Genomic DNA, 57,671 nt, shown 5'->3' with positions numbered 1-57,671 from the left:
AAAACAAAAATGAATCGGGTATCATATATGCAGCCACCAGGAAAGAAGTCGATTCCTTGTATGCCAAGCTTATTAAAGCCGGATTCAAAACAGGTAGATATCATGCTGGCATGAATGAAAAAGAACGGTCGGAACAGCAGGATCAATTCATTCGTGATGACGTTCCTTTGATGGTAGCGACATCTGCCTTCGGGATGGGAATCGATAAGTCGAATGTTAGATACGTCATCCATTACCAAACTCCAAAGAACATGGAGAGTTATTATCAGGAAGCGGGCCGTGCAGGGAGGGATGGTTTGGATAGTGAATGTATCCTCTTATATTCCCCTCAGGATATGCAGATACAGCGTTTCTTGATTGATCAATCAAATCCCTCTCAGGAGTGGCAATCCCAGGAATTGAAGAAATTGAACAGAATGAAGGATTATTGTTTTACCGAAGGGTGTTTGCAAGCATTCATTCTGCGATACTTTGGAGAAGAAAACCCTGAAGATTGCGGTCATTGCGAAAATTGTACAGATAAACGTGACTCAGTTGATGTAACTACACAGGCACAAATGGTCCTTTCATGCATGTTGCGAATGGGTGAGCGATTCGGTAAAACGATGATTTCCCAAGTGCTTACGGGATCACGCAATAAGAAAATTGAAGAGTTCGGATTCCAGAAGCTTTCAACCTATGGTATCATCAATGATCAAACTGCGAAGGATGTTGGTGATTTCATTGATTTCCTGACAGCAAAACAGTACATAGAAATGACAGGCGGCCAGTTTCCAGTACTCAAGGTTACCAATGCAGGCAGGGAAGTGCTATTGGGACAGAAAAAAGTCCTGCGTAAGGAAATAAAAAAAGTAAGCAGCATCAGCGCAGATCATGGATTATTCGAAGAGCTAAGACAGTTAAGAAAAGAATTGGCAAGCAAGGAAAATGTACCTCCATTCATTATTTTTTCCGATGCATCTTTGAAAGATATGGCCCTCAAACTGCCGAGCACTGAAGAGGAATTCCTGGAAGTCAAAGGGGTAGGCATACAGAAATTCGAACGCTTCGGAAATCTATTCTTACAAGGTATTTCCAAGTATGTACAGGCACATCCTGAATTAGATACGAATACTATGATTACAAAGGAAACGGTAAAGCGATCGACTAAACCATCTCACTTAGAGAGCTTTCGCTTATATCAGGAAGGCAAATCAATCAAGGAAATAGGGGCATTGAGAGGGCTGTCTTCCATTTCAATTGAAAATCATTTATTAAAGTGTGCAGAAGAAAACTTGGATATTAAATGGGATGAGATTTTCTTGGATAAAGAGTTCGATCTTGTTTTGGAAACTGCGAAACAATTGGATTCAGAAAAATTGAAACCACTTAAAGAAGCTCTGCCCGAACATATTTCCTACTTTATGATCAAAGCGATCTTGGTTAAAGCAGGGCTGGAAAACAAAAGGTGTTAAGGTTTTTTGGATAATTTCTTCATTGAATAAATAAGAATTTGGTTTAATGCGTATACTAGGAATGATAAAAAGGTGAAATTTCGCTCCTTTAATCAGAGTCTTTATAAAAAAGAGGAGGTTGCTCATGTATTTTGGTAAAAAGAATTCAGAGGAACCAGAAATAGTTATGGAAGATACGATAGTATATGCATGCGGATCAGCGGATTGCAATGGTTGGATGAGAAAAGATTTTGCCTCGGAAAACTATGATTGCCCAATGTGTGGAAGTCAATTGGTTGAAGAAATCAGGGAGCTCCCAAAAATTGAAAATGAGTATAATGCGTTTAAATAAAAGAGGTGAATCATAGCCTCTTTATTTTTATTTTGAGAAGAAAGATGGCGGAGTGTTTTTATCTTGGATTAATGCTTTACATATAAAGATATGTATGATATTATTAAATTTCAGTGTTATGAAAAGAATGCACTGGAGGGTAATTTAAAGTAACATTTTTATTAATAAAATAATTTTTCATCATTTTCATGATGAAGTAGAAACAAGTTAAACATATTTAGAAAAAAGAAATACATGTTATCACCAAGTATTTTCCTCGATCCATTTCTGTTCTTCATTAACTTACTTCTATGTACCATTTGTCTTTTGGAATTTAATCTACCCAATTGGAATTACGGACGGTTTTAATTAATAAACATGTACTTACAAGCTTTTATCTGATTCTCGCAGGCACGGTCTAGGAACCGTATGGATGGGAGAGAGGCAGGGCTTTCATTGTTTTAGGTTTTGGCATTAAAAATTACTCTCGTGCTCGCTTCGATTTGAAATGTTCAACGAACGAGCAGGAAGAACCATATGGAATGGATTCTTAAACAGGCACAGTCTCGATTATCTGAAGGGTAAGTCCGGGACTGTGTTTCATTTTGGGGAATACTTTCTTTTTTAGAATCTTTCCTCAAATATATAAAGGATATATATGATATAATGGTAACTGAGATATGAAAAATTCATGCCGTAATCTCAAGTTCTTACCATTCAAAAAGTTTGGTTGAAAGAACAATAATCATACTTAGATTTGCGAATGGTTATTTACTCACAATTTAGATTAAACGCCATCTATTCTTCTTTTATCTTTATGGCTTGTGATCTGTTATGCAGGACGGAGTCAATTCAATTCTAAGGAGTGAGATATATGTATAGAAGAAATAATACGGAAGAAATCATTCCTGAAGAAACAAAGGTGTGGGAATGTACATCAGAAGATTGCAAAGGTTGGATTCGCGATAACTTTACAAGTAATGATGAACACGTTTGTCCGTTATGTAGCAGCGAGATGAAACCCGGCACCAGAATGCTTCAAGCAATTAACAATCCAAGAAACTATTAAGGCTATAAAAAAAGCTGAAGGGGATTCCCTTCAGCTTTTTTTATCTTTCTGCCAATTGGATGAAGCAAAAAGCAGATGAATGATTAGTGGATATCTTTTTTCTTGAATCGACCGCCTCGGACTTCCGCGATATCCCCTACAGCAAGAAATGCAGATGGATCGAAACTTTTGACTATCTCTTTAAGTTTAGCTTCCTCAAGCCTGTTTATTACACAAAAGATGACTTTTTTATCATCACCGGAATATGCACCTTCACCAGCTAAAAAGGTTACGCCCCGTCCAAGGCGATTCATTATGGCATCACCAATATCATTAAATTCATCACTGATAATCCAGACAAATTTGGATTCGTCCAAACCTGCGATGACGATATCCATCGTTTTATATGCCACGAAGTAAGCTATGATCGAATACATGGCACGATCCCACGAGAATACGAAGCCCGCACTGCCAAGGATGAATAAATTAAAAAACATGACGATCTCCCCAACGGAAAAAGGGAGCTTCTTGCTAGCGAGTATAGCAAGTATTTCTGTACCATCCAAAGAGCCGCCATATCGAATGACCATTCCAACACCAATGCCAAGAATCATTCCGCCGAAAGCGGACGCTAGGAGGATATCTTGAGTGAAAGCTGGTACATGATGAAGCAATGTAGTGGTTATGGAAAGGATTAAAATTCCATAAAGGGTAGATAATGCGAAGGTTTTGCCGATTTGTTTATAACCGATAAAAAAGAAAGGAAGATTCAAAATGAAAAGAAAGATTCCGAGCTTCCATCCAGTGATGTAAGATAACATAATCGATATACCCGTTATGCCCCCGTCGATTACGTTATTCGGCACTAAAAAAATCTCGAGGCCGACAGCCATCAAAACCGCACCGATTGTAATTAATAGACCTCTCTGTAAAATTTGTCTCAGTGTTAATTTTTTATGCTGGGTCTTCTTTTGCATAATTTCTGTTGTACTTGCACCTGCCAGGTCTGACATAATCATGCCACCCACTCCTTCTCTCTATATAGGTTCTATTTAATTATAAACCTATAGGTATAATTAAATAAAGAAATTAACATTCTGGTTCATATATTCCTGAATAATTATTGGTATCATTGATAACGTCCTGTAATGAAGAAACAGGGTTGTTAATGCTTGTCATTACCATGTATTCTTATTCTACTCCATACAAAACAATAGTATTTCTAATTTTATTGAATTTATGAAAGAAACCTGCATTTTCTTGAGATATGGGGTGCACGGAAAGAATCGATGTGTAAATATATAGGAATAAGGAAATAAAAAACCTTTGAGGTACTATGAATTTCCTTTACAATATAGGAGAATAGAACGTTTGAGGTGATCAGTAAAAAAATGGAACAATCAATTGTAGCATCAAATCCTGTTCTCTTTATGATTGCAGTACTTTTGATAATAATGGCTTGTTATACGGCGTTGGATTTACTGACAACATTACTGACGATAAAGAGATATAAACGCCTTGTGTATATAGGGAGCAGCTGCTCTATGGGAGTGGCGATTTGGACGCTTAATTTTGTTGTTATTTTCACCCTCGATAATTCAGGAATGGCAGCATACAACTTTTCTACAATAATTTTTTCGTTAGCATTAGCGATCGCTCTCGCAGGGGTTGGGTTATTGGCCATTTCGTATAAAACACAAGTCCTGCAAATCGTTTTTTGCGGTTTCATGTTTACGATGGCCATATTATCCAATTATATAATGGGAACATCTTCATTAAACCACTCTTTGCACTTTAACCCATTATCGGTCTTCAGTACGCTTTTCAGCATCTTTATTTTATTTGTAGCAGCACTTGCCATATTATTTCATTTTAATAAATTAAGTCAATCTTCGCTAAAACCAGTCAGTACTCTTTTGATGAGTGGTGCAATCATTGAAGGCTATTATCTTTTTGTAAGGGTGTTGCCGATGAACGCGAAAAATGAAGCGGGTGAATTTGTTCCACTCACTCCATTTATGCTTTATCTTACATGCTTCGTTTCATTATTCATCCTTGCCAGCTTGATAGCTTCAAGTACGATCGTGGGCCGGCGGTTAGCAAAAAGTGATAATACTGTAAGCGATATCCGTTATGCTTTAGATCAATCGGCGATCGTCGCCATCACGGATGCAAATGGGATCATTACATATGTTAACGAAAAATTCCTGGAAATATCTCAATATGAAAAACATGAACTAATAGGAAAAAATCATTCCATAATCAATTCTGGTCATCATCCGAAAGAATTTTTCACTGACTTATGGCTAACGATCAGCCAAGGGAAAACATGGCATGGTGAAATATGCAATCGGGCAAAAGATGGTAATGTATATTGGGTGGATACAACTATCGTTCCTTTTATGAAAAAGGGTAAACCATATCAATATATTTCCATCCGTTCGGATATTTCCAGTCGTAAAAAAGCAGAAAGTGCTTTAAAGGAGTCAATTAAAGAACTGGAAGATATGCATTATGCAATCAACCAATCCTTGATTGTGGCGATTACCGATGATAAAGGAGTCATTATCGAAGTGAATGAAAAGTTCTCGGAGGTTTCTGGTTATGGGAGAGGTGAATTGATAGGCCAGACCCATAAGATCGTTAATTCTGGATACCACTCAAAGGAATTCTTTGAAAAAATGTGGATGACCGTCCGTGAACGCAAAGTTTGGAAAGGTGAAATTAGAAACAAGGCGAAAGATGGCAGTTTTTATTGGGTCGACACAACAATTGTTCCATTTTTCAGCGAAGAAGGTAAACCATTTCAGTATTTAACCATTAGATATGACATAACCGAGCGTAAACAATCGGAAGAGATGCTCCATCGGCAGGATAAATTAGCCGCTGTCGGTCAGCTTGCTGCTGGAGTGGCACATGAAATACGCAATCCGTTGACCTCCATGAAAGGGTATACGGAATTTTTGCAATTGGATGAAACGGACGAAAATAAACAAGAATATCTGGAAATAATCATGGACGAAATCAATCGTGTGAATGAGATAGTTGAAGAGTTCCTACAATTGGCCAAACCACAGGCCTTGATTTTGGAGATGAAGAATCTTGTGCCAATCATTCAAAATGTTGTATCTTTGACGGAGTTTGAAGCCAGGAAGAAGAACATCACGCTGATTTCGGATTGTAATGACGAAGAGATCTTCGTTCGTTGTGATGAGAATCGATTAAAACAAGTCTTATTGAACTTCATTAAAAATGGTATGGAAGCTATGCCTGACGGTGGGTTCATAAAAGTCATGACTGAAATTAAAGAGGATAAAGTGCAAATATCCATTACCGACACAGGAATTGGGATTCCGCCAGAGCAGCTTAAGAGACTGGGAGAACCATTTTTCACAACGAAAAAATCTGGTAATGGGTTAGGTTTAATGATCAGCTTTAAAATCATAGAAAGCCATTTCGGAAATGTCTTTGTCGAGAGCGAGGTCAATAAAGGTACAGTCTTTAATATTGTGCTCCCTATTTAGCCTAATAGGAAGCTATGAAAAAAATAACAACTTTGTATAAGATGTCTGCATGGGGGAACTGGATTTGGAAAAACAAAAGCAAGTCAATATCATTAGCTTGAAAGTTTTTTACCTTTTTTCATTTTTTGCAGTAGGAAGTTTAACACCGCTATTAAGCGTTTATTTAGCCAATGAGGCAGGTTTGTCAGGTATTGAAATCGGTACGATCATGTCTGTTGGACCGATAGTGATGATCGTTTTTCAACCTTTTTGGGGAATTGTCTGTGATTGGAGCGGGAGACCGGCAAAAATACTGGCAATGACATCGTTGCTTGCTGGTGTACTCGGTTTAGGTTACTTGCTGTTCGATCATTATTTACTTATAGTATCCGTTGCTGTCGCTTTGGCTATTTTTCAAAGTGCGATAATACCTGTTTCAGATAGCATCACCCTTCAATATACAACGAAGATCAAATCGAATTATGGGAAAATCCGTTTATTCGGATCACTTGGTTACGGTGTGGCCGTTTTTGTAATGGGAAAATTATCTGAATCCTTCATGGGTCCTTCCGTGATATTTTATGCTTTTTTCTTCGGTCTTTTGATCTCGGCTAGTCTGGCTCTTCGTTTGCCCGAAGAGCCGCCTGGGGAAAAGGTGAAGCTTTTCGGCGGAATGAAAGAATTGATCACCATGAAACGATTCCTTATCTTTCTAGCTATAACGTTCTTGCTTTTTGGTCCTAATCTTGCAAATAATGTATACTACGGTTTGTTTGTAGAGGCAAGGGGAGGGACATATACAGGAATTGGCATTGCCTTCCTTTTAGCTGTATTATCGGAAATCCCCTTTATGAGAATCGCAGGTACCTGGATTCATAAGATAGGCCTGCTGCCAATTACCTTATTGGCTGGAACGGCCTCATTGGTCCGCTGGGTTTTGTACTTCACCGAACCGAGTTTGGCTACCGTATATGTGTCTTCGATCATTCAAGGGTTTTCACTTGGCTTATTCATTCCCGCAGCTTTACAATATATCAGGGAAGTTGTCCCTGTACGTATTACAGTAACGGCAATAACGCTTTATTCCGCCATAGGCAATGGATTGGGTAACTGGTTCAGTACCTTCAGCGGCGGAATAATCTTGGATAAATCAGGAATATATGCGGTCTATTTATTTTATGGTTTACTCACGCTGATCGGAATGCTGCTTACAATATGGCTCATGAGTTATGAAAAAAAATTAAAAGTTATGGGGAAACCCATAGGTATAATAGAAAAATGATGGAAAATAAAGCGAGGGACCTCTTTGCCTATCATGGTGAAGAGGTCTTTCTCTATTCTATTTACAAATTTGAGAGAAAGCAGGCTAAATGATCAAGCAGAATAGGATTCATTAAAATCCCTCAGTAGACAAACTCGCTGATAATGGATTTGTCTACAATATTTTAAGGGTTTGTATAATTTACACGTTGATTGGAATGAAAGGCACTCGCTTTCCGTGGCACTTTCGCCTGCCAGGTCTCCCTTGGACACGCTTTTCCCTCAGAAGTCTCGAACCACCGCCCCAATCAACTTTGTTTAAAATTTAGAAAGAACCCTTTTTGTAATCCCTTTCCGCGGTAAGTTAATAAAAGATATGCTTTTATGTAATAGGAATTTTAACCAAAACAATCAGTTTTTTATTTTTGGAAATAATATGATTTAATGGAAGATAGAGAATGAATGGAAGGGTGAGTGTTTTTGAGCAAACCAAAAGTGTTGGTTATTACCATCGCATCAGCTTTTATCGGCCTGTTTTTTTTATTTTGTCTTGGATGGGCGATTACGGACCATTATGGAAAGGGAACTTCCGATAAGGAAGTGATTGAAGAAACCACCATTAAAAAAAATGATTTTCCCGATGATTTTACGGTAGTTGCGATAGGCGATTCATTGACCCGCGGCACAGGTGATGAAACAGGGAAAGGCTACGTTGGACTTGTTATTGAAGATTTAAAGAGTGAATACAATAGAAAACCAATCATTCATAACCTCGGAATTAATGGACAAGTGTCTAAAGAATTGGTACAGCAAGTGAGACAACCGGAAGTGAAGCGCCAAATCCAGGCTGCTGATGTTATTTTAGTTACAATCGGGGGTAACGATTTATTTCAAAAAGGCAAGACCCTGCTTGAATATGATCGCGAAGCTATTACTGTATCACAAAAGAGTTTCTTGGGAAATTTACATGAAATTTTTAAGGATATCAATAAAGTCAATGATACAGCTACCATTTTGTTGCTTGGGCTGTATAATCCGTTTATAGATTTGGATGAAGACTTTGATACGAACCGAATCGTACGGGATTGGAATAATGAAACGGCGGAAGTCGTGGCTCTTTATGAAAATGCAATTTTCGTTCCAACTTTTGATTTATTTCAATTGTCGGTAAATGAGTATTTGTATTCAGATAAATTTCACCCCAATAAGAAGGGATATCGTTTAATTGCTGATAGAGTTGCTCCTTTAATAAAATGGGAGGATGTGGAACGATGAAACAGGTGACATTGTCTGTCAGGGACTTGAAAAAAAGGATTGGCAAAAGGGAAATTATTAAAGGAATTGATTTTGAGCTGAATGAAGGGGAAGTTTTCGGCTTTTTAGGACCGAATGGAGCAGGCAAGACGACGACGATCCGCATGTTGGTCGGTTTGATTAAGCCAACCTCGGGTTCCATCCATATATGCGGGTATGATGTTCGTCAGCACTTTACGAAGGCTATGAAGCAAATGGGCTGCATCGTCGAAAATCCAGAGTTATATCCATTTTTGAGCGGGTGGGATAATTTGCTCCACTTTGCAAGAATGTTACCTGATGTTGATGAAACAAGAATGGACGAGGTTGTTGAACTCGTCGGTTTGCAAACGAGAATTCACGATAAAGTGAAGACCTATTCGTTAGGAATGAGGCAGCGTTTAGGAATCGCGCAGGCCATGCTGAACAGCCCTAAACTATTGATTTTGGATGAACCGACTAACGGGCTAGATCCTGCCGGAATCCGTGAAATGCGGCAATTCATCAGAAAGTTGGCTGAAGAAGAAGGTATGAGCGTTCTGGTTTCCTCACACTTATTAGGTGAAATCCAGCAACTTTGTGACCGGGTCGCAATCATAAAAGGTGGGGAAATTATTAAAACGGATACAGTGGAGAGCTTATTATCCACGCAGGAGCGGATATTTTGGCGGGTGGAACCTATTCAAAAGGGCGCGGAAATACTTAGCAGCTTCACCGAAATTACCTTAGATCAAAAATATATCATTACAGCCTATGATGAACTTAAGACACCTGAATGGAATGCTGCTCTTAACCAAGCTGGCGTGAGGGTGCATGAAATGAATCGAAAGCTCCCGGGATTGGAAGAATTGTTTTTGCAAGTTACGGGGGGAGGTGCGGGCATTGAATAACTTGGTCCAAAATGAAATGATGAAGTTGCTGGCAAAGAAACGGTTAATCATAATCGGTCTCATCGTTGGAATTTTAGTCCTGATGTTTACATATGCCCAATACAAACAAGTGGAAGAGCAGCGGGAGAAGTTGGGAACGGATGATTGGCGTGCAGCTCTTCAGCAGCAAATCATTGATACTCAAAATCGATTGGGCTCCAATAGGATGCTCGATGAGTGGCGTGAACAGCTGCAAGTTAGTCTGAAGCAGCAGCAATATTATCTCGATCATGATATCAATCCCTCAGAACCAGGCGCAGCCACTTTTACACGCATGTTTTTGGAAAATGCAATCGATTTGTTCATTCCGCTGTTAATCATGATTGTGGCTAGTGATATGGTTTCTTCCGAAAATAGTCAAGGGACAATCAAGCTTTTGCTGACACGGCCAGTGGAGCGCTGGAAAATCTTATTGAGCAAATATGTAACATTATTATTATCGGTTTCGATTATCGTGGCGGTGACAGCCTTATTGTCTTACCTATTATCGGGTATCGTTTTCGGATATCAAGGTTGGGGTGCCCCTGTAATAACCGGATTTGAATTGAAGGGTGCTGACGTGGATGTCAGTCAAGTAAGGCTAGTTGAACAATGGAAATTCCTATTGATGGATTTGGGACTTGTCTGGCTGGTGGCGGTTGTGGTAGGGACCCTTTCTTTCATGCTTTCGGTACTGGTGAGAAGCACCCCTGCAGGCATGGGCATCATGCTGGCTGCATTGATTTCCGGAGCTATATTGAACAATATGGTTTCATCATGGGAATCAGCGAAATATTTCTTTATGGTGAATTTGAAATTGACCGCTTATATTAGCGGAACGGCTCCGCCAATAGAAGGGATGACTTTATTATCCTCCGTCATTACTCTGCTCGTTTGGTGGGCGCTTGCTTTAATTGTATCTTTTACAGTATTTACCCGGAGGGATGTATACTGAGAAACAGCCTATAGAAATTATAAGTTGTTTCAGTTTGTTGACATAATTGGTTCGGAAGTGTCGCTTTTAAAACAAGACCTGATTATCCACATGAAATTCTACTTTATATGAACTGAAACCCTCAATGGATGGGGGGAATTTACGACACTCCAGCCGAATAACTGGCTAGCCGAGACCCCACAGACGCTAGCGTCGAGGACGCTTGGCAGACAGTCGGCGGAAAGGGAGGATTTTTGAAGTCAACTGCAATTTTATAAATAAAAACTGCAGGCAAACTCGCTTTCGAGTTGGTCAATCTATTGGTGTTCGGAATGGTCGTGATTTTATCAACGGAATGATTACATTGATTTTAAAACAAGACCTGATTATCCACATGAAATTTTACTTTATATGAACTGAAACCCTCAATGGATGGAAGAAATTTGCGACACTCCAGCCGAATAACTGGCTAGCCGAGACCCCACAGACGCTAGCGTCGAGGAGGCTTGGCAGACAGTCGGCGGAAAGGGAGCGGATTTCTGTAATCAACTCCATCTTTTCAAAAAAATTGTAGGCTCGCTTTCGAATTTGCCTGCAGTCTGAACAGCCTATATAAATTATAGGTTGTTTTTTATTTTCTCGTACAGGGTATCCTTTAAAAAACAGTATGTTCAAAATGGGAGGATTATAAATGGATGATAATCATTTGAATGAAAAATTCATGCCAATGACTTCAATTTCCAGTGGAGATGTACAGATAATAAATGAGGATATATATTGTCTGTCCGTCCAAATCGTTAATGTAATTTTTGTAGGGTCACCAAAAGATGATAAATGGGTATTGATTGATGCAGGGATGCCGCGTTCAGCAGAGGCAATAAAGAATACTGCTGAAGAAATATACGGACCGCAAAAACCACCTGCTGCAATTATTTTGACACATGGACATTTCGATCACGTTGGTGCACTGATTGAGTTAATGGAGTACTGGGAGGCTCCTGTTTATGCCCACATTAAAGAAATGCCTTATTTAACGGGACAGGAAAATTATCCCGAACCGGATCCAACTGTTGAAGGGGGGATGGTCGCCAAAATCTCATCGATATTTCCGAATGAGGGAATCAACCTTGATGAAAAAGTTCAGCCATTGCCTGATGATCATAGTGTTCCCGGGCTTCGTGATTGGAGATGGGTTCACACCCCAGGCCATTCGAAAGGACATATTTCACTTTTCCGTGAAAGTGACCGAAGTTTGATTGTTGGAGATGCTTTTGTGAATGTCAGGCAAGATTTCCTATACAAGGTTATCACTCAGGAGAAAGAAATAGCAGGACCGCCGCGGTATTTAACAACCGATTGGGGGGCAGCCAAAGAATCGGTACGTCTATTGGAAAGTCTGAAGCCCGCTGTTGCCATAACGGGGCACGGGTATCCTGTTGAAGGGAAGGAACTGGAAATGGGTTTAGCGAAGCTTGCAAAGGAATTCGATTCATTAGCTAAACCGGATCATGGGAAATATGTGGAATGAAGGGTGACCGTATTTAATGAATAATTTCTCTACAGAAGTCAAAAATAAACAAGCAACTTATGAAAAATGGAGGGATTTCCGTGACTAATTTAAGAGATATCATGACAACAGACGTTGACTGTTGCACTGCGGAAGATAATATATATGAAGCAGCAGTCAAAATGAAGAATGATGATGTTGGTGTCATTCCTGTATTGGAGAATAACCATCTAATCGGTGTCATTACAGACAGGGATATCGTCATTCGCTGTGTTGCCGAGAAAAAGCCGAACTCGACTAGAATTACCGATGTCATTTCCACTAATCTTGTAACAGGTACGCCTGATATGTCAGTGGAGGAAGCTGAGGAGTTAATGGCTACCGAACAAATCAGAAGGCTCCCTATCATTGAGAATGAAAAGCTGGTCGGTGTCGTTGCATTAGGTGATCTTGCTGTACACCAACAGACAAATTCAATGGCGGGAGATGCTTTAAGTTCAATTTCCGAAGACAGAGATCAAATTCAGCACTAAAAACCAAAACTCTGTTAGCTATTGCTAACAGAGTTTTGGTTTTTAAAGATACTTATTGAACCAGCCCTTGATTTCCTCAACATGTTGCAGGCGCATTTTTGGAGATCCGCTTCGCGATACCTCATGAGTTTCATTTGGGAATGAAACAAGTACGGCTTCTTTATTTTGCCGTTTTAAAGCGACAAAAAATTGCTCGCTCTGTTCAATGGGACAGCGGAAGTCCTTTTCTCCGTGAAGTAAAAGTAAAGGGGTATCCACATTGGAAACATATTTTAATGGAGAGTGCTGCCATAGTTTTTCAGCAGAGTTAATGATATCGCCGCCAACTTCCCACTCTGTAAAATAATAGCCAATGTCGCTGACCCCATAAAAACTTAGCCAGTTACTGATACAACGCTGAGACACAGCCGCCTTAAAGCGGTTGGTATGTCCGATGATCCAATTTACCATGAATCCTCCATAACTTCCTCCGGATACCCCTAAATCTTCATCGTCTATAAAATCATACGTAGCTAGAACGTGATCGACTCCAGCCATTAAGTCCTTATAATCCATGCCTCCATAGTCGCCACGGCAGGCGTTTACGAAGTCTTGGCCATATCCTACACTCCCGCGCGGGTTAGTGAACAATACAGTATACCCTTCATTAGCCAAGGTCTGGAATTCATGAACATAGGTATTAGCATACATCATATGCGGTCCGCCGTGGATTTCTAAAATGAGCGGATATTTTTGACTACCATTAAAACCGTTCGGTCTCATGATCCAGCCGTGAATGGTAAGCCCATCGACTGATGGAAAAGTAATGGGTTCAGCCATGGACAAATGTTTATCCTTCAAAAAAACCTCATTAACAAAACTGATTTGTTCCTTATCACCATTGGTAAGGTTATATGCAAAGAGATCGCCAGGATGAACAGGTGTACTGATGGCCACGACAGCACGGTGGCTTTCGGGGTCTATAGTCAGGCCGTATATATGCTGCGGGTCAAGGATTGATGGATACATAGCTCCTTCAATGGAACCATAATATACTCCGGTATTTCCATAATCACTTATTAAAAAGTAAAAACCTTGACTATCGTTTGTCCACAAAATACCTGGGTCGACGGCTCCGATTTGGAAATCCCCTATTGCGGAATCTCCAATTTGCACGTCCCATCCGTCGGTCAAACACTGAGTCGTTTGGTCCATGATGGAATATAACCAGATATTTGAAAAGGTGGCACCGGCAAATTCTTTATTATGGCCAATGAAAGATAGATATTCGCCATTTGGAGACCATTTAGGATCTCTAAAGAAACCTGTACTATCCGTAATTTTCTCTAAAGATTTCGTATCAAGATCCATGATGAAAATATCTGAAAAAAGTTCATCATCACTTCTTTCTGCATCCCCGCTTATGAATGCAATACGCTGTCCGTCTGGAGACCACGCATTCGGAAGATGATCAATATTGTTTTCCGTCAGCAATGTGAATTCTCCCTTAAAAATGTCCGCTATTACAAGCTGCTGATACAACTGATCAAAATAGCCTCTCCCATCCCATTTATACTTGATCCGGTCATACCTATTAACTTCTTTGGATAGATCATTTTCCTTGACCGTATTAAGGTTTTCGCCTTCCTTTAACCCGGTAGAAAGCAGTAACTTGGTGGAACAAGGGGACCAAATAGGCTTTGATGCGCCGTTAACGAAATGGGTGAGCTGGCGAGCTTCGCCGCCAATGCTCCCGATAATGTGGACTTGTTTTTTTCCTGATCTATCTGATATAAAGGCGATATGCTTGCCGTCGGGGGACCAGGCTGGTGATGTATCACGATTATCCCCAAACGTCCATTGCTTTGTTTCATTCGTAATCAGGCTGAACATAAACAGATTGGAAATGTATTTTTCCGTTTTTTCATCTATTCTGGTTTGGACATAAACCGCCATGCTGCCATCCGGTGATAGCTTTGGATCGGTTACTGATTTCAAGTGAAATAAGTCTCTTGCTGTTATACCTATTTTGTTCATCCTTTTCACCCTTTCATTTCTCATAGTTATGTATTTCGCTAAAGAGAAATAAAATCCTTTAGTAAATGGTAAACGCGTCATGTTTATTTATCAAGGACGAAAGAAATGAAAATAATCCGCCCTTTTTATCAGGACGGATTATCTGGCTATATAGGCAAAAAACTTATAATCACTTATGCATATGTCGTGTATGCGGACGGTGCGGCGGTATTTGGAAATTATGTTCTTCCATCATTTTATAATGTTTTTCAAAATGTGAAACCATTTTATCGGCTTCTTCTTTCGAAAGCGCACCATACTCAACATATTTTTCGATTAATATCTTTTTGTCAGCGAGTATTTGTTTTTGGATCTTAGCGATTTCCGATTTTTGAGCATCAGTGAATTGTACACTTTCATTCTTTGCTTTATTTTCCTGTGCAGCCGGATGATTAAGGTTGACTAAGAATAGGGAACAAGCTGTTAAACAGATGACAAAAAACTTTTTCATGGATGAACGACTCCTTCTTTTTAATGATATTTTCTGCCTAATTGAAGAACTGTAGAACCTTTAAAAACCTGAAAGTCTCTTCCTAATGGTGAATGATTATCAATATGGAAGATTCCTTATTTCTTTATTATCATTTACAGCATTTACAGTTTTATGTAAAAAATAAGGGGAAGGTTTGTTAGAGAAAGATCTGGGTATTTTAAATGTAAGTTGAAATTTTGTTGAAACTTCTTATTAATAAAAAGTCCTTTAAAAGGGAAGAAAGGGGGATTATCATGTTTTGGACGATTATTGGTGTAATAATATTATTATGGGTTCTTGGTTTAGTCTTTAAAGTGGCTGCAGGCTTTATACATATCTTGCTTATCATCGCGGTCATTCTCATTTTGGTTAAGGTTTTTAAGGGAAGGAATCGAATGTAGATGTGTATTGAATGACTGACCTGGAAAAGCTTTTAAATACCAATGTAAAAGGCGGCCTGGTGAACAGGCCGCCTTTTAATTCAGTAAACTGTCAATCATAAGGAAGTGGATGGCCTAACAGCCTCTTATGAATCCATATCGCTGACTGGGTGCCATCTCCCATGGAAATGGTGACTTGTTCGGAATGGGCAACGAGGTCGCCGCCTGCCCAGACTCCTTTAATATTCGTTTCTTTAGTCCGGGGATGAACCACGACATGATTGTTTTCATTGACTTGCACACCTAATTGTAAGGCTAGGTCATTATTAAGTTTGTTCCCTTTAAACGCCGTGAATGCCTTTTCAGCTCTGATAAGTTTACCAGATACTAATTCTATGCCCGTTAACTCCTGATTGGCATCGACATGAACCTCACAAACTTCCTCTTCAATAACGGGAATGTGATTTGCCGTTAACTTATCTCTATACTCATCATCAATTTTAGATTTCAAATGGTTTACGTAAATGATATCTTTTGACCAATATAATAGAGTAAGCGCCATGCCTGCACCCGTATTTCCGCCACCAAGAACAACGGTTTTCTTATCCATGATCTCATACCCATCACAGTCAGGGCATATATATGTGGATGTCCCAAGAGTTGAATAGATGTTTTTGATTGGAGGAATGTTATCGGTAATGCCAGTACCCAGAAAAATCATTTTTGCTTGATATTCCCTGTCATTTTTAGTTTTGATAAAAAACTTGTCCTGCTTTTTTTCTAGAGATGTCACTGTATCATCCGTGAATTCGACACCGAATTTTTCAGCGTGCTGCCTGCCAAGCGTCCTTAATTGTTTCCCGCTTACACCGTCTGGCCACCCAAGAATGTTATGGTATGCCTTGGCAATGGAAGAGCGGCCTTGAGCAGAATCAATGACGATAATATCATGTTTATATCTTCCTAGCTGGATGGCTGCCTGAATCCCGGCTATACCTCCACCAATAATAATGCAATCTGCTTGTTTCATGAATTCACCGCCCATAAATTTGGAATAAACCTAGTGTTATTCTATCTGTAAAAAATATACCACTAGTCGCTAGAGCTTAAACAAAAAAAAGGAGGAAGTCCGCTTCTGGCAGATCTTCCTCCCTTATCTTTAGCCTATATCATTGATTCTGTATTGGTTCGAGCCATTCTTGTGCCCAATTTTGAATTTCGTTCATAACCGGTGCAAGGGCCTTGCCTTTTTCAGTTAAAGAATATTCAATCCTGACCGGTGTCTCTGGATATACGTCCCTTTTAACAATACCTTCAATTTCCAAGTCCTTTAAACGTTCAGAAAGAATCCTGCCGCTTATCGGGAATGCAGATTCAATATTACAAAACCGTTGAGGGCCATTAAGTAATTGATTGACAATCAATCCAGTCCAGCGTTTACTCAAGATTTGCATTCCTTTTTCAAATCGTGGACAAAGTGTCGTATTATTCATCATATCACCTCATTATTAATATATTATAATGCATTTACCTCATATGTAACAACTTTACCGAAAATTATTTAGTTACTAGAGATGTTATGGTATAAGAAATTCACGAGCTTACTTTAAGTATTATGAAAAGGTTTCCGCCTCGGATTTGCCACATTTAAAAAAAAGTGCGCTTTTAAAAAATGTGTTGTTTAGAGATACCATGAAAAATATGTTATTTTAATATGGAAGTCAAAGTTTTGCAAATGGAAGGATCCGTGGGAAAGATGAGTGAGTTACTGCAAGAGGCCGTATCCTTTATCAGGACAAGTTATCCGGAATTATTGAAAACGGAAGAGGACATAAATGGCAGGATCGAACAAATTAAAAAGGAAATAAATGAAACAGGCAGATATGAACATACATATGAAGAATTGGTTTATGGTGCTAAATTAGCTTGGCGGAATAGCAATCGTTGCATTGGGCGCTTTTTTTGGGAATCACTAAGGGTGATTGATAAAAGGATGATTCAAAGCGAAGAACAAATGGTATCGGCCCTCTTCGAACATATCGAATATGCTACGAATAATGGGAATATCAGACCTGTGATTACAATTTTCAAACAGAAAGATCATGATCGAAAAGTGGATATTTGGAATCATCAGCTTATTCGTTATGCAGGATATGAGACGGAACATGGTGTAATCGGCGATTCAAGTTCAATCGAATTCACCAAGCGATGTATGGCATTAGGGTGGGAAGGGAAATTCGGACCTTTCGATATTTTACCCCTTGTAGTCCAAGTGGACGGAAAAACCCCTAGTTTTCATGATATACCTGAAAGCCTCGTTAAAGAGGTTCAAATCACCCACCCTGAACTGACATGGTTCGAAGATCTTCAACTAAAATGGTATGCAGTTCCAATCATATCTGGCATGAGGCTGGAAATTGGCGGTATTACTTATTCAGCTGCACCATTTAATGGGTGGTACATGGGAACGGAAATCGGTGCGAGGAATCTTGCTGATGAAGAACGCTACAATATGCTGCCGGCAATCGGTGAGAGGATGGGCCTGGATGTTAAACGTGATTCGAGTTTATGGAAAGATCGAGCCCTTATCGAACTGAATGAAGCAGTCCTTCATTCGTATAAAAAACACGGAGTCAGCATTGTTGATCACCATACAGCAGCTAAGCAATTCAAGAAATTCGAAGAAAAAGAAGCCTCTTATGACCGAAAAGTAACGGGGGATTGGACCTGGTTAATTCCACCGGTGTCACCAGCCACAACTCATGTTTTTCATCAGCCATATAACAATGAAATAATGAAACCTAATTTCTTTTATCAAATTCCTCCATATAAATAAAGGTTTACATGAACTGGCGGCGGGTATATATATAGCAAGCCAAAAAAATAAGGGGGAAGGTAATGATGGCATTAGGAAGAAACGTGGTATTACTAGGAGTCGGAGTTGCCGGAGTCTCATTTTTATCGAATAAAACGAACAGAGGAAAAGTGAAGGATATGTGGTCCAATGCAAAAGCAAAAACGGTAGGCTTTTGGAAAAGGACGGCTTCAGAGCTGGATCCTGTAATTGAAAAGGCAGGTCACCCTGATCCATATGATCATGATGACAATAAAATGGTGGATGAAGGCGCCATGTACGGTGTTCACTATTATAATAATGCAAAGCATGGATAAAGTAATCAGAATCGCTTGGGAGTACCCAAGCGTCAGACTGCAGACAAACTTGTTCAGTTTGTCTGCAGTTTTTTAATTAAAAGGTTGTTTTGATTTCAGAAATCCGCTCCTTTTCCGCCGACTGTCTGCCAAGCCGCATCAAAGCAAGCGCATGTGGTGTCTCGGCTACCCAGTAATTCGGCAGGAGTGTCGCAAATTTCTTCAATCTGAATGAGGGTTTCCTCCATATAAAAAGTAAAAAAACATGAAGGATAACCAGGTATTCTTTAAAATCATGGTTCAGGATGAGACCATTCCGACCCATGATTTTAAAACAAAGTTGATTGGAACGTAAGGAACGAGACTCCTGCGGGAAAAGCGCGTCAAAGGGAGACCCCGCAGGCTGCGCCAAGGAGGCTCCCGGATCGCCCGCGGAAAGCAAGTGCCTGGAGTGGAAATCAACTTCTGAAAATTGTAACCATCTACTAACTGTCGCTTGGGGCTACCCAAGCGTTTTTATAGTGGTATTTTATTTATCAATCGATAAAAGTCAGATAATTACGAATTCTAGACAAGGGTTCAAGGTATTAAATTCTTTATTGTGCTTTAAATGAATAAGGATTAAGATAAAAGAATCGAAAGGAAGTGGATACGAGTGAGCAGCAGTTCTTATGATCCTGAACCCAGAAAGCAAGAGGAAGCCAATATGATGCTAGAAGTCGAGACTGTTATTCTCCCTGAGTATCTGCTCGAAGAAGGTAAATAAGGCTTTCTCTATAGAAGAGGAGGTCAAAAAATGATTGAAATCTACAAGACGGATGATAACCGTCACTTGAACAATATCGAGGAAATGACAAAAGGTTCCTGGGTGAACATTGTCGCGCCCACAGAAGCTGAAATAGATTATATATGCTCGACTTTGAAGTTACCGATCAATTTCATGAAGGATCCACTGGATGATGAGGAAAGGCCTCGTATCGAAAAAGAGGATGATAATGTTTTAATTATTGTCGACTTCCCATATTTGACCAGGGATGAAGCCGACTTACCGATTTTTGAAACGATTCCCATAGGCATGATCTTTACCAAAGACTGTTTCATTACGGTATCTCTGAAAGAAACACCGATATTGGCGAATTTCAAAAACAATAAGATCAAAGGTTTTTTCACCAATAAGAAAACGAGGTTTGCTTTACAAATATTATTCGAGATTTCATCCTATTATTTACGTTACCTGAAGCAGATTAACAAGATGACTAATGAAGCCGAACGTGAATTACATCAGTCAATGAAAAATAAAGAATTATATACTTTCCTTGCTTTGGAAAAAAGCCTGGTTTATTTTACGACATCATTGAAATCCAATCGTGTAGTCCTTGATAAGATCCTCCGTTTTAATTATTTGAAAATGTATGAAGAAGATAAAGAATTGCTTGAGGATGTAATCATCGAAAATGCTCAGGCTATCGAAATGGCAGAAGTGTATCTATCCATTCTTAGCGGTATGATGGATGCATTCGCTTCGATCATTTCCAATAATGTCAATAATGCCATGAAGTTTCTAACATCAGTGACCATTATATTAACGCTCCCGACGATGGTGGCAAGTTTTTACGGAATGAATGTGGAACTGCCATTTGAACATAATCGGTTTGCTTTCATTTTTACATTATTAATTGCCATCACTTTGGCGGGGACGACTGCATTCATTTTTTGGAAGAAAAAATATTTTTAAGATTAACCGGCTTATTAAGCCGGTTTTTATTAGGGTTTTGTGCAATTTGAACAATTCAGCGTGCAACTTGAACTGATTATTATAGATCAACTGGTGCCTGCGAACCATTTGGTTGAGGCTGCCAAGCATGTTTTGTTTTATTCCTCGAAAAAATCAGAAAATCCTTCACTGTTAATGCGATCTGAATAAGGGTTCTCATCATTTACATTCTTTGCATCCAAATTGGTTTTAATCACTAAACGGGGACTCTCTGATGCTTCTCTGATGATACGATCGTTCAACTCTTTAAAATCCGGTACATTCTTATTGCCGGGTTTGTTTGGTTCCAATATAACCACCTCCATTTTTATCTTTGCAATAAATGATGGGGTGTATTCATGAATATTCTTAGGTTTGGGAAGGATAAAGGACTGAGGAGGAGATCATGATGACCAAATGGAACGAGCAAGCATCTCGCAATAATAATTTAAGGGCAAGTGATTTAAACCCAGATGGTGCCGGTAAAGGAAAAATGGATTCAAAAACAATTGATGGAGATCAATTGAATGATCTAAAGATTCAAGAGGAAATCAGAAAGCAAAATATGTAAGAGAAGTCCTTTAAGGTAAGCAAAAAAGAATCATGCAGCGGAAAACGCTTGGCGGATAAACCAAGCGTTTTTTTCGTGTCATGGTCGGAATTTCATGGTTGATTTAGGATTCACTTTTATCAGGTACGCTTTTGCTTTTTAAATGAAGAGGGTTGAGTGAAGGATCCGGTTTCTTTTGTAGTGGTACCTTGCCCCTCTACCTGAGAAGAACCTAAACGAGTTTGTGAAGCATCTTTCTTGTTTTTCCCATTCATGTTTATCACCTCGATATTACTTTTCCTATTTCCTTTGCATCCTATACATATATTGAGGGGGATAAGGACAGGTTAGAAGGTAGAGGAGGTGTGTGTTGATGTCAAGAATCGGTGTTGAAGAATCATTAACGAATATTCAGGAAGCACTTCGTGAAAAAGGTTTTGATGTTGTTGAAATTAAACAAGAAGCTGACGCAAAAAACGTGGATTGTTGTGTGGTAACAGGTTTGGAAAGTAATGTGATGGGTATAAGCGATACTTCATTAAAAGCGTCTATCATTGAGGCAAATGGTTTAACGGCTGATGAAGTGTGCCGCGAGGTTGAAAATAAAGTGAATACCATTCAATAATTCAAAAAGTGCCTAAACCGATATAGGATTAGGCACTTTTTCTGTTTATTCAAGGTTACTGTGCTATGGAAATTTCCGCAACCAACTCCACTGCTACATTCCCTTTGATCGCCCTGGAAATCATACATGAAGTCTCGGCTTTTTCAGCAAGTCTCCCCGCTTTTTCAAACACTTTTTCAGAAGTACCCGGCACCAATATAAGTGCGGGGCGATGAATGATTTTCTTATAGGTGAATACACCATTCGTAACATCCACTAACGCTTCCGATTGCATGGTCAAGCTCACCTTTTCTATATGGGCCCGCTCTAACATGGCAGCATAGGTAATGATATAGCAGGTCGATGCCGCTCCAAGCAGCATTTCATCGGGATTAGTTCCAATCCCTGGTCCTTCCATTTCCGTAGGAATGCTTATCTGTGTTTGAAGATTCCCTGAATGAATCGTGCCGCTATCATTTCTGCCGCCAGGCCACTCCGCAGTTAAATGAAAGTGATGTATCGTCATTTTTTTAACCTCCTTACTATTCTATAGTGTAAACGACAAAACAGGTTAAGTATCCGATTTTGCTCAATCAGTCAAATAATCCAGCAATCGGCTGAGTTTTTAATCCGACAGAAAGATGAAGAAATGCCGAACCGGTCGATAATCCACCGCTGTGCGAAGCTAATGTATGAATCGATCAAATAAATTACCGACCTGCCGAATTACGTTTCCAGTAGGCTCAATTTCTGCTAGCTGACAGAAGCATACTTATTAAATATAAGATACATGTTGATAAAACAAAAGGCAGAGGCATTAGGCTATTTTAAGCACAATATTGGATAGGCTTTTCTATAATGATATAGACGGTTTTATATAAATAATACTTCATTAAGGAAGGGCTGAAAAGTTGACTACATTGAGTAATATGTTCGATTTGACTAATAAAACGGCTATCATTACCGGCGGCGGCAGAGGACTGGGCAAACAGATCGCCATGGCGTTGGGAGAGGCTGGCGCAAATATAGTCATTGCTTCACGAAATTTACCTGTTTGTAAGGAGGTATGTGAAGACTTGCAATCGATGGGTGTTAATGCCGTTGCCTTTGAATGTGATATCACCGATGTGAGTGCCATTGACCATGTCGTTCAGGAAACGGTTGCTCAATTCGGCACGATTGATATTCTTGTCAATAATAGCGGTACATCTTGGTCAGGTCCGCTTTTGGATCTTCCCAAGGACAAGTGGGAAAAAGTATTGAATGTTAACGTTACAGGTACATTCCTGTTTTCACAGGCTGTAGCGAAGGTCATGAAGCAGCAAAATTCCGGAAAAATCATAAATATTGCATCGGTGACAGGACTTGGCGGGACGTTTCCAGAGCTTTTGGATACGATAGCTTATAACACCAGTAAGGGTGCCATCATTACAATGACCAAGGATTTAGGAGTTAAACTTGCTAGATACGGTATCCAAGTCAATGCAATTGCACCTGGATTTTTCCCGACTAAAATCACAAAGAAAATTCTGGAAAAGTCTAACTATGACATATTAGGTAAAACTCCGGCTGGCAGGTTTGGCGATGAAGATGATTTAAAGGGTGCCGCCGTATTTTTAGCCTCACAGGCTTCTGACTATATGGTGGGTCATATTTTGATCATTGACGGTGGAATATCGGCATTAGTGTAAACGGAGGAGAAAGGAAGGAAGAAATATATGGCGGAAAAATCCAATTTTTATAAAGGGCTTAAATTACTAGGCACACAAAAAGAGCAACAGCTGAATAGTAAAATTCAAAATCTGCTGAATAATCGCGAGTTAATCGAAAGAGTGAGCGATAATGCGCAAATGCAGGTGCCAAGAATAAATAGTCTGCAGGAAGCATCAGAAAGAATGTCCATCATCATGAATTATCCAACAAAAAAAGATGTGGCGAGTTTAGCGAAATTAGTCATCCAACTCGAAGAAAAAATTGATGGGTTGGAAGAATTGGTCTCTATACTTGTTGAGAATAGGGGCGGGAATGTCGGGGGTAATTCTTCAATTCGCAATAAAGGCAATGCCAATTCATCCCGCAGCATCAAAAAGAAATCAAGATTGGCATCCAATGAAATGGAAGGGAGTAAAAAAAGGATATCTGATTTTATAAATAACTCCTTATTGTTAAGCTCACAGTTGCCTGAGTTCAATTCAGTTGGACAGGAGAATTCAAATGGCTAAGCGGAAAGTGCCGAAAAATCAATCTGATTCCAAAACTAAATGGCAACATTTATTGGATATTCCCAATCAGCCAATGCCTGAAATGGGACTGACTCCGAAAATAGCGGTATGGAAAAAAAACAAATCAACGCTTTGGTTTTATCCCTCAGCACAAAAAAAATATGAGGTACCGGTTTTTCTTATATATTCACTAATCAATTCTCCTTTGATCCTTGATTTATCACCAGGGAATAGTTTAATAGAATCTTTTGTAAATGAAGGTTTTGATGTGTATTTGCTTGATTTTGGAAGCCCGGGATTTGAAGATGGTGACATATCGATCGAAGATTATATCGTCGATTATATTCAAAAAGGAGTACAGCGTGCATTACGCCACTCTGGAGCATCGGAAATTACAGTCATGGGGTTTTGCCTCGGCGGTACAATAGCCGCAATATATGCTGCCATTGCAGACGAGCCGATCAAGAATTTGATACTTTCCGTGACCCCGGTGGATTTCAGTGCCTCGGAATTTTTTGATCAATGGCAGGAGGCGCTTAAAGAAGGGACAGCGGATTTTGACGAGACAATAGATATTTATCAAACGATACCGGCCAGTGCAGTTAAATATGGAATCCGGTTAATTACATCGCCCGTCTATATATCACCTTATTTATCTTTATTGAATCAAGCGGATGATGAGAAATACGTTCAAAACTGGCGCCGCTTCAATGCTTGGGCTAATGGGCATGTACCATTATCCGGAGCAGCTGCAAAACAAATAACCAAGGATTTATTGATAAAAAATAGCTTGGTTAATGGTAGCTTTAAGGTAAGGGGAAAAAAAGCGAAGCTATCGAAAATTGATGCTAGTGTTTTGGTCATAGCAAGTAAGTATGATCGACTGGTCCCACAGGAAATGATTTATCCGGTAATGGAGCATTTAACATGTAAGGATAAGACATATAGCCTATTGAAAAGTGGACATGCTGCTAAACAATATTCCGGTGTACTCCCATATTATTTGAAGGAATGGCTGCCAGGGCGTTCTTCACCCATTCAATAAGAGGGGGATGTGAAATATACGTGTTGAACCTCAGTGAGGATATCAAAATCATGCCGGTTGTTGAGTATATAGGCTTTGCGTCATTGATATTTTCAAAATTTTTTGCAACATTTCCGGATTACTAAAGCGAAATAAAATAAAAGGGCTGGCTCGTTATGTAGAGCCAGCCCCTATTATATCATTGATAATATTTCACTCTTTCTTCAAGTGGTGAGAAGTCTTTATCGCCAGGTTCTGCAGTGGGTTTTCCAAAGGGCATCTGTGCGATGAGTTTCCAATCTTGTGATATATCCCATGTCTTTCTCACTTCGTCATCGATTAAAGGATTATAATGCTGAAGGCTTGCACCAAACCCCTCAATTTCCAAGGAAGTCCATACGACAAATTGTAAAATGGCAGAAGATTGGTTCGACCAAATCGGAAAATTTTCGGCATACGTTTTGTATTGTTCTTGGAGCCTATTTATTATGGCCTGGTCTTCAAAGAATAAAACCGTTCCATAACCATTTATAAATGACCTCATTTTTTCTTCCGTTTTTTTTAAACCTTTGCCATCGGCTGCTATTCTTAATGTTTCTTTCGTGATATCCCATAATTGGTCATGGCTTTGACCAGTTAAAACAATCACTCTGGCACTTTGGGAGTTGAAAGCGGAAGGGGAGTATTGAACGGCATGATCGATAACTTCTTTAATCCTTTTATCAGGAACAACATGTTCCTTGCTAAGGGAATAATAAGAGCGTCTATCTTCAATTGCGCTAAAAAAATCTTTAACCATATATCACACCTCCATTCTTATACCGATTTATTTTGGCCTGATTTTTTTATTTTATGATAAGTGAATCCGGTTGAAATTATTTGAATGAAAATGGTTGACAATTTTATCCCTGTCGTTTATCTTTAAATCAAGATATTTGCATTAAAAGTATTATGTTAGGTTAAATACCTTGAATTCGAGATATTATTAGTGGATTAATTCATCTCCGTAAGGGGAGATTTATAAAGATAGGAGTGGTACAGATGGAATTAAAAGGATTACATCATGTTTCGGCGATTACAGCAAAAGCGGGAAATAACTTTGAATTCTACACAAAAGTCTTAGGGATGCGATTAATCAAAAAAACGGTGAATCAAGATGATGTTCGTGTGTATCACTTATTTTATGGAGATCAAATTGGTTCACCGGGTACGGAATTGACGTTTTTTGAAATTCCAAATGCTGCCCGCACTCATGAGGGAAACAATAGCATTTCAGAAATTTCTTTAAGGGTGAAGGATGATGAAGCGCTAGAATATTGGAAAAAACGGTTTGTGGAATTCAATGTTGAACACGATGAAATATCGAGCCGTTTTGAAAGAAAGGTACTTTCTTTTAAAGATCCTGAAGGGCAGAGGCTTCTTCTGGTTTCCGATCAGGATAATAACGGCGTTCAAGGAGGATTTCCGTGGGATGGAAGCCCAGTACCGCAAGAGTTTTCCATCCTTGGATTAGGACCAGTAAAACTTACAGTACCCAATATTGAACAAACAGAAAGTGTTCTTATCGAGGTATTGGGGTTCAGGAAATCAGGCACATACCCATCCGCAATCAGGGGGCAAAATCCCATAGTCGTTTACGAGACAGGTGAAGGAGGAACAGGAGCGGAACTCCATATTGAAGAAAGGAATGACATACCTCGGGAAAGGCTGGGGAGGGGTGGAGTACACCATGTTGCCTTCCGGGTGGATGATGAAGAAGAATTGAGAAAATGGGTAGAAAAAATTAGTGAATCGAAATTCGTGAACTCGGGATATGTGGACCGCTTTTATTTCCGTTCACTCTATTTTAGGGAGCCGAATGGCATATTATTTGAACTAGCTACTGATGGACCTGGTTTTGAAGTGGATGAAGCTGAGCAGCATCTAGGTGAGAACCTTGCCCTGCCACCTTTTTTGGAATCGAAAAGAAAGGATATTGAATCGAATTTAAAACCACTTAATACAAAATCAACTAATTAAACAACGGGAAAGGAAGTAATCGGCATGCAAAAGCAAAATGCAGGGATACATCATATAACCGCAATTGTAGGCAATCCTCAAGAGAATGTGGATTTTTATGCTGGAGTAATGGGAATGCGTATGGTGAAGAAAACCGTTAATTTTGATGATCCAGGCACCTATCATTTATATTTCGGAGATGAATCCGGTTCACCGGGCACAATCATCACTTTCTTTCCTTGGCCTGAGGCATACCGAGGGACAATTGGCTCCGGACAAGTGGGGATTACAACATATGCCGTTCCGGAGGGTTCAATGGGCTTCTGGGAAAAGCGTTTGGGTAAATTTAATATAGACTTTGAAAAGGTTTCACGTTTCGGTGAGGAATATCTTGAATTCCAAGACCCACATGGTTTGCAACTTGAACTGGTTGAGCGTAAAGAAGGTAAAAATAGCGAGTGGTCATTCGGCGGTGTACCAGCTGATAAGGCGGTCAAGGGATTCGGCGGAGCTGTATTATTGACGTCAAAACCGATCAAAACGATGGAGCTATTAGAGGAAGTGATGGGCCTGCAGAAGATTGGGGAAGAGGGCGATTTCATCCGCTTCAAATCCACATCTGATATCGGGAATTTAATCGATGTTAAAAAAACGGTTTTACCAAACGGTAAAATCGGAGTGGGAACTGTCCATCACATTGCATGGCGTGCAAGCGATAATGAAGATCATAAAGAATGGAGGGAGCATATCGGTAACCATGGCTATGGTGTGACACCCTTTACAGACCGACAATACTTCGATGCGATTTATTTCAGGGAAGATGGAGGCATACTCTTTGAAGTTGCCACAGATCCACCTGGCTTTGCTCATGATGAAACGAAGGAAACGATGGGCAGTAAATTAATGCTGCCGCCATGGTTGGAAGAAAAACGGGAAGTTATGGAAAAAACGTTACTGCCGGCAGTGCCGAGAGTACTAGAGGAGGATAAATGATGAAACATATTTTTCAAAAAGGAAGTAATCCAGAAGCTCCGTTACTACTGCTGTTACATGGCACTGGAGGAACGGAAACAGATCTCTTGCCATTATCCGAAATGGTTTCACCGGGTTCATCCGTACTGAGCGTACGGGGAAATGTACTTGAAAATGGAATGCCCCGTTATTTCCGACGGTTAGCTGAAGGGGTTTTTGATGAAGAGGATTTGATCTTCCGGACGAAGGAGCTTTATGACTTCTTGGAATCAGCGTCCGGAAAATATGACTTCGACCGTGACAGAGTGGTGGCATTAGGTTATTCCAATGGTGCAAATATAGCGGCAAGTTTGCTGTTCCATTACGAGGGGGCATTACAAGGAGCGATTCTTCATCATCCAATGGTTCCAAGACGAGGGATCGCTTTGCCGTCCCTTTCAGATATACCTGTATTTATAGCTGCAGGTAAAAACGATCCGATTTGCCCGGCAGAAGAAACTGATGAACTTAATCAACTTTTACAGCAAGCTGGCGCTACAGTTGAAGTTCAGTGGGAAAATTACGGTCATCAGTTGACACGTTCAGAGGTTGATGCAGCAGGTTTATGGTTTCAAAAGAACTTTTTATAAGAATGAGAGGGAATGAAGATGATTTCTGTTAATCCTGAAAGTCTGACTGAACGGGATAATTATAAGTTTTTGACTGGAAGCATTATACCGAGACCTGTAGCGCTGGTTACGACACAATCCGAAACCGGTACAATCAATATAGCGCCGTTCAGCTTTTTTAACATAGTCAGTTCAAATCCTCCGATGATTTCCATTTCTGTTCAACGGAAAGAAGGAGTTTCAAAGGATACAGCCCGAAATGCAATTCAAACAGGTGAGTTCGTTGTTCATATCACTGACGAAAATAATGTTGCAGATGCAAATCGAACGGCAAAGGAACTCCCATCTGAAGAAAGTGAATTGGGTCTTACTAACTTCAATCTGGCAGTTAGTGATAGGGTATCCGTACCAGGATTGGAAGAAGCGAAGGTGCGTTTTGAATGTACATTAGAGCAATCGATTCCATTGGCAGGTTCCAAGAATGAACCTGGTTGTGATTTACTGATAGGGAAAATAGTCTGCTATCATATAGAGCAAGATATATATCATAATGGCCGTATTGACCCGAATGGGCTAAAACCTGTAGCGAGATTAGCCGGTCATACTTATACAAGACTAGGGGAATTATTTGAAATAGAACGTCCTTAAGGAAAAAGACCAACATGACCCCGGTTAGTTTTATTTGCCATTATAATACGCTTAGCGCTTGTTCCAAAAACAATTTAATATTAATGCCCCAGCCATGATCGTTAGCATTTAAAAGGAAGTCATTACATTCCGAAACAAAACTTGACAATTTTTTCATAGCTTGATAAAGTTATAAAAAAATAATTTCTTATCCAGAGAGGTGGAGGGACTGGCCCTATGAAACCTCAGCAACAGGTCTACAAAGACACTGTGCTAATTCCAGGGGGTGAAACCTTGATAGATAAGACCGTACGTGTTTATTTGTCAGTAACGCACTCTTTTTTAGAGTGCGTTTTCGTTTTTTCTGGATGCAAGATTAAGGAGAGTTAGAATGGAAAACAAAAGGAAGCATGATTTTCAAAGGCAAATGCAAGCACGGCATATCATAATGCTATCGCTTGGCGGGGTGATTGGAACTGGTTTATTCTTAAGTTCGGGTTATACGATTCAACAGGCTGGCCCGTTCGGAACCATCCTTTCGTATCTGATTGGTGCATTAGTGGTTTATCTAGTCATGCTATGTCTAGGTGAACTGTCAGTGCATATGCCCGAGACAGGTGCGTTTCATAGTTACGCAGCCAAATACATCGGACCAGGGACAGGGTATACAGTAGCCTGGTTGTATTGGCTAACCTGGACTGTTGCACTAGGTTCGGAATTCACGGCTGCAGGATTGTTGATGCAGCGATGGTTTCCATCAATCAGTGTCTGGATATGGAGTGCTCTATTTGCCATTTTGGTCTTGGCATTAAATGCGTGGACCGTTAAGTTTTTCGCTGAATCCGAATTCTGGTTTGCGTCTATTAAAGTATTTGCTATTGTGATATTCATTATTCTGGGAGCTGCGGCAATGGTAGGTTTCATTCCAATGATTAACGCACAATCAGCTCCGTTATTTTCCAATGTTACAAGTGCAGGTTTATTTCCAAATGGTGCTTTTGCCATTCTAATGACGATGCTCGCTGTGAATTTTGCATTTTCTGGAACTGAATTGATCGGAGTTGCAGCTGGAGAAACTGTGAATCCTGAAAAAACGATTCCAAAGGCAATCCGTATGACATTATGGAGATTGATTATCTTTTTTGTAGGTACCATCGTTGTTTTATCCGCATTATTGCCTGTTTCGGATGCAAGCGTATTAGAGAGCCCCTTTGTTGCCGTTCTAGAACGAATTGGAGTGCCATATGCAGCGGATATTATGAACTTTGTTATATTAACTGCCATTTTGTCTGCTGCAAACTCAGGACTATATGCCTCATCCAGGATGCTTTGGTCACTTGCAGATAAGAAAACTATTTCACCAATATTTGCAAAATTGACAAAACGGGGTGTTCCCTTGAATGCAGTCCTTTTCAGTATGCTGGGCGGTGTTTTAGCACTTTTCTCGAGTATTATTGCGCCGGATACTGTATATATAGTGCTTGTATCCATTTCTGGACTAGCCGTGGTTATAGTTTGGATGAGTATTAGCGCGTCACAGTTTCTATTTCGCAGACGATATATAAACGAAGGAAACTCAGTTAATGATTTGGCTTATCATACACCATTATATCCATTCGTACCAATCGTTTCATTTATGCTATGTCTTGCTTCTTGCATAGGAATTGCATTTGATCCTACACAAAGAATTGCACTATATTGTGGCATTCCGTTTATTTTGTTTTGCTATGGAAGTTATTATCTGACACAAACCATAAAGAAAAGAGGAATAGACAATGAAGAATAAAATTAACCCAATTGAAACAATTTTACGAGGTCATTCAGTCATGATTTTGGACGGAGCTTTAGCTACAGAGCTTGAAAGTCATGGGTGTGATTTGGACGATCCCCTGTGGTCTGCACGTGTATTGCTTGAAAATCCAGAAGTGATTTACCAGGTGCACTCTGACTACTTTCGAGCTGGTGCTGACTGTGCGATAACGGCAAGCTATCAAGCAACGGTTGAAGGTTTCGCCCTCCGCGGAATACAAGAAAAAGAGGCATTGGATCTAATCAGGAAAACGGTTTTACTTGCAAGACAAGCAAGAGATGAATTTTGGAAGGAAGAATATCAAACGATTAGACCTAAGCCATTGGTTGCTGGATCAGTTGGGCCTTATGGAGCTTATCTAGCAGATGGTTCAGAGTATGTTGGGAACTATGGTGTTTCAGATGAAGCTTTAGCGGCATTTCATCGCCCACGAATAAAAGCTTTGATTGAAGCAGGAGCTGACATTTTAGCATTTGAAACGATTCCTTCTTTGCAAGAAGCAAAAGTATTACATTCATTATTGAAAGAATATCCAGAAGTCCATGCTTGGCTATCCTTTTCTTTGAAAAATGAAAAAGCGATAAGTGACGGTACATTGCTGGAGGAGTGTACCAGATTGTTTGGGGACAGTGAGCAAATTGCCGCAATTGGCATCAACTGTGCGCCTGTATCAGTTGTCACGGGAGCCATACAGGTGTTGCGTGCAAACACGCATAAACCAATTATCGTTTATCCCAATTCCGGTGAATCATATAATCCAGAAACTAAAACATGGCATGGTTCGGAATCATGTAATAGGCTGGATGTGAAATCTGAAGATTGGCACCATGCGGGGGCAAGTATAATTGGAGGATGTTGCAGAACCGCTCCTCATCATATTGCAGACATTTCAAGAAAGTGGCGACCTTCCGTGGTAACGTTCTCCTAGCATTTTTTGTTATTAAAAATGTTTTTATAAATATTGTAAGTAGTCGGTAAACCTATAAACAAAAAGAACAGGAATCGTCATAATCTGACGGTTCCTGTTCTTTTTGAGCTCTTTATTCAGATTCGAGTAATTTTGAAAAGGTTTGAATTATTAATTTTTTGGCACTTCAGAAATAAGTCGCGCAAGATCGGCTGAAAATTACAGGTGAATCAACCCTGCTGCAAAAACTGTAAAAACAGAAATTAAATCATATTTTTTTCGTGCTTGGGAAAACTATACAAACAATGAATGGAAAGGAGAGAATGAGTTATGAGTCGTGGTAAAAATTTTAATCACAAAGAAAAAGGACATCCAGGAAATTTACCCAATAATAGAATTAGCGAAGAGAAGGAACACAGCCGTCAGTATGAACAGATTGAAGATATTGTCACACATGAAGCTTTCAAGAATCGGGAAAAAGAAGATGAGATGCCTTAATATATGGAAATGCAGCATATCCGTTGAGACATTATATTGAGCAATTTTCCATTTCTTTAAGGATTCCAATAATAGAAGCACATGAAATAAGACATAACTCTTACTTCATGTTGCTTCTTTTTTTTGATTAATTCACCGGGGGAAACCATGATCTTTGCCATGTTTTTTCTATCATTTCAAATAGATAAAGAGGGAAAATTAGAGATAAAACTCAAATCAATCTTCCCTTGATGGAAAATGAATAAGTTTAAAGAGGACAACAGAAACATGAAGATGGATGATTTTTTGAAAAACCGACTTTCTTCTATATAATAATTAATAAAATTTAAATTTCTAAACACAGATATAATTACGTGCAACTTCAAAATGGGAGAACCGACCTATCCTAATTGATGAAAGCCGCCGTATTTTACAGTTATAATGAACATGCCAGGCAGTATAACCAAATGCCAGTTTAAACTCAATGTCTGCTATGTTTCATTTTGTTTATCGCGATTTATTTCCACTTCCCGTTTAGCTCTAATAAAAGCGATAAATTGAATCGTTTCCTCTTCAGAAAGAGAAATTCCATCTACAGCAAGCTCCATATCTGGTAAATCCGTTAATTCCATGACTTGAGGTGACTCATTATCCAGATCCTTAGATGGATAATCTACTCGACCCAGAATGTAATCAGTTGATGTATCATATAAGCCTGCCAATAAATTAATCGTTTCTAATGAAGGGCGGCGGTGGCCCGATTCATAACCGGCATAGGTACTCTTGGCGATTCCGAGTCTGTCAGCGGTATATTGCAAAGACCATCTTTTGGCCTTCCTTAATGTAGTCAATCTATTTAAAATCATTAATATTACTCTCCTTTTATATAAATCCATTATAACATCATATTGTAAAAAGTGTACGCGTAATGAATAACTTTCGCTTGATTTCATTATGAAACATGACTATAATAACATGTGTTGTACGCGTAACATGAACATTTACAGGAAACATCCTTTTCTGAGATGATTAGAATGATAGTGTAACAGGGAGGCTTTTTAGGGGGTAGTATATTGGAAAAGTTAAAATCAAAAATGAAGAAGTTGATGTTGCTTACTACAGGTGGTACAATTGCATCGTTAGAAGGAAAAAATGGACTTGTTCCAGAAATGAAAGCTGACGAAATTTTAGGCCACCTACCGGGATTGGATTTACTATGTCAGATTGATAGTAAGCCTTTGATGAATATTGATAGTACAAATATGCAGCCGGAAGATTGGACAGAAATGGCACAATCCATCCATGAGCACTACCATGATTACGATGGCTTTGTGATTACCCATGGAACAGATACAATGGCTTACACTTCTGCTGCGCTCTCATATATGTTACAAGATTTAGGGAAACCAATCGTTATTACTGGTTCTCAGGTCCCGATTGCCTTTAAAAAGACAGATGCCAAAAGGAATATCTCTGATGCGATCCGGTTTGCTTGTGAAGATATTGGAGGAGTATATGTTGTTTTTGATGGCAGAGTCATTCAGGGTACGAGGGCCATTAAATTGAGAACGAAAAGCTATGATTCGTTTGAAAGTATTAACTATCCTTATATTGCTACCATATTCAAAGATAAAATTGAGTATCTAAAGCCAGTTCATTCACCAAAGAATAAGGAAGCTAAGTTGGATGCTTCCCTATGTACTGATGTTGCTTTGGTCAAGCTGCATCCCGGTATTAAGCCTGAATTCTTTGATTTTCTGAAAAATCAATGTCGGGGAATCGTAATTGAAAGTTATGGAAGCGGTGGTATTCCATTTCAAGGAAGAAACATTTTAGAGAAATTGAATGAGTTAGTACAATGTGGAATATCCGTAGTCATTACTACCCAGTGCTTAGAAGAAGGGGAAGATATGGATATTTACGAAGTGGGACGAAAAGTGAACAAGAATATCATCATTCGTTCCAGGAATATGAATACAGAGGCCATCGTTCCTAAGTTGATGTGGATATTAGCCAAGACGCAGGATCCTAAAAAAGTGAAGGAAATGATGGAAACACCGATTGCAGAGGACATTACATTCTAGAACAAACAAAGGGGCAAGAGGAAATGTTGATAGAAGAGAAAACATACCGAATCGAGAAAGACTTTCTTGGGGAAAAGGAAATTCCAGCAGATGTTTATTATGGAATACAAACCTTACGAGCAGTGGAAAATTTTCCGATTACCGGTTACAAAGTCAATGAAGAAATGATTCGTGCACTGGCCATGATTAAAAAAGCGGCCGCTTTAGCGAATATGGATACCAAACGGTTATATGATGGTATTGGAAGCGCTATCGTCAAAGCTTCTGAAGAAGTGATCGATGGAAAGTGGCATGAATATTTCATCGTTGACCCAATTCAAGGCGGTGCGGGGACATCGATGAATATGAATATTAATGAAATTGTTGCCAACCGTGCGTTAGAACTTATGGGCCACAATAAAGGTGATTATGTACATGTTAGCCCAAATAGCCATGTTAACATGTCGCAATCAACCAATGACGTATTTCCAACCGCCATTCATTTATCAACACTGCGTCTTATGGAGCAATTGTTACAAACAATGACCAAGATGAGTACGGTTTTAAAGAAAAAAGCAAAACAATTTGATCATGTTATCAAAATGGGACGCACACATCTTCAGGACGCAGTGCCGATTCGCCTTGGTCAGGAATTCGAGGCTTACAGTCGCGTTTTGGATCGGGATATAAAAAGAATAAGTCAATCACGTCAACATTTATATGAAGTGAATATGGGAGCAACAGCAGTGGGAACGGGATTGAACGCAGATCCGCGTTACATTGAAAACGTTGTTACATATTTAGCTGAAATCAGTAACTTGCCGCTTGTAGGAGCAGAACATTTAGTAGATGCAACCCAAAATACGGATGCATACACTGAGGTATCCGCTTCATTGAAAGTATGTATGATGAATATGTCTAAAATTGCAAATGATTTACGTTTGATGGCTTCAGGACCGAGAGCTGGATTAGGAGAAATCACACTTCCAGCCCGTCAACCAGGTTCATCCATCATGCCAGGTAAAGTAAATCCAGTCATGCCAGAATTAATTAATCAAGTCGCTTTCCAAGTGATCGGGAACGATAATACGATTTGCTTAGCATCAGAAGCGGGACAACTAGAGTTGAACGTAATGGAGCCAGTGCTTGTATTCAATTTGTTGCAATCAATCAGCATTATGAACAATGCTTTCAATGTCTTTACAGATTATTGTTTGGAAGGCATTGAGGCTAATGAGCAGCATTTAAAAGATTATGTCGAACAAAGTGTCGGAGTGATTACTGCAGTCAATCCGCACCTTGGGTACGAAGTGGTTTCACGTATTGCCCGAGAAGCGATATTGAAAGGGAAGTCAGTTCGCGAACTTTGTTTACAATATGATGTGTTGACAGAAGAAGAATTGGATCTGATTCTAAATCCTTATGAGATGACTAAACCCGGAATAGCGGGAGCTTCTCTTTTTGATCGGCAATAACCAGTATTTTGGTAGAAAACATGAATCTATATGATTTTTGATATAATGACCATGCCTTTAGGACCGTTGGTATAAAGGCATGGTCATTTTTTATATGCATATCAATAAGGTATGTCAAACAAACGTCCGTCAACTGCTTTTTGCCATATATAACTGAATATTCAGTCATTATAAGGCGGCAATCTAATCATGGATGGGTTTAACTAATAATAGAAAACCCATCCCCCTTAGAATATATCCAGGGGGATGGGGAAACTTGAGCTCAATAATATATGCCTGTATTAACCCTTTACTACTTCCTGTCCTCGAACATTCCATGTACATGCAAAGACCACTACTGCCAGTACACAAGAAATCGTAATTAATGTAAAACCTGCATTCCAGCCTGAAAAGTCAACTACATATCCCATAATGGCATTAGCCGCCACAGATCCACCTAGATATCCAAATAAGCCAGTCAGTCCTGCTGCAGTGCCTGCAGCTTTTTTGGGAACTAAATCAAGTGCTTGCAGGCCTATTAACATTACTGGTCCATAAATTAAGAATCCAATCGCAATTAGGGATATAATATCAATCATTGGGTTGCCTGCAGGGTTAAACCAATAAACAAGGACTGCGATTAATACTCCTAGCATGAAGACAACGCCAGCAGGTCCCCGACGGCCTTTAAAAACTTTATCAGAGATATAGCCGCATAATAAAGTACCCGGGATACCTGCCCATTCGTATAAGAAATAAGCCGTACTGGACTCGTCCATGTTGAAGCCCTTTTCTTCGCTTAAATAGGTTGGTGCCCAATCAAGTACCCCATAACGAACGAAATATACAAAGATGTTTGCAATCGCAATCGCCCAGACCCATTTGTTATTTAATACATATTTAAATAATATCTCTTTTGTTGTCAGTTCTGTTTCAAACGTTTTTTTCATTTTATTTGGAAAATCATTACGATACTCTTCAATCGGCGGCAATCCAACTGATTGTGGTGTATCACGTATTAAGATAAATGATATGATTGCTATTAATATGGCAACTAGAGCAGGTAGTATAAAAATTCCTTCATAACCTGCATATGAAGAACCCATTAATGTGGCAAAGATGGAGACACCTGCAATGGCCAATGGTGCCATTAGGCCACCACCCACATTGTGGGCAACATTCCATATTGCCGTTTTCCCTCCTCTTTCACTTACACTGAACCAGTGAACAAGGACTCTCCCTGATGGAGGCCAGCCCATTCCTTGAAACCAACCATTAATGAATAACATGATAAACATGATTGTAACCGATGATGTGAAAAATGGAACAAGTCCCATAAGTAAGCTGACGATTCCAGCAAGTATCAAACCTACTGGCAAGAAATACCTCGCGTTACTTCGGTCTGACACAGTTCCCATTACAAACTTACTTATCCCATATGAAATCGAGATAGCTGATAATGCAAGTCCTAGCTCTCCAGTTGTATAGCCTTCCTCCTTTAAATATGGCATTGCCATGGAAAAGTTTTTACGAATTAAATAATACGCTGCATATCCAATGAAGATCCCGATGAAAACTTGTAATCTGAGTTTCTTATATTCAGAATCCATTTTTCCTTCCGGTAATCTTTCAACTGGTAGAGCTGGCTTAAATAATTTGAGCATCCAATTCCTCCTTAATATGATATTTTTGAACCTAATTAAATAAAGTAATGATGATGACATAAAAAAACCCATACCAAAATAGTAACCTTTTTGTTAAAAGGTCCTATTAAAGCATGAGTCTCCAAATCTCCACCATCGTTAACTTGTAATAATTATACTATCTTCATAAGAAAACGCTGTCAACATTTTTTTGTGCCCATTCGGATAAAGAAGGAACCATTGACTTCAAGTTACTGACTCAGTCCTTTTTGGCATCAGTTTTAGATCAGGATATAATGCGGCTCACTTGAAATGGCTTAATCGGTTAATATTTCATTTGAAAATTTTTTCTTAACGAATGGTATGTGTCCAATGTTCCAATGAATATTAATGGTAATGGTAAAAACCAATGGAATGACATGCGCAATTTTTCATCTTTTTTTAGATTGTTAAAATAATGTAATCAGTCAGTTCCATATGGAAAGGGAGGATATCTTGAAACAAGTGAATCGTTTTATCCGAAGTGTTACATTTCTAATGCTTGCATTTCTCATGTTTAGTGTGCAGGCTGCTTATGCTTCAACAGATTCGATATCATCGCAATCCACGCCAGATCTTTTGATTCGAAAGATTATGGGTTTAGCTTACGAATCCCAACAATCCATTAGCAGTGGGCCATTTTCTGTAGGTGATTCGCTGAAGAAAGTGGAAAAAGCCTGGGGGGCACCGGAAGATCTAAGTACTGTTGCAGCCAATTATTGGAGCCGGAATGTCCGATTCCTCTATGACGGTTCAACAGGTAGAAAGACGATTACCGCCATTGATGATTTTGATCCGCAATTGCAAACCATTCATTTATCCATGTTGAAGGAATTAATTGGTGAACCGGTAAGTGAAGTGGAGCAAGAAGGGAATTACTATGTCACTTATATCGATTACGCAAATTATAAAGTGGTCTTCGTGTTTGAAAGCGCTTGGATTGACCCAAATCCAAGATTGAGTATGTATACGGTTGAATTCGCACCAGATTAATTAGTCAAAAAACGATCGTCCCTTTTTTACAGGGGCGATTCAGAATGTAGACAAACTCGATGAAAATCGAGTTTGTCTACATTTTTTTATGGCTTGTACAATCAGGACGTTGCTTTCCACTCCAGGCACTCGCTTTCCGCGGGCAGTCCGGGAGCCTCCTCGGCTTTCGCCTGTGGGGTCTCCCATAGACACGATGTTCCCGCAGGAGTCTCATACCTTCCGTTCCAATCAACTTGTTTTAACCTTTAGATAGAGCCCTTTTGCCTAGAGTCTTTTTGTTTTAAAATAGAAATATTAAAACTTGAGGTGATGAGGATGCTTTCGAAAGATGATTCTATCCAGCGAGACCAACTAGAAATGATTACTTTAGATCAACTGGTGCCAGCGAACCATTTGGTTCGTAAAATAGAGGCTGCCATTGACTTCGCTTTCCTATATGATTTGGTGAAAGATATGTATTCAGAGATAGGACGCCCAAGTATTGATCCAGTTATTTTAGTAAAACTGACATTCATTTAATATACCTTCGGTATTCGTTCCATGCGTAAGACAATTGAAAAAGTTGAAACAAATATGGCTTACCGTTGGTTTTAGGTTATGGTTTCCATGATAAAGTGCCTCATTTCTCAACATTCGGAAAAAATTATGAACGTCGCTTTAAAGATACCGACCTTTTTGAACAGATTTTCTATTGTATCTTAATGACAGCTGCTGATAGAAAGTTAAAAAGTGCTGAACACGTATGCGTCGATTCCACACATGTGAAAGCCAATGCGAATAAGCGCAAATTTGAAAAGAAAATCGTACACAAAGAAACACGAGCATATCAAGGACGTCTTCAAGATGAAATAAATCCAGATCGTGAAAACCATGGAAAGAAGCCTTTTCTACCAGATAAATTTGATAAGGAAGAAACCAAAGCAATTAAAGAAAGTACTACGGATCCTGAGAGTGGCTACTATGTGAAAGATGAACGAACAAAACAGTTTGCCTATTCATTCCACGCGGCTGCAGACCGCCATGTCTTTGTATTGGGAACGATTGTAACACCTGGAAATACACACGACAGTCAAATTTTAGAGCCACTAGTTGAACCAGTGATTGAGAAAGTTGGAAAACTGGAAGCCGTTGCCTCAGATGCAGCTTTTAAAACACCAGCGATTACAAGCTACCTATTTAACAAAGAAATTATACCGGCTTTACTTATACACGCCCTCGCACAAAAGAAGGATTCTTCCGCAAACAGGACTATGTATACGATGAACTTTTTGATTGTTACCTTTGCCCAACGGGTTAGCTATTAAAGTACTCAACAACAAATAAAGAGGGCTATCGAGAGTACAAATCGCCCAAACACATTTGTACAACTTGCTCATTTTATCTCGGTGTACAGAAAGTCAAGAATGTCAAAAGGTGGTAACTCTTCATATCTGGCAAACACATATGGAAGAAGCAGATCATCTGCGTCATCATCAAGATGTAAAAACTATATATGCAAAGCGTAAAGAAACGATTGAGCGTGTATTCGCAGATGCAAAAGAAAAGCATGGTATACGTTGGACTACTTTAAGGGGACTTAAAAAATTGTCGATGCAGGCGATGCTTACTTTCGCTGCCATGAATGTAAAGAAGATGGCCAATTGGACATGGTAAGGTCCGAAAATGGCCTAACATGGTGGGCTCGTAGAGCCCCCATCTCCTAACTTTAGGCGAAAAATCAAAGGGAATTTCAAAAGGGGTTCGGAATTTTATAATTCCGAGCCCCTTTTGTCTACAAACTGAATCAAACAAAAGTTTGATTAGTCTTTACTCTTTGGTCTAAGTCCGGTAAGTGAAGTCCAGCCTGCTTTCGTTGTAAAGATGGGCTCATACTCATCGCCCCATCGCTTTAATGAATCCCATACTATCCACTCCATAATATCCCGATAAACTTGTATATTATTGGTTTGATTTTTGTTATGCCGACGATGGTTTAGCAATGCTTTATCCACGCAATGAAAGCGATAATGCTCAATTAGCCGAGAAAGAACTCTTATGTCCTCTGCATAACGACCTTCATAGGGATCATCTACTGGCCAACCGCCAATATGTTGCAATGCAGTAGTACGATAAAAACGAGGCCATACGGAACTATTAGCGAGTAGAAATTCATATCGCTCCTGAAATGAGCGACCTTTTATTACTCTACTTTTCACTCTAGGTTTTAGCCACTCTAGTTTTTTTGTTGTGGGATTAAATTTAAATTTTTTACTATTTCGAGTGGCTTCACTATCCACACTTGTTTTATATACTAGGTTTATATTTCCACTAAACACAGCGATTTCATCAGGATTCGTAACCGTTTCCGTTTCCTTTAATAACACTTCCAGTGTATAAGGGTAAAACCAGTCATCTGCATCCAACTGAATTAGAAAAGGAGTTTCAACTAGGTTTAATCCGGAGTTCATACTTTTAGACTGTCCCATGTTTTGTGAGTGCCTAACCAATTTGATTCGTGGATCTTCCAGGTAATCCTTAATCTTAACCACGGTGTCATCAGTTGAGCCGTCATCTATTAGGATAATCCTCCAGTCTTTATACGTTTGTGCATAAACGCTATCCAGTGCTTCAAGTATATATGCACCAGGATTATAAAATGGAATTACAACTGTTACCTTACTTTCCATCATGAATTTCCTCCTTTAGAACAATCATTTTCGTAAAACAACTTTGTCTCTCGTAAACCTTCAAGCAACTCATAACTGGGCTTCCAGTCCAATTTCTGTAGTGCTTTTTCATTATTCAGCCTGCTGTATTGAATGTCCCCGTTGCGTCTAGGAAGATATATAGGCAAAGCAGAATCGAGAAACATGGATGAAATTAAAGCATGTAATTTATTAATGCTTGTTTTTTTATTAAGACCAATGTTTATTATTTCATTTGTTCCATTTGTTAAAGCCGAGAGATTTGCTGATGCGACATCTTTCACATAAACAAAATCTCTCGTCTGTTCCCCATCCCCAAAAATTATCGGTTGTTCACCTTTTAATGCCTTTTGCATGAAAATAGCAATCACACCGCCCTCACCTTTTGGAGTCTGACGGGGGCCATACACATTGGCATAGCGAAGAATCGTATAGGGAGTTCCGTAAAATTTGTGATTGAGCTGAATATATAACTCTGGAGTATACTTGGATACACCGTAAAAGGAGAGGGGCTGCACGATAAAATTTTCGTGAATGCTGCAATCGTTGGTTTCTCCATATACAGCACAGGATGAAGCGTAAATGATTTTTCGGACATTGAATTTTTGACAGCATTTCAACAAACGAATGGTAGCAAGGATATTGGTATCAGCATCGGCAGTTGGATCCTGAATTGATTTGGTGATATCAACTTGTGCTGCTTGATGAATGACATACTCGGGTGTTTCTTTGGCAAAAACCTCTTCTAATTGGGGTGAGTTAATATCCAACAAATATAAGGTCGCATTCTTATGAATGAACTCCTTTTTTCCAGTACTTAAGTTATCAATTACAATTACTTCATGTCCAGATTCAATGAGCAAATCAACAATATGGGAACCTATAAATCCAGCTCCGCCCGTCACTAGTACTCTCATACCCTACTCCTTTTCTAAATTCTCTTTATACCAGGCTATCGTTTTTCTTAGTCCTACCTCAATATCAATTGAAGGATAAAAATTCAGCAGTTTATTAGCCTTCGTCAAATCTGGGATTCTATTTTGTGTATCTTCATAGCCATTCCCATAAGCAATTTCATAAGGAATATGGATAATAGGGGAGGGTGAATTGCATAATATTTTTATTTTTCCAGCAAGTTCGTTGATGGATAGAACCTGATCCTTGCCAATATTAAATACCTCATTATTAACCTGATTGTCTATGCAAGACAACGTTCCTGTAACCATATCATCAATATACGTAAAGCATCTTGATTGGGTGCCGTCTCCATATACTGTGAGAGGTTCACCTTTCAATGCGGAGGTTATAAACTTAGGTATCACCCCCCCGTATTGGGTGGCCGTAGCTCGGGGACCGTAAGCATTAAAATAACGGACTACTGTTACAGGAAGTCCTTTCTGCGCATAAGCAAAGCATAAATGTTCGTCTAGTGCTTTTGCTGTAGCATAACACCAGCGATGGGTCGTGGTTGGCCCCAATACCCTGCTGGAATTTTCACTGAATGGAAGTTGATCATTCTTTCCATACACTTCGGAAGTGGATGAAAAAATGACTTTAATCTTTTTTGGATAAGCGAGTTCTAGAACGTTCCGTGTTCCGTCAATGTTACCCTCGATCACCTTTAGCGGATTTTCGACTGTATTCTTCACTCCTAACACGGCAGCTAAATGAAATACGAGTTCACACTGGTCGATTAAGCTTTCCAGAAGGTTTCGATTCAACACCGATCCATTCACAAATGTATGATTTGGATGGTTCATCACTTCACTAAGAAAAGATTGTTTCCCTGTAGATAAATCATCTAAAGTGATCACTGTATTGTTCAACTCAATCAATTTTTTAACAATATGTGAACCAATGAACCCAGCCCCACCTGTAACAAGTACTTTCACTGGGATCCACCTCCCAATCGAATGACCTTGGCATTCCCGGTCAGACCTTCCGTTATGTTTCTTGTATCATAAACTAGCTTTGCATGGTCTATTATTTTTTGAATGGGTATTTGAGAATGATCCGTCAAAATCAGAATACAGTCTGCTAGTTGTAATTGTTCCTCTGTTAAAGGAATACTCTGCATTTTTTTACCGTTAACAGTGATTTCAGGGATAAAGGGATCATGATAGGATACGTGGAAATGAGAATTGTCCAGCCTTTGAATAATTGGAAAAATAGAAGATTCTCTGGCATCATTAATATCTTTTTTATAGGCGGCACCATAAATGAGAATACGAGGATTTTTATCAGAAGAAATGGTTTCAATTTGGTCAGCGATGTACTGGATGATGTCATGATTTAATTTATTCGATATTTCAATGAATTGGCTGTTTGTCCCACTTTGTTTTGCAACCCATAGCAAATAGAGAGGGTCAACAGGAATGCAATGTCCTCCTATACCCGGTCCAGGAAAAAATGAAGTAAAACCATATGGCTTCGTATTGGCAGCTTGAATAATTTCCCAAACATTTAAGTTTAATTTATCACAAAGGATAGCAAATTCATTGATAAACGAAATGTTGATAAATCGGAATGTGTTTTCTAGCAACTTGGTAAGTTCAGCAGCTTCAGTTGAAGACACGATAACAACTTGATTGTAAACTTGGCTATACAATTGAAAAATTTGCTCGCTACATTGATTCGTTACTCCACTGATTACTTTTGGAATTTCCTCTACAGTAATAAGCTTATTTCCAGGGTCAATACGTTCAGGAGAATAGGCAAGAAAAAGGTCCGTTCCTACCTGTAATTCACTTTTTTCTAAAATTGGGAGGAGCTCTTTTCTCGTTGTTCCGGGGTAGGTTGAACTTTCTAGAATAACTAATTGTCCCTTTTGTAGGTGTGGAACAAGTGAATTTCCTACATCAACAAGATAGCTTAAATCTGGTTCGTGAAAAGATGTCAAAGGTGTTGGTACACAAATAATGATGACATCTACCATTTCAGCACTTTGATAATTAGAGGAAACAGTAAATTTTCCAGAGGATGCTGCATCTTTTATTTGATCAACGCTAACATCGGGTATATATGAAGTATTTTGCTTCAGGCTTTCAATTTTGCTTTGATTGACATCAATACCAATGACATCAAAGCCCTTTTTTACAAAAAGAAGAGCAAGAGGCAAACCTACATAACCTAGGCCAATTACCCCTACCTTTTTAAAATGGGCATTATTGTGGTTTATTTTTTCTGACATTTTTTCCTTCCCTCTCTAATAATTATTTTGTTTATCCTATGCGAATAAATGTAGAGGGTAATAGGCTAATATAACCGGAAAACAAAATAGTTTTGTATATATTGGAATTTAATGGTGTTTAGTTAAAGCGAATAAAGGGATTGCTGATAAGGATATACAAAAAGAACTAGTCCTTTTTTTACATGTACAAGATTTTTCCTTTTAGTCGTAATTTTACTTACTGCAGATTATTTTTTGGATCCTATCCTTGTCGGTTGTAATTTACAACTTTAAATAAAGGGGATTTGCAAGCTAAGTAGGCTATCATCGCAAAAATGGACGATGATGACTACTAGGGCTCGGAATAATTGTCTGAGGCCTATGAAGCTCTTCTTTACACCTAATCAGATGTCGTCGGAAAAGCACCCTTTGAATTATTCTGCCTCTAAGAGGAGGAGATATGCTACCAGGCACAATAATTCCTGCTCAGCAATCTCTAACACCATTTAGCTCTCCCGTAATATATCTCAAGACTTTGTATTAATGTCACTCCTTCACCCTGAATGTTCTTAGCAGGCGACATAAACAATCATGTCTGCAGTTGTTCTTCTTTTTACGACATCCCACCTTAAAAAAGGATTAACACTTATACAAACTTTGAATAGGATGGTGTATGACAGCCTTAAGCAGTGGATAAAAGTGCGTTGACTGGTGTTTTTATACGGAAAATGAACAATAACAATATAATTGTAGCAAAAGAAATCCTCACGCTGAAACATGCACTCGAAAAGCCATCAATAAAGGACATAAATAGATTTGAAAAATATCGAAATCGATAGTATTGCAATTTTAGATGCAAAATATTTAGGCGGTTATTATCCAGTTGCAAGTGTCCTAGGTTTAGATATTGGCCTAACTGACTCAGATTATCGAAGCTAATCTTAAACCAAGTATTGGTTTTTTCAAAAAGCTTGAGGATAAAAGTTTGTATCGAAAAATAGAAAATTTTCTTTGATTATAAGTGTTCACAATAAAGCTCAAGTACGTAAATGGGGGTAGTTAAATGCGTAAATTAAAAATATTGTATTCTACTAACGATACTAGTAAAAATGTCATTCGTTATGGAGACTTTTTTAAGCAAGAAGTGATGAATCATCATTATTCTTTGTTTACAAGAAGAGACAAATATTAAAGATGTGATAAATCGTCTAAATTTCACTCCTGATTTTATCTTTTTTGATGATGTAGTTTGGAACAAACCACTACATGGCTTAAAATATGTCAATATCCCTAAAGGCATATTGTTTTGGGACATACAAAGAGATCAAGAGAAGTTTCGTCGGTTTGTTTATGAAAATGATATTGATATAATTTTTTCTTTTTACAGAGATGCTTTTAAAACTTATTATCCAGAATTACTATATAAATTTCGGTGGCTCCCCAATTATGTGAATATAGAAGAGTTTAAAGATTATCAGTTGAATAAAGAAATAGACTTTTTACTTATGGGTGCTGTAGATGAGTATACCTATCCTCTAAGGTATAAAATTGATATAGGGATGAGTGGATACCCTGGTTTCGTTCATAATCAACACCCTGGATATCGAGATTACGGTCAGGAAGAGGAGGTCAAATCACTAGTTGGAAAATATTTTTCCATGGAGATTAATAAGGCGAAAATGTTTTTTACCGATGATTCTAGATATAAGTTTCCCATTGCCAAGTATTTTGAAGTTCCAGCAAGCAAAACGCTTTTGTTGGCGAGTGGATCAAAAGAACTGGAGGATTTAGGGTTTATTGATGGAGAAACATTTATCGAAATCAATGAGGATAATTACCTGGAAAAGGCCCTTTATTATTTAGAGCATGAGGAAGAAAGAAATGATATTACAGAACGAGGCTATCAAATGGTGAGGAAAAAACATACATCTACCATTAGAGCCGAGCAATTCATTGAGTATATCAAAGATTATTTAAGGGATATTGAGTGGAGATTTGAGGAAAGTCGAATTAGTTTGCGCACACAAATGCTAACCAGCGGGGAAGTGTTGGATAAGGTTTCATTTGCTTTAAAAAATAAAATTCCTTATTCAGTCATATCAGTCGGTGCGACAGAGTCGTTTGTTATGGCCCAATATCATCTATTGTCAGAAGCAGAAATAATGAGTAATCCAGAAGTGAAGACCGCACTTGCTAGAATTAGGCGGGGGCATTACCATAGAGGTATCGTATTCCCGAATACGGATGCCCGGGATATGGCTATCGATGCAGTCAACGTGTCTGATATTGTTGGATACAATACCATTTTATGGGAAAAGGATGCGGGCGAGTTTACAGAAAAGGTCTTTGATACGCTTGATATTTGGAGGAAGTATTGTTTTGAAGCATATACCCGGAGAGTAATTATGTTTTCACAAAGAGAAAAATTCCGCAAAATGTTAGAAGGAAAGAAGTTATTAATTGTTTGTGGTTATGCAGAGGAAGTGATGGAAGCACTTAATAATAGCTTAAAAGCCGAGCTAAACTTTGAAGTGGTTGGATCCGTTAACGTCAACCAATTTGAAGATATACCACGAGCCAAGGATGAGATCGCTAATTATGATTTTGACTTAGCTTTATTAGCAGCTGGAACAAATGCGATCATATTAGCTGGTTACATTAAAGAGATGCTAGGCAAAGTCGCTTTTGATTTAGGTCATGGTATGGAGAGTCTAGCAAGAGGATATTTTTTTGATGAGGGTGACTTTTTAAAGAAATACGTGGGACTTGATAAACTGATGGGGATGTAGAAAATAGAAAAAGGAGCCCGTTCATATTCTTGTTTAGCTGATTTTGAAACAAGCAATTTTCCTTTCAAGAAAGGATTGTTCTCAATTTTTTCAACAACGGCATGATGTTTTTTATAATTTGCCTTAAGCACGCTGCACGAACTTTATCCTGGACTTCATTTGGATGTGGAAGAATTTTTTATAAAGAACTAGCATTAAAGATTGCAAAGGCAGGTAAAAAGGCTGCTAAAGAGTTGGGGGCAGTACCCAATAAGAAGCCTCACAAGTAAATATAGTAGTATCTTAGAGTCAGAATACTATAATTCCATAACCACAATCAAAAAAGCACCTGAAGTAAGGGTGCTTTTCCACTGATCATCCTTATTTTTCTCTAGATTTTCCAAAGTTTCAATATGAACTCTTCCGGCATAAAGACTCACTTGTGCTCTACAGACGTCAAAACAATCGACTAAATCTTGCTCATCTACAATTAGCCGATTTTTAAAACTCCTGAAAAATTCTAATACTCAACTTTAATTAACAAATATGATATCTAGGTGCTCAATGTAAGAATTAAGCAAATAAAAGCAAAAAAGATCTTTACATTGGAGAGGGAAATCTAGCAGCTTGAAAATTTGTTAGAAGTGTCTCTGCTAAAATTTCTCCGTTTGCACCTGCGCTAAATATTACTTGTACCCAATCTCCTGCTTGTAACTGAAGGATTGTAGTAACCGATAGTCCAATAGGTCTTGATTTACCAAAGAAGTCATTTACAATATCTAAATCATCTCCGTTTACGTTAATTGCAATGGATGCAACATATCCTTCTTTTAAAAAGTGCTTTTTTTTGTCTTTTGAAGAATGATTTTTTTTACAATAATCACATTTGCAATTATCTTTTTTGTTTTTTGAGGAATCATTGCTTTTACTTTTTGACGGACAAAACGAGACTTTTGCTGTTATCTCATAAATTCCATCCTTAGTTGGAATAAATGTTGATATGTGCGGATTATATTCATCTGCTAAATCAAACTGTTCAGTTTGGAATAAAACTTTTACAGAGGGAGTTAACGCTGCTTCGTAAAGTTGTGGTGTGTTCTTATTAGCCCTGAACGCAGATGCTCTTACTAGATTATGTTTCTTATCGTCACAGTGACAGTCATTATGTTTCTTATGGCACAAATGACAGTCATCGGTTTTCTTTTGATCACAAATACAGTCATTGTGTTTCTTATGACAAGAATGGCAATCATCCGGTTTCTTTTGGTTACAAATACAGTCACTGTGTTTCTTATGACAACAATGACAATCATCCGGTTTCTTTTGATCACAAATACAGTCATTGTGTTTCTTATGACAACAATGACAATCATCCGGTTTCTTTTGATTACAAATACAGTCACTGTGTTTCTTATGACAACAATGACAATCATCCGGTTTCTTTTGATCACATTTCTTATAAAGATATGTGGTGTCTACAAAGGAATTACAATGTGAAATAAGATAACGATTTTTAATCATAATCACCTTTTTCTTTTTTTATTTTCGGGTTATTTTATTCATTAAAAGAAAAGATGTTTGTACAATATGGTACAAAAGTGAAAATAAATCTAACTCAAACAGCAAAAATCTATAGGTTTATAAACCGTTTTTAAGAAGGTTGGTTGTTAACAAAAAGGGAAAATTAACTTCTAAAATTTTTTTAACACTAAATAACGGGTAAGCTACTTCATTAAGAAACACTAAAGAAGAACATAATAAGTGGTCTCTTTTATTTGTTCAAAAGTCAACATCAATATTAACAAAGCCAAAAAAAGAATTGCTGACCCTAATTAGCACCTACCTAGCATGTGTTGACCCTAGAGACCGTATTTTTTATAAGAGATGAATCGTTAGACGGCTTAGACTTCTCAGAGGTTGACTCAGGGATTCAACCTCTAGTGTGCTTGCCTTGCTCTATTGGTGTTTAGATTGTATAGACCCTTTTCAGTTTCTCTTACCTGACGTAAACAATGTTACCTTGCTGTACTCGACGTTCAATGTATTTATAAGGAAGATATCCAAATGTCCATAAGCTTCAATTCGTTTACTAATGAGGAAATGTTCATTCAAAAAAACATTCTATACAAAGAAATTAAACCGGTTTTACCTTATACACGCCCTCGCACAAAAGAAGGATTCTTCCGCAAACAGGACTATGTATACGATGAACATTTTGATTGTTACCTTTGCCCAACGGGTTAGCTATTAAAGTACTCAACAACAAATAAAGAGGGATATCGAGAGTACAAATCGCCCAAACACATTTGTACAACTTGCTCATTTTTATCTCAGTGTACAGAAAGTCTGGGTGTCAAAAAGTGGTAACACGTCATATCTGGCAAACACATGTGTAAGAAGCAGATCATCTGCGTCATCATCAAGATGTAAAACCTATATATGCGAAGCGTAAAGAAGCGATTGAGCGTGTATTCGCAGATGCAAAAGAAAAGTATGGTATGCGTTGGACTACTTTAAAGGGACTTAAAAAATTGTAGATGCAGGCGATGCTTACTTTCGCTGCCATGAATGTAAAGAAGATGGCAAATTGGACATGGCAAGGTCCGAAAATGGCCTAACATGGTGGGCTCGTGGAGCCCCCATCTCTTAACTTTAGGCGAAAAATCAAAGGGAATTTCAAAAGGGGTTCGGAATTTTATAATTCCGAGCCCCTTTTGTCTACATACTGGATCGTCCCTTTTTTACTGGGGCGATTCTTTGCTGTTATTATCTTTAAATGGTTTCTTACACCGGGAGAATTTTGTTTAAGAATCTAATCTTACCGTTCTATTCAATATTGTTCAGCCATACATTACAAGGATGTAAATAGAATGATTAAGGGGGGAACTGCTTTGTCAGAAGGTGTGCATAGTATCATATTACCTGTTTCCAAAAAAACGGTATGGGGTTTTGTAAGTAGCATAGATCGTTGGGCACCTCTAGTCCCAGGATATATCAATCATGAGATGATAAATGAGCGGACACTTATTTGGGAGTTTAAAAGCGATTTGGGATTAATGAAGAAGAAAATTAAACTGGAAGTGAATATATTGGAATGGATTGAACCCGATAAGGTAACATTTAAGCTTAAGGGATTAAATGAAAAATTTGATGGGCATGGCTATTTTTTAGCGGAAGAGTGCGGAATTGGACAGACTAAAATGACTGGCTGCCTGGCGATTACGGCAAAAGGCGCTAAAGCACCTATCGTCAATGCTTTGTTAAAAACCTACGTTCCCCAAATGACGATCGAGTTTTCTGAGGCAGTTGCACAAAGTCTTCTTGTACAAAAATAGAAATTACATATTGGAGTTTCATTGAATAGTTGCACTTGACAATTATACCTAAGTGGTATGTATTATAAATTGTAAGATTTTTATCAAACCTTCATTTCGACTGAAAGGGTTTTATGATGGATGTCTGGATAGGATTCATAAGTAATAGGCAGGGTAGGAGGCCTCACATGGAATACGATAAGCAGGTTAAAAATAGAGTGAAGCGAATTGAAGGACAGCTTCGTGGGATTTTGAAAATGATGGAGGATAATAAAGATTGCAGGGATGTAGTAACTCAGTTATCTGCAACCAGATCTGCAATCGATCGGACAATTGGGGTAATAGTAAGTTCCAATCTTGTTGAATGCGTCCGGGAGGCTAATGAATCCGGAGAAAAGAATCCCGAAGAGCTAGTGAAAGAAGCTGTGAATTTATTAGTGAAAAGCCGGTAAGCAATTATATTATTGTTAAATAGGAATTTTTAAGACAAATATTATTAGACTGCCTGGACAATCTGAGAAATTTTAGTGTCCGGGGTGGATGGATTTTTAAAATGGGCCTCTACAAGAAGAGGTCCATTTTTGTGAATTCTCTGTTTTCATTTCTGATAAGCAAATCCTTTGATATAAAGAATTTGCATGGTATCCTTAAAGGGATAAAAATTTAGTGAGGGTATGCTATGGAATTTACGCATGTTACATCGGTTTTGCTCGGCCTCGTCATCATTCTAAATATTTTATTTGCAACGATTGTCATATTTTTTGAAAGAAGGGAAGCGAGCACGACCTGGGCTTGGTTATTGGTTTTATATTTTTTGCCTGTAGTCGGTTTTATTTTATACCTGCTTTTTGGAACAAGTCTAAGGCACGCACACTTATTCCAATGGGAGGATAAGAAGAAGATCGGGATCGAAGAAATCATTGATAAACAGATGGAAGAGCTTTCAACGAATCATTTTCCTTTTCGAAATGCTTCTTCGAGTAATTATCGTGATTTGATTTATATGCATCTCCGAAACAATGATGCCGTACTTACTGAAGATAATCAAGTCGATATTTTTACGGAAGGGAAAAATAAGTTTGACCAGCTTTTTAAAGATATCGAAGCGGCCGAAAACCATATACATATACAATATTACATCATTCAAAGGGACGGCCTGGGTAAACGATTCATTGAAGCTTTGACTAAAAAAGCGAATGAAGGCGTCAAAGTTCGGCTGCTTTATGACGAACTGGGATCTAGAGGGATGACTAAACGTTTCTTCAGGGAATTTAGGCAGGCTGGAGGACGAGTTGAGGCATTCTTTCCATCCAAATTAAAATTTATAAATTTACGACTGAATTTCCGTAACCATCGAAAGCTCGTGATCATAGATGGAAAAGTAGGGTATGTTGGAGGCTTTAATGTTGGTGATGAATATTTAGGGCTTAATCCAAAATTCGGTTATTGGCGTGATACACACCTTCGTATAGAGGGTTCGGCTGTCAAAGCCATTCAAACTCGGTTTATCCTGGATTGGAATCAGGCATCAAAGCATCATGATATAACTTATCAGCCTCATTATTTCCCTATTGTAGAGACCCAAGGGAATATAGATTTGCAAATAGTGACAAGTGGGCCGGATTCTGAATGGGAACAAATTAAAAATGGCTATATTAAATTAGTTTCATCAGCAAAGAAATCGATTCTCATTCAAACACCTTACTTCATACCGGATGCCAGTTTATTGGATGCACTCAGGATTGCCAGCTTATCAGGGGTAGATGTAAAAATCATGATTCCGAATAAACCTGATCATCTTTTTGTTTATTGGGCAACGACTTTCAATGCAGGGCAGTTATTAAGAGCGGGTGCTAAGGTATACATCTATGATAACGGCTTTATTCATGCGAAGATGATCGTAGTAGACGAAGAGGTCTCCTCGGTAGGGACAGCTAACATTGATGTCCGTAGTTTTAAATTGAACTTTGAAGTCAATGCCTTCATTTATGATGAAGGAATGGCCGAAACGCTGACCAGGATTTTTTATAAGGATGTCGAAGTATGCAGGCAGCTTACAATTGAAGAGTTTGAAAAGCGATCAAAGTGGATTCGTTTTAAAGAGTCCATTGCAAGGCTGGTGTCACCGATATTATAATATTTAAAATAAACGAACCATTACTACATGGTCTGTTCAGACTGTAGACAAATTCGAAAAATCGAGTTTGCCTGCAGTTTTTTTCCTTGAAAAATAGTACGGAGCTTGATTTCAGAAATCCATTCCCTTTCAGTTGTAGACCATTGTTATTCATTGAGTTTGCAAAATCGTTGACTTCCTCTCCAGGCACTCGCTTTCCGCCGCGGGGTCTCCCTAGGGCGCGCTTTTCCCGCAGGAGTCCCGCACACCCACTCCAATCAACTTTGCTTTATTTTAGATGGAATTTCTTTTGTTTCAATTGAGGCTTCCTGCATGTTTAAAACAAGTACGGAGCTTGATTTCATAAAACAGTAGTCTTATCTTAAAATCACGGTATGTGGTGAGACCATTCCGAACTCGATTTTGATACAATAGTTTATATCCAGAAAAGGGGGAAAAGCCGTGAAAACGTATATAATAACAGGAGCTTCAAAAGGTTTAGGTGCTGCCATCGCCAAAGGGTGTTTGCAGACGAGTGATCATTGCATTTTAGTTTCCCGTACGGCCCATCCTGAAATGCAGCGGATGGCTGACCGTTCCGGGACGAAACTTACATTTATTTCGCTGGACTTGAATGAAACTGTAAAGTTACCTTCCTTAGTCAATGAGATTCTTACTGCCGTCGATGATACAAGTGACATTTATTTCATTAATAATGCAGGTGTCATTGAACCTATTAAGCCGGTAGGAAACCTTGGTATAGTAAATTTGGAAACGAGCATGCGGGTGAATTTCATGGCACCTATCGTATTGGCTGATGAATTCGTTAAACAGACAAAGGACTGGAACAGAAAGAAGGTATTGGTCAACATATCTTCAGGAGCAGCAAAAAATCCTTATCATGGCTGGGCAGCCTATTGCAGTACTAAGGCGGGGTTGGAAATGTTTACACGGGTTGCAGGGTTGGAACAGGATAAAACGTCTTTTCCTACGTCTCTCATTTCTTTTTCACCAGGTGTAATGGATACGGAGATGCAAGGGACAATCCGATCAGCAGACGAACGGGACTTTGCCGATCGAGACAAATTTCATGAATATAAAGAGAAGGGCATATTAAGAAGCCCCGAATTTGTGGCAGATAAACTTTTGCAGCTGCTTGAAGCAGAAGATTTGGAGAATGGGAAGTTCTACGACATTAAGAATTTACTTTGATGTATAGGAGAATATGGCTTATAGCGTGGGGGTGTCCCTTTGGACAGCCTCTTTTTTTTGTGATCTTTTATTCCAATAAAAAACGACTGAAAAACCAGAATATCTTCATTAGGAAATGTGATAATTCGTTCTATCCAATTACCTGAATAACATAAACTTTTTTTAGGGAGTTTGGAGGGTTTTGAATGACGATCATTATTGTGAAAAAAGGTGACAGCCTTTGGGAAATTGCCTCGAAAAATAAAGTTGCCCCATCGAGGATAATTGAAGTCAACGGATTGGAATCAACAACTTTGGTTCCTGGTCTGGCATTGTATATACCTAATGAAAAAGCGGTGAATCGAAGGTATCTAATTAAAAGTCAGGATACCCTTACTAAAATCGGCAGTCGTTTTGGTACGAGTGCAGCGGCAATCAAGGAGGCAAACCCAGGAATCTCTGAAAACTCGCTAAAAGTCGGTATGGAAATTTTGATACCGTCTCCTTACAAAAATCAATTGATTACGCTGGGTTTTGCCTTCCCGACTTCAGGTGGAGTCGTATTTGAAACACTTGAGCAGAATGGTGATAAATTATCCTATTTAGCCATTGTCGCTTATTCGTTTACAAGGGAAGGGAATGCGTACGTTGATGGAGATGATCTCCCGCTTATCGCGAAATGCGAACAGATAGGGGTGAAGCCGCTACTGATGATCCGAAACTTTCAAGATGGTGATTTCGATGCTGATTTGGCTGGTGATGTCCTTGCCAGTTCAGTATACAGAGCGAATTTAATCAATAGTATGCTGACTTTCGTTAGGCAGAAAGGCTATGGGGGTGTCAGCATGGACATCGAATTCATCCCACCTGCCAGGCGTTCCGATTATGTGCTTTTTTTAAAAGAATTAAAGGAGGGGTTGAACGAACTGATCCTGCATGTGAACGTACATGCAAAAACAGCGGATAATCCTGATAATCGAATTGTAGGCGGGCATGATTATCGGGGGATCGGAGAGGCAGCTGACCTTGTTGCCGTGATGACCATTGACTATGGGTATCCGACTGGACCGCCTGAACCCATATCCCCACTTTGGTGGATGGGAGAGGTTCTTCGTTATGCTTTGTTGAATATTCCTGAATATAAACTGCAGTCGGCATTTCCTATGTATGGATACGATTGGATAGTACCGAGCCACGAGACGAAAGCTTTATCAGCTCAAAATGCCCAAAACCTTGCCATTGCAACTGGTGCTGAAATAACTTTTGACACCTCAGCGGCTTCACCTTCCTATTCCTACCGAAGAGAGAATTCGAATCATGTCGTTTGGTTTGAAGATATAAGATCGATAAGTGCAAAATATGAAATGATTGATGCATATGAACTGATAGGAGCAACTTATTGGCAGATTGGTTTGGAATTCCCGCAGAATTGGGAGTTTATAAATAATAATATCTGGATTATCAAATAGAATGAATGGGTGCAGGCGGTTTATATATTTACTTCCCTTGTTTGGTTGTACGGCTTTTAACAGAAGCAAGCCAATCATACCGAGAAAGACTTTAAAGAGAGGCAATATTGTTAGACGGGTCTTGAAACGATAAAAAAGGTGCCATGGAAAACCAAGGCTCCTTTTTTTCGTGAAACGAAATCATCTAGGAAGATTAGATGACTTACTTGACAGCGATTGATCACATTGCTTCCCTATTAAGTCGTTCCTTTTAAAAGTTGCATAAAGAAAGGCAAGGAATATCAGGGTGGAGGAAAATTGGAACGTTGTTTTGACACTGTATGTTTCCGTTATAAAGCCTAATAGTAAGACAGAGCCGGCAAATGTAAGATTGATGACTGCTCCCCAAACTGCATGAATTTTTGCAAGAGTCTTTTCCGTAGCATGGTCTTGGAATAGCTTGGTATAGATCACTTCCCGGATTTGTTCTGGGAGCCCGTACAGGCATGCCAGCAGCAAAGCTAATGCAGGAATACTGGTAGTTCCAAAAAGCAGGATCAGCAGTGAACTGAGAAATAGCCCGAAAGTGATGAAGAATCCAATATATTTTTCTAGTAACTTGGCAAAACGGATGACGATCAATCCACTGAAAATCATGCCGACAAAGTAGCTTGTGTTAATGTACCCCCACCATTCCTCACCCAGTTGCAGGTTCTGTTCTACATATATATAGATAACGGCAGCCACCCACACGCTTGAAGCTAAAGTGGTTATGAAATCAATGGAAATGAGGGTACGGATAGTTGGGATTTGACGAATCGCAACCCATCCGGATTTAATCGAATCCCAGTTTGAAGGAGCAACAGGGTCCGTCGCATGTTCAGGGACTTTGATTCTCCCTGTATAGATCGTTGAAACGGCATAAAGCATGACCGTAAGCCAAATGATGAAACTGCTGTTGGTACTTATCAATAAGACGGAACCTAGTGGCCATCCTGCTACAAAGATGGTCTGGGTGATCACATTCAAGAAACCATTCGCTTTCATCCGCTCTTCTTTTGGAACTAATTGAGGAACCAAAGCTGCGCTAACCGGGGCAGCGACTCCGTCCAATAATGAAATAAAGGCAATGAAGAAAATGACGGCAACAGAAAAACCATGATCGAAACTTATTATAAAGATTCCTAGGCAAACGAGTAAGATCGTTTTCCACCATTGAGATTGAACGATGATTCTTTTTAAAGGAAACCTGTCGATGACAAGGGGGGCAAGTAAACTGCTGATGAACCGAAAAATCGTTGTAATTTGAACGGGAGCAAACTCAAATAGAAGGCAGACCCCGTCAAATTATATAATAGTGAAATCAACCCGACTACATAAAAAATATCCCCTAGATTTGCAAATGCCTGACCAATCCAAAGGCATCGAAACGATGTGTTTTTCATGAATACCATCCTTTACTAAAATAAAGTTCATGGATATTTAGAATGGTTATTTTTTTACACTGGATTCACTCCTTAAATTCAATAGATTGTATGAGCCGGGTTGGCTTTTTTTATGAACGTGGGCGTTCTGAAATGCTTGCTCAATATGGAATATGGAATTATACTCCTTAATATATGTAAAAAAGGAGAAAAATTTGATGATTCGACGTTTTGCTTCATATTACCTGCCGCATAAGCGGTTATTCATTATTGATTTCTTCAGTGCAGTGGTCGTGGCTGTACTTGAACTTGCATTTCCGCTAGCTGTTCAGTGGTTTATTGATACACTGCTGCCTGGCGACGATTGGTCTGCCATAGTTTCGGTAAGTGCCGGTTTGTTCCTGCTTTATATCATTAGTACCTTCTTACAGTTCATAGTAGGGTACTGGGGCCACAAATTGGGTATAAATATCGAGACTGATATGCGTGAGGAATTATTTGAGCATGTGCAGAAACAATCTTTTCGTTTTTTTGATAACACGAAAACCGGCCATGTCATGAGCCGCATAACCAATGATCTGTTCGATATTGGTGAACTTGCTCACCATGGTCCCGAAGATTTATTCATTGCCTTCATGACTTTTATAGGTGCATTTTGGATTATGTTGACAATCAATGTGAAACTGGCACTCGTATCGGTTTGTATTTTACCGTTTCTCGTGTTATTGATTGTCATAAGTAATTTAAAGATGAATAAAGCTTGGAAGAAAATGTATACAGAGGTTGCGGATGTAAATGCCCGTGTGGAAGATAGCGTCTCAGGAGTGAGGGTTGTACAATCCTTTACGAATGAAACATATGAAATGAAAAGATTTGCTACTAATAATCGCAGATTCCGTAAAGCGAAACTACTAGGTTATAAGGTTATGTCCTTTAGCTTATCAGGCATTTACATGATGACGAGGTTCATGACCCTTGCCGTGTTGGTGATTGGAGCTTGGCTAAC

The 57,671-nt window shown here is 39.0% G+C and carries 55 protein-coding genes, 2 pseudogenes and 1 riboswitch (2 of these 58 running past the window's edge); of the genes and pseudogenes, 40 read left to right on the top strand and 17 right to left on the bottom strand.

Annotated features, from left to right (window positions below; genetic code table 11):
• From recQ to MKX49_RS12400, 3 genes are all read left to right on the top strand, one after another.
• Positions 1-1,454, top strand: the 3' portion of a protein-coding gene (gene recQ, locus MKX49_RS12410) for a DNA helicase RecQ (RefSeq protein ID WP_340878534.1). The gene continues 673 nt to the left of window position 1, outside the view; the window shows 1,454 of its 2,127 coding nt (coding positions 674-2,127); its start codon lies off the left edge, out of view; its stop codon occupies positions 1,452-1,454.
• A gap of 124 nt (positions 1,455-1,578) precedes the next feature.
• Entirely contained in the window at positions 1,579-1,785 is a 207-nt protein-coding gene (locus MKX49_RS12405) for a cold-inducible protein YdjO-related protein (protein ID WP_034307297.1), read from the top strand.
• 853 nt (positions 1,786-2,638) lie between these two features.
• Positions 2,639-2,833, top strand: a complete 195-nt coding sequence (locus MKX49_RS12400) for a cold-shock protein (RefSeq protein WP_034307294.1) — start codon at positions 2,639-2,641, stop codon at positions 2,831-2,833.
• Between the two features lie 83 nt (positions 2,834-2,916).
• On the opposite strand, the gene MKX49_RS12395 is transcribed toward MKX49_RS12400, so the two are convergent.
• Positions 2,917-3,831: a YitT family protein gene (locus MKX49_RS12395; RefSeq protein ID WP_226990376.1), complete on the bottom strand. Its 915-nt coding sequence runs from the start codon at positions 3,829-3,831 to the stop codon at positions 2,917-2,919.
• A 372-nt stretch (positions 3,832-4,203) separates the two neighbouring features.
• Between MKX49_RS12395 and MKX49_RS12390 the strand changes: the two genes are divergently transcribed.
• From MKX49_RS12390 to MKX49_RS12360, 7 genes are all read left to right on the top strand, one after another.
• Positions 4,204-6,336 carry a PAS domain S-box protein gene (locus MKX49_RS12390; protein WP_340876615.1) on the top strand — a complete coding sequence of 711 codons (2,133 nt, stop codon included), beginning with the start codon at positions 4,204-4,206 and terminating at the stop codon, positions 6,334-6,336.
• A 64-nt stretch (positions 6,337-6,400) separates the two neighbouring features.
• Positions 6,401-7,597: an MFS transporter gene (locus MKX49_RS12385; protein ID WP_323597299.1), complete on the top strand. Its 1,197-nt coding sequence runs from the start codon at positions 6,401-6,403 to the stop codon at positions 7,595-7,597.
• A 458-nt stretch (positions 7,598-8,055) separates the two neighbouring features.
• The gene (locus MKX49_RS12380; protein ID WP_340876614.1) at positions 8,056-8,850 is read left to right on the top strand and encodes an SGNH/GDSL hydrolase family protein; all 795 of its coding nucleotides are present in this window, start codon (positions 8,056-8,058) and stop codon (positions 8,848-8,850) included.
• A complete protein-coding gene (locus MKX49_RS12375; protein WP_340876613.1) occupies positions 8,847-9,758 on the top strand; it encodes an ABC transporter ATP-binding protein in 912 nt (303 codons plus the stop codon). Before MKX49_RS12380 ends, MKX49_RS12375 begins: the two co-directional genes overlap by 4 nt.
• Complete coding sequence (locus MKX49_RS12370) at positions 9,751-10,731, top strand: ABC transporter permease (protein WP_034307282.1); 981 nt, start codon at positions 9,751-9,753, stop codon at positions 10,729-10,731. The genes MKX49_RS12375 and MKX49_RS12370 overlap by 8 nt, the downstream gene beginning before the upstream one ends.
• Positions 10,732-11,401: 670 nt before the next feature.
• Complete coding sequence (locus MKX49_RS12365) at positions 11,402-12,238, top strand: MBL fold metallo-hydrolase (protein ID WP_340876612.1); 837 nt, start codon at positions 11,402-11,404, stop codon at positions 12,236-12,238.
• 80 nt (positions 12,239-12,318) lie between these two features.
• Complete coding sequence (locus tag MKX49_RS12360) at positions 12,319-12,750, top strand: CBS domain-containing protein (protein WP_105718815.1); 432 nt, start codon at positions 12,319-12,321, stop codon at positions 12,748-12,750.
• Between the two features lie 42 nt (positions 12,751-12,792).
• Here the strand turns inward: MKX49_RS12360 and MKX49_RS12355 are convergent, their stop codons facing one another.
• Together MKX49_RS12355 and MKX49_RS12350 are read right to left on the bottom strand one after the other, a co-directional pair.
• Entirely contained in the window at positions 12,793-14,766 is a 1,974-nt protein-coding gene (locus tag MKX49_RS12355) for a S9 family peptidase (RefSeq protein ID WP_340876611.1), read from the bottom strand.
• Between the two features lie 169 nt (positions 14,767-14,935).
• A complete protein-coding gene (locus tag MKX49_RS12350; RefSeq protein ID WP_340876610.1) occupies positions 14,936-15,256 on the bottom strand; it encodes a YckD family protein in 321 nt (106 codons plus the stop codon).
• 275 nt (positions 15,257-15,531) lie between these two features.
• On the opposite strand from MKX49_RS12350, the gene MKX49_RS12345 reads away from it, so the two are divergent.
• Positions 15,532-15,678 (top strand): lmo0937 family membrane protein, encoded by a 147-nt coding sequence (locus MKX49_RS12345; RefSeq protein ID WP_105718814.1) that lies wholly within the window; start codon positions 15,532-15,534, stop codon positions 15,676-15,678.
• A gap of 91 nt (positions 15,679-15,769) precedes the next feature.
• Here MKX49_RS12345 and MKX49_RS12340 read toward each other — a convergent pair whose 3' ends face one another.
• A complete protein-coding gene (locus tag MKX49_RS12340; protein ID WP_340876609.1) occupies positions 15,770-16,687 on the bottom strand; it encodes an NAD(P)/FAD-dependent oxidoreductase in 918 nt (305 codons plus the stop codon).
• Positions 16,688-16,826: 139 nt separating this feature from the next.
• Positions 16,827-17,150, bottom strand: coding sequence for a winged helix-turn-helix transcriptional regulator (locus tag MKX49_RS12335; protein WP_048678030.1), 324 nt, complete (start codon positions 17,148-17,150; stop codon positions 16,827-16,829).
• A 263-nt stretch (positions 17,151-17,413) separates the two neighbouring features.
• Between MKX49_RS12335 and MKX49_RS12330 the strand changes: the two genes are divergently transcribed.
• The 3 genes from MKX49_RS12330 to MKX49_RS12320 all read left to right on the top strand — a co-directional run bounded on the left by MKX49_RS12330 (position 17,414) and on the right by MKX49_RS12320 (position 20,542).
• Positions 17,414-18,493 carry a nitric oxide synthase oxygenase gene (locus tag MKX49_RS12330; RefSeq protein WP_048678034.1) on the top strand — a complete coding sequence of 360 codons (1,080 nt, stop codon included), beginning with the start codon at positions 17,414-17,416 and terminating at the stop codon, positions 18,491-18,493.
• Between the two features lie 62 nt (positions 18,494-18,555).
• Complete coding sequence (locus MKX49_RS12325) at positions 18,556-18,828, top strand: hypothetical protein (protein ID WP_340876608.1); 273 nt, start codon at positions 18,556-18,558, stop codon at positions 18,826-18,828.
• A gap of 775 nt (positions 18,829-19,603) precedes the next feature.
• Positions 19,604-20,542: a magnesium transporter CorA family protein gene (locus MKX49_RS12320; protein ID WP_034307265.1), complete on the top strand. Its 939-nt coding sequence runs from the start codon at positions 19,604-19,606 to the stop codon at positions 20,540-20,542.
• Positions 20,543-20,679: 137 nt separating this feature from the next.
• Here MKX49_RS12320 and MKX49_RS12315 read toward each other — a convergent pair whose 3' ends face one another.
• Entirely contained in the window at positions 20,680-20,871 is a 192-nt protein-coding gene (locus MKX49_RS12315) for a hypothetical protein (RefSeq protein WP_063590933.1), read from the bottom strand.
• A 95-nt stretch (positions 20,872-20,966) separates the two neighbouring features.
• Between MKX49_RS12315 and MKX49_RS12310 the strand changes: the two genes are divergently transcribed.
• Complete coding sequence (locus MKX49_RS12310; protein WP_161784844.1) at positions 20,967-21,131, top strand: hypothetical protein; 165 nt, start codon at positions 20,967-20,969, stop codon at positions 21,129-21,131.
• 119 nt (positions 21,132-21,250) lie between these two features.
• Here MKX49_RS12310 and MKX49_RS12305 read toward each other — a convergent pair whose 3' ends face one another.
• The gene (locus MKX49_RS12305) at positions 21,251-21,385 is read right to left on the bottom strand and encodes a YuzL family protein (RefSeq protein WP_323597273.1); all 135 of its coding nucleotides are present in this window, start codon (positions 21,383-21,385) and stop codon (positions 21,251-21,253) included.
• A 98-nt stretch (positions 21,386-21,483) separates the two neighbouring features.
• Here MKX49_RS12305 and MKX49_RS12300 point away from each other — a divergent pair, with 98 nt between their 5' ends.
• The gene (locus MKX49_RS12300) at positions 21,484-21,735 is read left to right on the top strand and encodes a YkuS family protein (protein ID WP_034307261.1); all 252 of its coding nucleotides are present in this window, start codon (positions 21,484-21,486) and stop codon (positions 21,733-21,735) included.
• Positions 21,736-21,790: 55 nt separating this feature from the next.
• Here the strand turns inward: MKX49_RS12300 and MKX49_RS12295 are convergent, their stop codons facing one another.
• Entirely contained in the window at positions 21,791-22,240 is a 450-nt protein-coding gene (locus MKX49_RS12295; RefSeq protein ID WP_340876607.1) for an OsmC family protein, read from the bottom strand.
• 403 nt (positions 22,241-22,643) lie between these two features.
• On the opposite strand from MKX49_RS12295, the gene MKX49_RS12290 reads away from it, so the two are divergent.
• The 3 genes from MKX49_RS12290 to MKX49_RS12280 are packed head-to-tail and all read left to right on the top strand — an operon-like array spanning position 22,644 to position 24,981.
• On the top strand, positions 22,644-23,405 hold the full coding sequence (locus MKX49_RS12290; protein ID WP_048679861.1) for an SDR family oxidoreductase: 762 nt from the start codon (positions 22,644-22,646) through the stop codon (positions 23,403-23,405).
• A 27-nt stretch (positions 23,406-23,432) separates the two neighbouring features.
• Positions 23,433-23,936, top strand: a complete 504-nt coding sequence (locus tag MKX49_RS12285) for a hypothetical protein (protein WP_063593760.1) — start codon at positions 23,433-23,435, stop codon at positions 23,934-23,936.
• Positions 23,929-24,981, top strand: coding sequence for an alpha/beta fold hydrolase (locus tag MKX49_RS12280; protein ID WP_340876606.1), 1,053 nt, complete (start codon positions 23,929-23,931; stop codon positions 24,979-24,981). Before MKX49_RS12285 ends, MKX49_RS12280 begins: the two co-directional genes overlap by 8 nt.
• 178 nt (positions 24,982-25,159) lie before the next feature.
• Here MKX49_RS12280 and MKX49_RS12275 read toward each other — a convergent pair whose 3' ends face one another.
• Positions 25,160-25,759, bottom strand: coding sequence for a nitroreductase family protein (locus MKX49_RS12275; protein ID WP_340876605.1), 600 nt, complete (start codon positions 25,757-25,759; stop codon positions 25,160-25,162).
• Positions 25,760-26,001: 242 nt separating this feature from the next.
• Here MKX49_RS12275 and MKX49_RS12270 point away from each other — a divergent pair, with 242 nt between their 5' ends.
• The 7 genes from MKX49_RS12270 (at position 26,002) to MKX49_RS12240 (ending at position 32,380) form a co-directional block, all read left to right on the top strand.
• Positions 26,002-26,979 carry a ring-cleaving dioxygenase gene (locus tag MKX49_RS12270; protein WP_063593758.1) on the top strand — a complete coding sequence of 326 codons (978 nt, stop codon included), beginning with the start codon at positions 26,002-26,004 and terminating at the stop codon, positions 26,977-26,979.
• A 24-nt stretch (positions 26,980-27,003) separates the two neighbouring features.
• Positions 27,004-27,951, top strand: a complete 948-nt coding sequence (locus MKX49_RS12265) for a ring-cleaving dioxygenase (protein WP_340876604.1) — start codon at positions 27,004-27,006, stop codon at positions 27,949-27,951.
• Positions 27,951-28,559 (top strand): alpha/beta hydrolase, encoded by a 609-nt coding sequence (locus MKX49_RS12260; RefSeq protein WP_048679844.1) that lies wholly within the window; start codon positions 27,951-27,953, stop codon positions 28,557-28,559. Before MKX49_RS12265 ends, MKX49_RS12260 begins: the two co-directional genes overlap by 1 nt.
• An 18-nt stretch (positions 28,560-28,577) precedes the next feature.
• Entirely contained in the window at positions 28,578-29,186 is a 609-nt protein-coding gene (locus MKX49_RS12255) for a flavin reductase family protein (RefSeq protein ID WP_340876603.1), read from the top strand.
• A 184-nt stretch (positions 29,187-29,370) separates the two neighbouring features.
• Positions 29,371-29,473: riboswitch (SAM riboswitch) on the top strand.
• Between the two features lie 83 nt (positions 29,474-29,556).
• Positions 29,557-30,951, top strand: coding sequence for an S-methylmethionine permease (mmuP, locus tag MKX49_RS12250; protein WP_340876602.1), 1,395 nt, complete (start codon positions 29,557-29,559; stop codon positions 30,949-30,951).
• Entirely contained in the window at positions 30,941-31,903 is a 963-nt protein-coding gene (gene mmuM, locus MKX49_RS12245) for a homocysteine S-methyltransferase (protein WP_340876601.1), read from the top strand. The genes mmuP and mmuM overlap by 11 nt, the downstream gene beginning before the upstream one ends.
• A gap of 309 nt (positions 31,904-32,212) precedes the next feature.
• A complete protein-coding gene (locus MKX49_RS12240; protein WP_162878727.1) occupies positions 32,213-32,380 on the top strand; it encodes a hypothetical protein in 168 nt (55 codons plus the stop codon).
• Between the two features lie 470 nt (positions 32,381-32,850).
• Here the strand turns inward: MKX49_RS12240 and MKX49_RS12235 are convergent, their stop codons facing one another.
• Complete coding sequence (locus MKX49_RS12235) at positions 32,851-33,225, bottom strand: helix-turn-helix domain-containing protein (RefSeq protein ID WP_072273068.1); 375 nt, start codon at positions 33,223-33,225, stop codon at positions 32,851-32,853.
• A 228-nt stretch (positions 33,226-33,453) separates the two neighbouring features.
• Here MKX49_RS12235 and MKX49_RS12230 point away from each other — a divergent pair, with 228 nt between their 5' ends.
• Both MKX49_RS12230 and aspA read left to right on the top strand, forming a co-directional pair.
• Positions 33,454-34,443 (top strand): asparaginase, encoded by a 990-nt coding sequence (locus MKX49_RS12230; RefSeq protein ID WP_063594993.1) that lies wholly within the window; start codon positions 33,454-33,456, stop codon positions 34,441-34,443.
• A gap of 23 nt (positions 34,444-34,466) precedes the next feature.
• Entirely contained in the window at positions 34,467-35,897 is a 1,431-nt protein-coding gene (gene aspA, locus MKX49_RS12225; protein WP_323597252.1) for an aspartate ammonia-lyase, read from the top strand.
• A 281-nt stretch (positions 35,898-36,178) separates the two neighbouring features.
• Here the strand turns inward: aspA and glpT are convergent, their stop codons facing one another.
• Positions 36,179-37,540, bottom strand: a complete 1,362-nt coding sequence (gene glpT / locus MKX49_RS12220; RefSeq protein ID WP_340876600.1) for a glycerol-3-phosphate transporter — start codon at positions 37,538-37,540, stop codon at positions 36,179-36,181.
• A 483-nt stretch (positions 37,541-38,023) separates the two neighbouring features.
• Between glpT and MKX49_RS12215 the strand changes: the two genes are divergently transcribed.
• Entirely contained in the window at positions 38,024-38,551 is a 528-nt protein-coding gene (locus MKX49_RS12215; protein WP_340878533.1) for a DUF4309 domain-containing protein, read from the top strand.
• A 315-nt stretch (positions 38,552-38,866) separates the two neighbouring features.
• Positions 38,867-40,204, top strand: a pseudogene (locus MKX49_RS12210) (IS1182 family transposase).
• Positions 40,205-40,350: 146 nt separating this feature from the next.
• On the opposite strand, the gene MKX49_RS12205 reads toward MKX49_RS12210, so the two are convergent.
• Genes MKX49_RS12205 through MKX49_RS12190 form a run of 4 tightly spaced genes read right to left on the bottom strand, consistent with a single transcriptional unit; the run spans position 40,351 to position 44,425 of the window.
• Positions 40,351-41,220, bottom strand: coding sequence for a glycosyltransferase family 2 protein (locus MKX49_RS12205; protein ID WP_340876599.1), 870 nt, complete (start codon positions 41,218-41,220; stop codon positions 40,351-40,353).
• Positions 41,217-42,152: an NAD-dependent epimerase/dehydratase family protein gene (locus MKX49_RS12200; RefSeq protein WP_340876598.1), complete on the bottom strand. Its 936-nt coding sequence runs from the start codon at positions 42,150-42,152 to the stop codon at positions 41,217-41,219. The genes MKX49_RS12205 and MKX49_RS12200 overlap by 4 nt, the downstream gene beginning before the upstream one ends.
• A 3-nt stretch (positions 42,153-42,155) precedes the next feature.
• Entirely contained in the window at positions 42,156-43,127 is a 972-nt protein-coding gene (locus tag MKX49_RS12195) for an NAD-dependent epimerase/dehydratase family protein (RefSeq protein ID WP_241636378.1), read from the bottom strand.
• Positions 43,124-44,425 carry a nucleotide sugar dehydrogenase gene (locus tag MKX49_RS12190; protein WP_241636377.1) on the bottom strand — a complete coding sequence of 434 codons (1,302 nt, stop codon included), beginning with the start codon at positions 44,423-44,425 and terminating at the stop codon, positions 43,124-43,126. The genes MKX49_RS12195 and MKX49_RS12190 overlap by 4 nt, the downstream gene beginning before the upstream one ends.
• A 795-nt stretch (positions 44,426-45,220) precedes the next feature.
• On the opposite strand from MKX49_RS12190, the gene MKX49_RS12185 reads away from it, so the two are divergent.
• The 3 genes from MKX49_RS12185 to MKX49_RS12175 all read left to right on the top strand — a co-directional run bounded on the left by MKX49_RS12185 (position 45,221) and on the right by MKX49_RS12175 (position 47,193).
• The gene (locus tag MKX49_RS12185; protein ID WP_340876597.1) at positions 45,221-45,343 is read left to right on the top strand and encodes a hypothetical protein; all 123 of its coding nucleotides are present in this window, start codon (positions 45,221-45,223) and stop codon (positions 45,341-45,343) included.
• A gap of 124 nt (positions 45,344-45,467) precedes the next feature.
• The gene (locus MKX49_RS12180) at positions 45,468-45,596 is read left to right on the top strand and encodes a hypothetical protein (RefSeq protein ID WP_340876596.1); all 129 of its coding nucleotides are present in this window, start codon (positions 45,468-45,470) and stop codon (positions 45,594-45,596) included.
• 256 nt (positions 45,597-45,852) lie between these two features.
• Positions 45,853-47,193: a glycosyltransferase gene (locus MKX49_RS12175; protein ID WP_340876595.1), complete on the top strand. Its 1,341-nt coding sequence runs from the start codon at positions 45,853-45,855 to the stop codon at positions 47,191-47,193.
• 579 nt (positions 47,194-47,772) lie between these two features.
• Here the strand turns inward: MKX49_RS12175 and MKX49_RS12170 are convergent.
• Positions 47,773-48,693 carry a hypothetical protein gene (locus MKX49_RS12170; RefSeq protein ID WP_340876594.1) on the bottom strand — a complete coding sequence of 307 codons (921 nt, stop codon included), beginning with the start codon at positions 48,691-48,693 and terminating at the stop codon, positions 47,773-47,775.
• A gap of 615 nt (positions 48,694-49,308) precedes the next feature.
• On the opposite strand from MKX49_RS12170, the pseudogene MKX49_RS12165 reads away from it, so the two are divergent.
• From MKX49_RS12165 to MKX49_RS12140, 6 genes and pseudogenes are all read left to right on the top strand, one after another.
• Positions 49,309-49,790: pseudogene (locus MKX49_RS12165) on the top strand (transposase); the annotation flags it as partial.
• 273 nt (positions 49,791-50,063) lie between these two features.
• Positions 50,064-50,507 (top strand): CoxG family protein, encoded by a 444-nt coding sequence (locus MKX49_RS12160; RefSeq protein WP_054395643.1) that lies wholly within the window; start codon positions 50,064-50,066, stop codon positions 50,505-50,507.
• A 167-nt stretch (positions 50,508-50,674) separates the two neighbouring features.
• Positions 50,675-50,938, top strand: coding sequence for a metal-sensitive transcriptional regulator (locus MKX49_RS12155; RefSeq protein WP_034307218.1), 264 nt, complete (start codon positions 50,675-50,677; stop codon positions 50,936-50,938).
• Between the two features lie 227 nt (positions 50,939-51,165).
• Positions 51,166-52,623 (top strand): cardiolipin synthase, encoded by a 1,458-nt coding sequence (cls, locus tag MKX49_RS12150; protein ID WP_340876593.1) that lies wholly within the window; start codon positions 51,166-51,168, stop codon positions 52,621-52,623.
• Between the two features lie 441 nt (positions 52,624-53,064).
• Positions 53,065-53,814 (top strand): (S)-benzoin forming benzil reductase, encoded by a 750-nt coding sequence (locus tag MKX49_RS12145; RefSeq protein WP_340876592.1) that lies wholly within the window; start codon positions 53,065-53,067, stop codon positions 53,812-53,814.
• A gap of 185 nt (positions 53,815-53,999) precedes the next feature.
• A complete protein-coding gene (locus MKX49_RS12140) occupies positions 54,000-55,262 on the top strand; it encodes a LysM peptidoglycan-binding domain-containing protein (protein WP_340876591.1) in 1,263 nt (420 codons plus the stop codon).
• A gap of 180 nt (positions 55,263-55,442) precedes the next feature.
• Here the strand turns inward: MKX49_RS12140 and MKX49_RS12135 are convergent, their stop codons facing one another.
• A complete protein-coding gene (locus MKX49_RS12135) occupies positions 55,443-56,537 on the bottom strand; it encodes an MFS transporter (protein WP_340878532.1) in 1,095 nt (364 codons plus the stop codon).
• A gap of 346 nt (positions 56,538-56,883) precedes the next feature.
• Between MKX49_RS12135 and MKX49_RS12130 the strand changes: the two genes are divergently transcribed.
• Positions 56,884-57,671, top strand: the start of a protein-coding gene (locus tag MKX49_RS12130) for an ABC transporter ATP-binding protein (RefSeq protein WP_340876590.1). It continues 928 nt past the right edge of the window; only the first 788 of its 1,716 coding nucleotides appear in the window; it begins with the start codon at positions 56,884-56,886; the stop codon falls past the right edge of the window.

Source organism: Peribacillus sp. FSL M8-0224 (assembly GCF_038003055.1).
GTDB classification, from domain to species: Bacteria; Bacillota; Bacilli; order Bacillales; family DSM-1321; genus Peribacillus; species Peribacillus frigoritolerans.
This window is presented reverse-complemented; position numbering and strand designations above follow the sequence as displayed.

What these genes read in the sequence shown, in the direction of transcription:
- MKX49_RS12255 (WP_340876603.1), top strand. Translation starts at nt 28,578, where the DNA reads ATGATTTCTGTTAATCCTGAAAGTCTGACTGAACGGGATAATTATAAG.
- MKX49_RS12180 (WP_340876596.1), top strand. Translation starts at nt 45,468, where the DNA reads ATGCGTAAATTAAAAATATTGTATTCTACTAACGATACTAGTAAAAAT.
- cls (WP_340876593.1), top strand. Translation starts at nt 51,166, where the DNA reads ATGGAATTTACGCATGTTACATCGGTTTTGCTCGGCCTCGTCATCATT.
- MKX49_RS12345 (WP_105718814.1), top strand. Translation starts at nt 15,532, where the DNA reads ATGTTTTGGACGATTATTGGTGTAATAATATTATTATGGGTTCTTGGT.
- mmuM (WP_340876601.1), top strand. Translation starts at nt 30,941, where the DNA reads ATGAAGAATAAAATTAACCCAATTGAAACAATTTTACGAGGTCATTCA.
- MKX49_RS12325 (WP_340876608.1), top strand. Translation starts at nt 18,556, where the DNA reads ATGATGGCATTAGGAAGAAACGTGGTATTACTAGGAGTCGGAGTTGCC.
- MKX49_RS12280 (WP_340876606.1), top strand. Translation starts at nt 23,929, where the DNA reads ATGGCTAAGCGGAAAGTGCCGAAAAATCAATCTGATTCCAAAACTAAA.
- MKX49_RS12290 (WP_048679861.1), top strand. Translation starts at nt 22,644, where the DNA reads ATGTTCGATTTGACTAATAAAACGGCTATCATTACCGGCGGCGGCAGA.
- MKX49_RS12390 (WP_340876615.1), top strand. Translation starts at nt 4,204, where the DNA reads ATGGAACAATCAATTGTAGCATCAAATCCTGTTCTCTTTATGATTGCA.
- MKX49_RS12365 (WP_340876612.1), top strand. Translation starts at nt 11,402, where the DNA reads ATGGATGATAATCATTTGAATGAAAAATTCATGCCAATGACTTCAATT.
- MKX49_RS12155 (WP_034307218.1), top strand. Translation starts at nt 50,675, where the DNA reads ATGGAATACGATAAGCAGGTTAAAAATAGAGTGAAGCGAATTGAAGGA.
- glpT (WP_340876600.1), bottom strand. Translation starts at nt 37,540, where the DNA reads ATGCTCAAATTATTTAAGCCAGCTCTACCAGTTGAAAGATTACCGGAA.
- mmuP (WP_340876602.1), top strand. Translation starts at nt 29,557, where the DNA reads ATGGAAAACAAAAGGAAGCATGATTTTCAAAGGCAAATGCAAGCACGG.
- MKX49_RS12300 (WP_034307261.1), top strand. Translation starts at nt 21,484, where the DNA reads ATGTCAAGAATCGGTGTTGAAGAATCATTAACGAATATTCAGGAAGCA.
- MKX49_RS12200 (WP_340876598.1), bottom strand. Translation starts at nt 42,152, where the DNA reads ATGAGAGTACTAGTGACGGGCGGAGCTGGATTTATAGGTTCCCATATT.
- MKX49_RS12230 (WP_063594993.1), top strand. Translation starts at nt 33,454, where the DNA reads ATGAAGAAGTTGATGTTGCTTACTACAGGTGGTACAATTGCATCGTTA.
- MKX49_RS12335 (WP_048678030.1), bottom strand. Translation starts at nt 17,150, where the DNA reads ATGAATAATACGACACTTTGTCCACGATTTGAAAAAGGAATGCAAATC.
- MKX49_RS12320 (WP_034307265.1), top strand. Translation starts at nt 19,604, where the DNA reads ATGATTGAAATCTACAAGACGGATGATAACCGTCACTTGAACAATATC.
- MKX49_RS12170 (WP_340876594.1), bottom strand. Translation starts at nt 48,693, where the DNA reads ATGATTAAAAATCGTTATCTTATTTCACATTGTAATTCCTTTGTAGAC.
- MKX49_RS12260 (WP_048679844.1), top strand. Translation starts at nt 27,951, where the DNA reads ATGAAACATATTTTTCAAAAAGGAAGTAATCCAGAAGCTCCGTTACTA.
- MKX49_RS12305 (WP_323597273.1), bottom strand. Translation starts at nt 21,385, where the DNA reads ATGAATGGGAAAAACAAGAAAGATGCTTCACAAACTCGTTTAGGTTCT.
- MKX49_RS12405 (WP_034307297.1), top strand. Translation starts at nt 1,579, where the DNA reads ATGTATTTTGGTAAAAAGAATTCAGAGGAACCAGAAATAGTTATGGAA.
- aspA (WP_323597252.1), top strand. Translation starts at nt 34,467, where the DNA reads ATGTTGATAGAAGAGAAAACATACCGAATCGAGAAAGACTTTCTTGGG.
- MKX49_RS12295 (WP_340876607.1), bottom strand. Translation starts at nt 22,240, where the DNA reads ATGACGATACATCACTTTCATTTAACTGCGGAGTGGCCTGGCGGCAGA.
- MKX49_RS12400 (WP_034307294.1), top strand. Translation starts at nt 2,639, where the DNA reads ATGTATAGAAGAAATAATACGGAAGAAATCATTCCTGAAGAAACAAAG.
- MKX49_RS12375 (WP_340876613.1), top strand. Translation starts at nt 8,847, where the DNA reads ATGAAACAGGTGACATTGTCTGTCAGGGACTTGAAAAAAAGGATTGGC.
- MKX49_RS12140 (WP_340876591.1), top strand. Translation starts at nt 54,000, where the DNA reads ATGACGATCATTATTGTGAAAAAAGGTGACAGCCTTTGGGAAATTGCC.
- MKX49_RS12275 (WP_340876605.1), bottom strand. Translation starts at nt 25,759, where the DNA reads ATGGTTAAAGATTTTTTTAGCGCAATTGAAGATAGACGCTCTTATTAT.
- MKX49_RS12340 (WP_340876609.1), bottom strand. Translation starts at nt 16,687, where the DNA reads ATGAAACAAGCAGATTGCATTATTATTGGTGGAGGTATAGCCGGGATT.
- MKX49_RS12240 (WP_162878727.1), top strand. Translation starts at nt 32,213, where the DNA reads ATGAGTCGTGGTAAAAATTTTAATCACAAAGAAAAAGGACATCCAGGA.
- MKX49_RS12270 (WP_063593758.1), top strand. Translation starts at nt 26,002, where the DNA reads ATGGAATTAAAAGGATTACATCATGTTTCGGCGATTACAGCAAAAGCG.
- MKX49_RS12285 (WP_063593760.1), top strand. Translation starts at nt 23,433, where the DNA reads ATGGCGGAAAAATCCAATTTTTATAAAGGGCTTAAATTACTAGGCACA.
- MKX49_RS12235 (WP_072273068.1), bottom strand. Translation starts at nt 33,225, where the DNA reads ATGATTTTAAATAGATTGACTACATTAAGGAAGGCCAAAAGATGGTCT.
- MKX49_RS12355 (WP_340876611.1), bottom strand. Translation starts at nt 14,766, where the DNA reads ATGAACAAAATAGGTATAACAGCAAGAGACTTATTTCACTTGAAATCA.
- MKX49_RS12190 (WP_241636377.1), bottom strand. Translation starts at nt 44,425, where the DNA reads ATGTCAGAAAAAATAAACCACAATAATGCCCATTTTAAAAAGGTAGGG.
- MKX49_RS12205 (WP_340876599.1), bottom strand. Translation starts at nt 41,220, where the DNA reads ATGATGGAAAGTAAGGTAACAGTTGTAATTCCATTTTATAATCCTGGT.
- MKX49_RS12265 (WP_340876604.1), top strand. Translation starts at nt 27,004, where the DNA reads ATGCAAAAGCAAAATGCAGGGATACATCATATAACCGCAATTGTAGGC.
- MKX49_RS12350 (WP_340876610.1), bottom strand. Translation starts at nt 15,256, where the DNA reads ATGAAAAAGTTTTTTGTCATCTGTTTAACAGCTTGTTCCCTATTCTTA.
- MKX49_RS12310 (WP_161784844.1), top strand. Translation starts at nt 20,967, where the DNA reads ATGATGACCAAATGGAACGAGCAAGCATCTCGCAATAATAATTTAAGG.
- MKX49_RS12395 (WP_226990376.1), bottom strand. Translation starts at nt 3,831, where the DNA reads ATGATTATGTCAGACCTGGCAGGTGCAAGTACAACAGAAATTATGCAA.
- MKX49_RS12330 (WP_048678034.1), top strand. Translation starts at nt 17,414, where the DNA reads ATGAGTGAGTTACTGCAAGAGGCCGTATCCTTTATCAGGACAAGTTAT.